Raw genomic sequence first — 42,589 nt, 5'->3', positions numbered from 1 at the left:
GTTCTACACTAAGAACATTCTGCTTAACGAAGGCATTCGTGCTTGGATGGCTCCGACCGACCAACCCCACGAAAACTTCATCTTCCCTGAAGAAGTTCTGCCTCGCGGTAACGCACTTTAAAAAAATCAGGATTTGGATTTCAGCTTAATTTATGTTTTTTAAATTCAAACTAGAAATCCAAATTCCTATTCACCGGGTGGACGCAGTGCTCCTGCGGTCACCCGGAGAACAAAAAAACCGAAATCCAAAAACTAACATCGTTGGAGGTTCTACCGCGTGGTAACGCTCTCTAATTCCTATGCAAGCGGTCGCGACCAAGAATCCTCCGGATTCGCTTGGTGGTCAGGCAACGCTCGTTTGATCAATCTCTCAGGCAAACTGCTGGGCGCCCACGTCGCTCACGCTGGTTTGATCGTGTTCTGGGCTGGAGCAATGACTTTGTTTGAAGTCGCTCACTTTATCCCAGAAAAGCCCATGTACGAACAGGGCTTAATCTTGATGCCCCACGTCGCTACTTTGGGTTGGGGCGTCGGCCCCGGCGGTGAAGTTACAGATATCTTCCCGTTCTTCGTAGTCGGCGTTCTGCACTTGATTTCCTCTGCGGTTCTCGGTTTGGGCGGCATTTATCACGCCGTTCGCGGCCCAGAAGTTCTCGAAGAATACTCGAACTTCTTCGGCTACGACTGGAAAGACAAGAACCAGATGACCAACATCATCGGCTATCACCTGATTTTATTGGGTGGCGGTTGCTTGCTGCTGGTTGCTAAGGCCATGTTCTTCGGCGGTGTCTATGACACTTGGGCTCCGGGCGGCGGCGACGTGCGTATTATCACGAACCCAACCCTCAACCCCGCTGTGATTTTTGGGTACTTGGTTCGCGCTCCTTTTGGTGGCGAAGGCTGGCTGCTCAGCGTTAACAACATGGAAGACATCATCGGCGGTCACATCTGGCTTGGCCTGATTTGTATCTCTGGTGGTGTTTGGCACATTTTGACCAAGCCTTTCGGCTGGGCTCGTCGCGCCTTAATCTGGTCTGGCGAAGCTTACCTGTCCTACAGCTTGGGCGCTTTGTCCCTCATGGGCTTCATCGCTTGCTGCTTTGTCTGGTTCAACAATACTGCTTACCCTAGCGAATTTTACGGCCCGACGGGCCCGGAAGCTTCTCAAGCACAAGCTTTGACCTTCCTGATCCGCGACCAACGCTTGGGTGCTAACGTCGGTTCTGCACAAGGCCCTACCGGTCTGGGTAAATACCTGATGCGCTCTCCTACTGGCGAAATCATTTTCGGTGGTGAAACGATGCGTTTCTGGGATTTCCAAGGCCCTTGGTTGGAACCCTTACGCGGTACTAACGGTTTGGACTTGAACAAAATCAAGAATGATATTCAGCCTTGGCAAGCTCGCCGCGCTGCTGAGTACATGACTCACGCTCCTTTGGGTTCTTTGAACTCTGTGGGCGGCTTGGCAACTGAAGTTAACGCCTTTAACTATACTTCTCCCCGTTCTTGGTTGGCCTGTTTCCACTTTGTGATGGGTTTCTTCTTCTTGATCGGCCACTTGTGGCACGCTGGTCGCGCTCGCGCGGCTGTCGCTGGCTTTGAAAAAGGTATCAATCGCGAAAATGAAGCGGTTCTTTCTATGCCTGATTTGGACTAATCATCGGCCTTGTGCTGATGTGATTGTCTAATCAAAAAAAGCTCCTGCTTAACGGCAGGAGCTTTTTTTTAAGCCAATATCTCGAAAAAGTGGCGTTGCGATCGATGTTAAGCCTTTCTCTGAATTACTCCACAATTCTTGAGACTTGACTATTTTGATGAGTTCGGGTAAAGAACTTGCAGGCCGGCTCTACAAAGTTTATATTTAATTAAGGTACAAAAGTTTTAATCACACAAAATTGACAATAGCAATAGGAAGTTGCAGTTTGAAGGTAGATCCTTAGCTGTGCAAAACTAATCTACTTTTATTAAATGCCTGTGCTTTCAAAAATTGATAACACGCACAAAACTTTTTAGCCAATTACTATTATTGCTGGGAAAGCAAAAAATTAAGAATGGACTCATTAAAGCTCGAAAATGTCCAGGTGATTTACGATCGAGCAAATTTACTCGATCGCATCGCCAACCGCATTCGCCGCTCTCTAGAATTGCCAGAAATTCTCAGCGCCACAGCAGCGGAACTTCAATCGTTCTTGGGAACAGACAGGGTAAAAATCTATAAATTTCATAGCGATGGCAGCGGTGAAGTGATTGCTGAATCAATTAACGGCAAACGCTTGCCATCATTATTGGGGCTGCATTTTCCAGCAGACGATATTCCCCCTCACGCCCGCGAACTGTTCGCCCAAGTACAGGTGCGATCGATCGTCGATATCGATTCCGGGTTGCTAGGCCAAAGTCCCCGCCGCGACGAGGTTTCCGATCAAATGCTGCCCGATGAAGTGCGCTTTCGGGCGATCGACCCCTGCCACGCTGAATACTTAACTGCACTCGGCGTTAAAGCTTCCTTGGTAGTACCAATTTTTCACGACCAAGAATTGTGGGGGTTGTTGGTATCTCACCACTCCCAGTCCCGGAGTGTCGCAGAGGAGGAACTGCAAGACGTTCAGATGGTGGCAGATCACCTCGCCGTCGCGATCGCCCAATCAACCCTCCTCTCCCGAACCAAGGCCAAAGCTGAGCGTGAAGCTGCCGTCAACCGCGTCGCCGCAGCCCTGCACTCCCAGCCCGCGATCGAACTGCAAGCAGCTTTGGCAGAATGTGTAGCTGCACTAGAGGCCGTAGGTGGCAGGCTTTGCATTTTCCACAGCAACAATCTCACGAGTTTACTACCCTACTCGGACAATTCCACAGAGGCACTCAAAGTCTACACTTGTGGCTCAGGCCCGAGAATGCCTATTTCTGCCAAATACCAGCAGATAGAGCTATACAGCGTCTGGCACGAATATTTTAACTCCAGCGAGCAACAGGTTTGGGCAATTCCCGACTTGTACAAAATTAGCAGTTTGAGAAGCCTGCAACCTGCATTTCGATCGACAAAAATCCGCAGCATTTTAATCGCACCACTCAGAACCAGGCAGCAAATATTCGGTTACTTGAGCATTTTTAGAGAAGAATTTGACACCGAAACTCTCTGGGCAGGACAATTAGATGCCGACGGGCGACTCGCTCAATCTCGGATATCTTTTGAAGCGTGGAAAGAGTCAAAAACAGCCCAGATTCGCGAATGGAATGCTGAAGAAATTGAATTATTACAAGCTTTTGCTAGCCATTTTTCTCAGGTAATTAACCAATACCAACTATACCAAGAAATAGAGGCACTTAACGCTAATTTAGAAAATAAAGTTCAAAAACGTACCGATCAAATGCAACAGTTGACCCAACAGCAGCTAGTGCTGTTTGAAGTGGTGGCTAAAATGCGGAAATCTCTCGACTTGAACGATATTTTTACCACGATGTCCCAGGAAGTGCGACGGGCTTTAAATGCCGATCGCGTTGGGGTTTACCGTTTCGATCCCGCATCGGAATTTAACGACGGGGAATTCGTTGCCGAAGATGTTTTTCCAGATTTTAGATCGGCAATGGCAGTCCGAGTAAACGATCGCTGTTTTGGAGAAAACTACGCCAATCTTTACTCTCAGGGGCGAGTACACGCATTGGCAGACATCAGACAAGCCGGATTACAAGATTGCTTTCGGAAAGTATTGGAGCAATTTCAGATCAAAGCGACTTTAGTTGCACCGGTGATGAAAGGCAGCGAGCTTTGGGGGCTGCTATGCGTGCATCAGTGTTCGGATCCCCGCAACTGGGAATCTTCCGAAATTCAGTTTCTCACTCAAGTTTCTGCTCAGTTAAGTATCGCACTAGAACAAGCGGATTTGCTCGCTCAAACTCAGCAGCAAGCTGTTGATTTGCAGCAAGCTACTGAACAGCAGCGGATACTATTTGAAGTGGTAGCAAAGATTCGAGAATCTCTCGATATTAATGCAATTTTTAAGACGGCAACTCAAGAAGTTTGTCAGTTTATGCAGGTTGATAGAATTGCTGTATATCGCTTTAATTCTGATTGGAGCGGAAAATATGTTGCCGAGTTTGTGAAAGACGGTTGGATCAGATTGGTAGGGGAAGATATCAATACGGTTTGGGAAAATAGTTATTTGCAGGAACACCGAGGTGGTAGGTATCTCAATAATGAGATTCTAGTCGTTGACGATATCTATCAAGCTTGTCACTCGGAGTGTAACTTCACTATTTTAGAGCATTTTCAGGTGCAGGCATATGCGATCGCGCCAATTTTTGTAGGACAAGAACTTTGGGGTTTGTTGGCAGCCTACGAACATTGTGGGCCGCGCTGTTGGGAAAGTTCAGAAGTTAAGTTTTTAGCTCAGATTGCCAATCAGTTAGGCGTAGCTATCCAACAAGCCGATTTGCTGGAGGAAACGAGAGGTCAATCAGCACAAATAGCTCAAAATTTCAAAGACTTGCAGCAAACTCAAGCTCAATTGATTCAGACTGAAAAAATGTCTGGTTTGGGGCAACTGGTGGCGGGTATTGCTCACGAAATTAACAATCCAGTTAATTTTATTTACGGCAATCTCAATCACGCTACTGATTATACTAAAAATTTGCTGAGTTTGCTGGAACTTTACCAGCAGCAATATCCCGATTCTAGTCCTGAGATTGGCGAGTTGGCAGAAGATATTGACTTGGAATTTCTGCGGTCAGATTTGCCGAAGTTGCTATTGTCTATGCAGGTGGGAGCCGATCGCATTCGTCAAATAGTTTTGTCTTTGAGGACTTTCTCTCGTTTGGATGAAAGTCAAATGAAGGATGTCGATATTCACGAGGGCATTGACAGCACGCTGTTAATTTTGCAGCACAGGCTGAAATCTAGTTCGGATAGTGCCAACATTCTGCTAGTTAAGGAGTACGGCAATTTGCCTCTGGTTGAGTGTTATGCTGGACAGTTGAATCAGGTGTTTATGAATGTGATCGGAAATGCGATCGATGCTTTGCAATCGAACCAGTTGAGCGATCGCAATTCAGTGAGTCCTCAAATTAAAATCTCTACTGCTGTCGGTCAACTTAATGGCAATGTTCCGAGCGCGGTGATTCGGATTGCTGACAACGGTTCTGGAATTTCGGAATCGATGAGAGAACGCATATTTGACCCTTTTTTCACGACTAAGCCGGTGGGCAAAGGTACTGGATTGGGACTGTCAATTAGTTACCAAATTGTGGTAGAGAAACACGGCGGTGTTTTAAAGTGCTGTTCAGAATCTGGTAAGGGTACTGAATTTGCGATCGAGATTCCGATCCGACATCAGCCAGCAGTCAGCAGTCAGTAGTCATTAGGATCGGAAATTAAATAATTTACACAAGCTTGTGGAATGGGCGTCCCGCCCGTTCAGAAAGGACGGGCGGGATGTCCATCCCACAATAACAATAAAGATTGTAAGTTATTTAATTCTCATTCCTTAGTTATTGTAGGGTGCGTCAGCGGGCTAAATGTTTTCGTCACCTGCTCAAGGATTCCGGCCCCGTGACGCACCCTAAGGTTAGCTTTGTTGATGTAGAGTCTGCGTTTCAACCGCCGAGTTGAAGAGAGTTCGATCGCCCGCAAGCGTTGCTCGCAGAATAGGTTTGCCCCAAAACATGGTAAATTGAATAGCCAGACAGACTTTTGTCAAAGTACAGAACTGAGCGCTTGCAGTCGATCGCCCGATACGCCATGCCAGATTCCGAATTCTCAGATGATTTAAAATGGACGGCCCAAGCTAAGGCCAAGCTAAAAAATATTCCCTATTTTGTCCGGGGACAAGCCCGCGTGCGGATCGAGCAATTGGCCCGCGAAGCCGAAACAGAAGTCGTCACCATTGACTTAGTTGAGCAAGCTCGCATCGAGTTTGGACAATGAGGGATCGAAATGTACCCTAAAGCTTTAGACTATAAAATGCGTTGTAAGGACAAGGATTTAAAAAAGTAGTGCGGAAAATAGTTATAGCTGGCAACTGGAAAATGTACAAAACTAGGGCAGAATCCCTAGAGTTTCTTCAAGGATTCATGTCCTGCCTGACGGAAACCCCAGAAGAACGGGAAGTCGTGCTTTGCGTTCCCTTCACAGATTTGAGTGTCCTCTCGAAAAACCTGCACGGAAGCCGGATTAGACTCGGTGCCCAGAATGTCCACTGGCAAGAGTCTGGAGCTTATACTGGTGAAATTTCCGGGCAGATGCTGACAGAACTTGGGGTGCGCTACGTCATCATCGGGCACAGCGAGCGCCGGCAATATTTTGGGGAAACCGACGAAACGGTGAATTTGCGGCTGACAACTGCTCAGAAATCCGGTTTAATTCCGATTCTGTGCGTGGGAGAGACGAAGCAACAACGGGATGCCGGGGAAACGGAAGCTCATATTTTTTCTCAGTTAGCGCAGGATTTGGTTGGTGTTGACCAAGATAACTTAGTAATAGCTTACGAACCGATTTGGGCGATCGGCACTGGCGACACTTGCGAAACGAAGGAAGCTAACCGAGTTATTGGTTTGATTCGCTCTAAATTGACTAATCCTGATGTGCCGATTCAGTATGGCGGCTCTGTGAAAGGAGAGAATATTGATGAAGTTATGGCGATGCCTGAAATTGATGGGGTTTTGGTAGGTGGTGCGAGTTTGGAAGCTGCCAGTTTCGCTAGAATTGTCAATTATCAATAACTGGTAAGTGGAACAAGGGCAGCGGGAAGGAGAAAGCGATCGCCTACAATTGTGATATGCCCTTGAGATACTTTAAGTGTTTGTCCGATCGGGAGAATTGACTTATGATTGCGATGGTTAAACCCAAACCCGCTTTAGAAGATTTCCTCAAACTTCCTGAAACTGAACCGGCCTCAGAATTTATTGACGGAGATATCCTTCAGAAGCCCATGCCTCAAGGCGAACATAGCGTACTTCAATTTGAACTCTGCAAAAATATCGATCGAGTAGCGCAAACTCAAAAAATTGCCAAGGCTTTTCCTGAATTGCGCTGCACTTTTGGCGGTAAGTCGATCGTACCGGATATAGCAGTATTCCGCTGGGAAAGAATTCCTTTTTTGCCTTCGGGTAGAATTGCCAACATCTTTGAAATTAATCCAGACTGGTCGATCGAAATTTTATCCCCAAACCAAAGCCAAACAAAAGTCCTTGGTAAATTGCTGCACTGTTCGCGACACGGTACTGAGTTGGGTTGGTTGCTAGATCCTGAGGAAGAAAGTATTTTAGCAGTATTTCCCGGACAAAAAGTAGAATTTTACCGAGGTACAGATCGGTTGCCAATTATTAATGGAATTGAATTAGAATTGACGGTCGATCGTGTTTTTAGCTGGTTGAGTTTTGGTTGAAGAATCTTGGACGCATCAGACTCTAAGAAACCGGGGCTTTTTAAGATTGGTTTTTAGTGTGGAATGCAAGTCGGCTCTCAGGCTGCGGACTTGCATTCCACACTACAAACCGTTTTTTTCGTAGTGTGCTATGCAAGTCGGCTCTCAGGCTGCTGCGGACTTGCATTCCACACTACGAACCGTTTTTTTCATGGTAATTGACCGGACAGGATATCAAACCTAAAATCTTGAATCTAAAATCTCACTCGCCATGACAGATAACCCAGCCAAAATTATCATTAGAAATAAAACTTTCGAGTGGGGAAAACGCACTTATTTGATGGGTGTTTTGAACGTAACTCCTGACAGTTTTAGCGACGGTGGCGATTTCAATACCATAGAATCAGCTTTAGCGCAAGCTGAAAATATGGTAAAATCGGGGGTAGATATTATTGATATTGGCGGTCAATCTACCCGGCCCGGTGCAGCGGAAATATCCTTAGAAGAAGAGATCGATCGCGTTATACCTGTCGTACAAATGCTGAGGCAAAAAGCCGATATTTTTAGCTCAGTTCCGATTTCTGTCGATACTACCAGAGCGCAGGTTGCTAAAGCTGCGATTGAGGCGGGGGCTGATATTGTCAACGATATTTCGGGAGCAACTTTTGACTCGGAAATGCTGTCAACGGTTGCTCAGTTGCAAGTGCCGATAATTTTGATGCACATTCGAGGAACTCCCCAGACGATGCAAAAACTCACAGATTATCAGGATTTAATTGGGGAAATTCTGGATTTTTTGGAGAGTCGAATTGTGGCCGCTTTGGATGCGGGGATTGATAAATCTCAGATAATTATCGACCCCGGTATTGGCTTTGCTAAGACTTACAATCAAAACTTGGAAATTCTGCGGCAGTTGCCAAAATTTCGGGGTTTGGACTGTCCGATTTTAGTCGGAGTATCGCGCAAAAGCTTTATCGGTCACATTTTGAATCAGCCAGAAGCTAAACAAAGAATTTGGGGGACAGCGGCGGCTTGTACAAGTGCGATCGCAAATTCGGCAGATATTTTGCGAATTCACGATGTCAGAGAAATGCACGATGTTTGTTTGGTTGCCGACGCTATCTTCAGAAATCAATCTTGAGAAGTTTGAGTATCGATAACTTTCATTTCCCCAGGTTGATGATATCTAGGCTCAATATCTGGCATGGAACCCATCAACTCGTTGATGGCTTCTGTCATGTTCTTCGGGTCCATAAACAGAATTTTGGCGTTGTCGCTTTCGCCTAGTTTTTGTTGAGCGTCTAAGTATTTTTCAGTTACTAAGTAATTCAAAACTTGCTTGCTGTTCGGATGGGAGTCTAAAGCTTCAACTAAGAGCCTCATGTACTCCTTAGTGCCGATCGCCTTATTGACCATTGCTTGCCATTCGCTCTTGGTGGCGCGCTCCAATTCCATAGCTTCTTGCACCCTTTTCGGAGGTGTAATGCTTTGAATTTCTACGCGAATTACTTTGACGCCCCAAGTTTCGGTAGCTTCGTCCAACTTCTTGAGTAACTTTTTATTCATGTCATCTCGGGAACCCAAGATGTCTTGCATGGGCAATCGACCAATTTCGGCGCGAAACGTCGTTAAAACTAAGTTGGCGATCGCATTTTCAATTTGATCGATTCCATAATAAGCTTTCTGCAAATTCACAACCCGCCAATACACAACGGCATCGACTTCTAGGGCCACATTATCGCCCGTAATTGCTGATTGAGGTTTAATATCTAAAACTCGTTCGCGGCTGGTGTCCACGCAGACGACTTTTTCGATCAGGGGACTGATAAAGTGGAATCCGGGCTTGAGAGTGCGCTTGTATTGACCCAAACGTTCGACTAAAGCTTCGTCGCCACCGCTGACTATTTTCACGCTTGAGTTAACAGCGTAGCCGAGGATGAGCGCAAACAGCATGGTGAGAATAGACTGCCCCATTTCTACTTTCCTGCTAAGGTTGACTGAGAATCGATCGGGAATATACTCTAATTTAACTCAAAGTCTGCCCTACAGTGCTAAAATATCTCGACTGTTAATAACAGTATCAATGGTGGGCCGCCATGTGTTCGGACTTTGACGAAGCAGTGAAACCCAGGATATCAACAACACATTTCCACAAAAGACATGAAAAACGATCGAGAGTTTCGCCCTTTCAAACCTTTTACCTGGATTGGCCCAAGCATTGTGGTGGCTGGAATGTGGGCATTGGGAGTTGTCCCACCCGTACAAGCTGAATCAACCACGGTGCAAATTGCCCCAAACTTGCAGTCGCAGAACTTGCAGCCACCGCGCCGGGGGCCCGCAGTTCGCGAAGTTCTATCCTACGAGATGAAGGGAGACGAACTTAAGATTTGTAAACAGGAAGGCAACTCTGAGAAAAAGTGCCAAGTTGTAGGCAAAGGTTACACGGTGGGTTTGAGAACGGCCAACGACCTCTACGGTCAAGGAAATATTGTCAATGCCGAAGTTTTGTACCGACAACTAATCGCTCGCTATCCCAAACAAGCCGATGCTTATTATAAGTTGGGAAGTCTGCTGTCGGGGCAAGGTAAAATGAGCGATGCGATCGTCCAATACCAGAAAGCAATTGAAGTCAACCCGCAGCACGCCAAAGCTCACAACGATTTGGGCGTGGCGATGGCAAGTCAAGGAAAGTTGCCCGAGGCGATCGTGCTGTGGAGACAAGCCGTTAAAATTAACAGCCAGTATCCCGATGCTTTAAACAATTTAGGAGTCGGTTTATACCAGCAAGGGGCGAAGGAAGACCAAGCAGAGGCCCTAGCCAGTCTCAAAAAAGCTAAGGAGTTATTTATCAAGCAGGGCAGAACTCAAGCAGCTACGAGAGTAGATAAACTTTTGGAGGAAATCAATTCGCAGTCGAGCGGCTCTTAAAATCATTATGTTCGATATAGCTGAAATAAAAAAGGTTTGATCGTTCGGACTTTAGTCCGCATCTTCTAAGGACTAAAGTCCGAACGATCAAACCAATCTTAATTATGGTCATCCAAGCAGATATGAGATCGATAGTCGATCGCTCGAACATAGAGATAAAAAACAGAGGGGGCGATCGGAATCAATTAGCCTTCAACGGCGGTTAAACACGCCGATAAGCCTCAACCTAAAGCATTTCCTTCAAAACTTGTAAAATTACATCTCCATCCACGCGATCGCTCACAGCGGCCTCACCCAAGCGCACCGGTAGCACAAAGCGCACCTTGCCATCCTGCACCTTCTTATCCAGTTGCAAAGTCTTCAAAATCTCCTCAATATCGACACCTGCGGGCAACTTAGCAGGTAAAGCAGCTTTGGCAATTAAAGCAGATTGGCGGCGATCGCACTCAGCATCCCACATTCCCAACTCCACAGCCAAGCGGCTGGACGCAGCCATACCAATTGCCACACCTTCGCCGTGATTAATTACCTTGTAATTAGTCAAACTTTCTACAGCATGACCGATCGTGTGACCGTAATTCAAAATCGCCCGCAAACCAGACTCCTTCTCATCCTTGCTTACCACCTCAGCCTTAGCTTGGCAAGACCTGCTCAAAATTTCAGCCAACAAATCCGCCTTCACATAGCGCATTTGATCCAAGCGCTTGCAGTTTTCCAACTTCCGGAACAATTCAGCATCCCAAATCACCCCGTACTTAATAACTTCCGCCATCGCCGAACGAAACTCGCGCGCCGGCAGAGTTTTGAGAACATCCGGGTCAATCAAAACCAAACGCGGCTGATGAAAAGCCCCAATTAAATTCTTCCCCGAAGGATGATTGACCCCCGTTTTGCCGCCAATAGAAGCATCAACCATCGCCAGCAGCGAAGTCGGAACCTGCACCACATTAATTCCGCGCAGCCAAGTCGCCGCCGCAAAACCCGTCATATCCCCAACCACTCCGCCGCCCAAAGCCACCATTGTCGAGGAACGTTCCAACCGGTTAGCCAAAGCCGCATTGTAAATCTTCTGGATGGAATTTAAAGTTTTGTACTGTTCGCCCGGTGGTAAAATGCAGGTACTGACTTCTAGACCGGCCGATTCGAGGGCTGCGGTTGCTCTTTCGCCGTAGTGCCGAAAAATCGACTGATTTGAGACCAAAAGAACTTTTTTGCCCAAACTTAGATCGCCCATCAGGGTACCGAGCTCGTCTAAGCCGCCCGTTGGCGTAGCCCCCGTAGGGGATCGCACGCAAATATTGTAAGATTGTGGGCCCAAGTCAACTTTAATTATCGATTGCATATTTATCTAATTTAGATTATAGATTTTAGATTATAGTTCTTAATAGGTCTTTTTATTGATTATTTTGGAGAAATTGCAATGAGTCTTACCGGAGCAATAGCTTATTTTGGAATTTTCGGTGGCATGGTTGGCTTGGCGACAGTGCTGATGTTTGGTCTCCGGGCTGTCAAACTCATCTAGTTTGTTAATTTAGATGTCTGAACCAGAGAATTTTATCTCTGGTAAAAGTAACATCGGGCCGATCGCATTTTTGCAAAAAATCTCTAGTCAGATCTATAGATTTATGTCGTAAGTGCGATCGACCTTATTTAAATAATAAATTTAAAATTTAAATATAATAAATTTAAATCAAACTACACTTCGCAGTCATGAAAGTTATCTCAATCATCAATATGTTGAGGATTTCCTGGAAGCAAAAATCGAAGTTAAATATCAAGCCAGGTTTCAGTTTATTTGCGATCGCCCTTTGCCTCACCTTTCTCACCAATGCCTGTGGCTTTGGATTTAACCGATCGCTCCAACCGCTGCGAATTGGAACTATCAGCTTTCCGGGATATGATATTGCCCGCTATGCCCAAACCTCAGAAATATTCAAGCAACGGGGACTAAAGGTTGAGTTTGTGCTATTTGATAACTCGCAGGATACCAGTCGGGCAGTAATCCGTGGTAGGTTAGATGCCGCATTTACTACCTTTTGGGAAGTGATGCAGGTAGATCCGGGTGATGGCAAACCTGTGGTTTTAATGACTATCGACATTTCTGCCGGGGCAGATGGAATTTTTGCCAAGCCAGAAATTAAATCCGTAGCAGATTTGCGAGGAAAGAAAGTAGCAGCAAAGTTAGGAACCATCAGCCATTTAACTTTGTTAGAAGCTTTAAAACTTCATCATCAAATTAAGCCCTCTGATGTGCCGATTTTGGATTACTCCAATGAAGTAGCAGCCCAGAAAATCAAAGAGGGTGAGATTGATGCTGCGGTGTTATGGGAACCGGTGCTGGGGGAGACAGCGAATAGCATCAAAGGCAATATAATTCACACCACAAAGCAAGTAGACAGTCTGGTAATTGATACCTTAATGTCCAGTGATAAGATAGTGAAAGCAAAAAAAGCCGAACTAAAGCAATTTATGCTGGCATGGTTTGATGTAATGCACGCAGTTAAAACTCAGCCGAAAAAAGTGTTTAAGGCGGTTGGAAAGCAATTGGGACAAAGTGGTGAGTCTTTTGCCAATGATTATGCTGGATTAAAAAAAGGTGATATGACCTTAAATCGGCGAATGTTTGCCCCAGAAGGTAGGCTCAAATCTGCCAAGGCAGAAATTGTCGAATTACTCAAATCCGATCCGCGTCATAATCGAGTAATTCGGCAAGATGTGGAGATTGATTCCACCCTTGTCAATGAAGCAATAGCGGAATGGAAACCATGAGCCAACAAGCTAGAAAGAACTTATCTCGCCAACTATTATTGGGCTTTAGTGTTTCTCTGGCAACTGTTGGCTTAATCACCTTGGGATTCAACTACTTTTTGATGCAATCACAATTACAGAAAGAACTAGAACAACGCGCCCGATCGATTACCCAGGGAGTGGGGTTTTCCACGGAAGGATTAATCGAATTGGGGAATAGGAGCATTGTCAAGCGCGTGGTGCAAAACTATGCTACCTTGCCGACAGTGGTGGAAGTGGCGATCGTCAGTCCCGATGGCCAAACCCTCGCCCGGAGTGGATCGGCACTCAAAAATCCGGCCTATGCTACTATTCATCCAGAATTAGAGCAAATATTAGAGCGATCGGCCGAAACAGGTTTAGAAACAAGTTTCAGAACCAACATAGATGGTGAGTCAGCTTTAGTCGCAATTTTGCCCTTTAGCAGTACCTTGTTTCGTCAGGGAAATCGGCGCGGGTTGGCGATCGCGATTCTGAATGCCGAAGAAATGCGCCAGCAAGTATGGCAAACTTTCTATACTTCCACCGTCACCCTGCTGATTGGGATGACTGCAATTTTAGGACTGATGACGATATTAATTCAGCATATTGTATTACACCCACTCGAACGTTTGAACAAAGCAGTTATCGACAGGAATGGAATTGATAACTTTGTCATACCCAGTGGATTACCAAATAATGAAATCCAATTTCTAGCCCAGACAATTCAATCCGCAGCTATACGAGTAGAAACATATCAACAAGAACTCCGACTGCAAGCCCAAGATTTAGAAAAAGCAATCAGCGAATTGCAAAAGGCTAAAGAAATCGCCGAAATTGCCAACCGCACCAAAAGTGAATTTCTGGCTAATATGAACCACGAACTCCGAACGCCACTCAATGGCATTTTGGGTTATGCCCAAATCCTCCAACACGATCCGACGACTACTCCCAAACAGATGAAAGGATTAGGAGTAATTCACCAGTGTGGTTCCCATTTACTCACTCTGATTAATGATATTTTGGATTTGTCAAAGTTGGAAGTACACAAGATGGAACTTGATCCCCAAGATTTCCATCTAGAAAAATTCCTATCCTCCACTGTGGATATGTGCCGGATCAAGGCAGAACAAAAAGGCGTGGATTTTCGCTATCAGCCGGCTAGCAACCTGCCCATTGCAGTCCATGCTGATGACAAACGACTGCGACAAGTGTTGTTGAATTTGCTCAGCAATGCTATTAAATTTACTGATGTTGGCAGTGTCAGTTTCCGAGTTGAACCTGTGGTAAAATCAAGCGATTTTGGTGCAGCCCAAAGAATTCGATTCAAGATTAAAGATACTGGTATTGGCATTGTTTCGGAAAAATTATCGAAGATTTTTTTACCTTTCGAGCAAGCTGGAAAAGGCGATCGCAACAGCGAAGGAACTGGCTTGGGGCTTGCCATCGGCCAACAAATTATCCTGAAAATGGGCAGCGAAATTCATGTCGAGAGTGTACTTGGTGAGGGTAGTAGCTTCTGGTTTGAGGTAGATTTGTTGCCAGCATCGGATTGGATGACAGAAGATGCGATCGCCGATCGCAAAGTCATCGGCTATCAGGGCGAAAGACGCAAAATTCTGGTGATTGACGATCGCCCTGAAAATCGCCTCATTATCATAAATATGCTGGAACCCCTAGGCTTCCAAGTGGCAGAAGCTGACAACGGACAAACGGGCTTAGACATGGCCATTCAAATGCTACCAGACTCGATCGTTACCGATATCCATATGCCAATAATGGATGGGTTAGAAATGACTCGCCGCCTGCGACAACTGCCAAACTTTGCGACTACGCCGATTATTGCTTCTCCAGCCACTCTGTCTCAGGTAGACATACAGGAAAGTCTGGATGCTGGTTGCAATAGTTTTTTCCCGAAGCCCATCGAGTTTACTGGATTGTTGAACCAATTACAGAAACACCTGGAATTGCAGTGGATTTATGAAGAAATGAAACTAGATGCCATGAAAATTACTGAGAATAAAGCCCATGAGGTTAAAATGGTAATGCCACCAGTTAAAGAACTGACAGCCCTCTATACCGCCGCCCAGGGTGGTTTTATGAGTGATATTCACCAGGAAGCCGATCGCCTGAAAAAATTAGCACCCGAATATATAGTCTTTGCTAACCGAGTTTTAGCACTAAGTCAACAGTTTGATGAGGAAGCCATTATTCGCCTAATCGAACCACTACTTTAGCTACTTTATTTTTGAATGTATAAACCTGTTTATTATCAATAAAAAATTTGAATCAAATTACTATATAATTGAAAAAAAACTATTTATTCTGTTTTCCTTCCTTTTAACCTCTTACATCCATCCCTTATATCCGTTACATCCGTTAGACAATCCGTTGCCGAACTTCGTGCTTCCTGCTGTTTATATATTGGAGTTTCTAATGTCAGTCAATTCCATGTCCGCAGACAAGACTATTTTAGTTGTAGACGATACTCCCAGTAATCTGCAAGTATTATTTGATGTATTGAGCGAACATGACTACCGGGTGGCGATCGCCAAAAATGGTGAAACCGCTCTACAACGAATTCAATTATCTCAGCCCGATTTGATTTTGCTAGATGTCATGATGCCTGGAATCGATGGCTTTGAGACCTGCAAACAGCTCAAAGCCAATCCTGATACTCGCGATATTCCGGTTGTTTTTATGACAGCCCTTTCCGACTCAGTAGATAAAATTAAGGGGCTAAGTTTGGGTGCAGTGGACTACATCACAAAGCCGATTCAGTGCGAAGAAGTATTGGCCCGGATTCAGGTGCATTTACAACTACGAAATGCCACACGCATCATGGAACAACGTACCAAGGAACTCAACGAAGCATTAGAAAATCTAAAACAAGCCAAAACTCATTTAGTGCAAGGCGAAAAAATGTCTGCCCTCGGCCACTTGGTGGCGGGAGTAGCCCACGAAATTAACAACCCGGTGAATTTCATTCATGCTAACCTAAACCCCGTCAAAGAATACACTGAATATTTGTTAGACTTTGTGCAACTTTACCAGAAACATTATCCAAATCCGGTTCCAGAAATCCAGACACGGGCAGAAGAAATTGATTTAAAATTTTTGCAATCAGATTTGGTTAAAATACTCAATTCGATGAAAATAGGTACGGATCGCATTCGCGAATTGGTGCTTTCTCTCCGCAATTTCTCCCGCTTGGATGAAGGCTACTGCAAAGCGGTTGATATTCATGTAGGTATTGACAGCACTCTGTTGATTTTGCAACACCGTCTAAAAGGTGGACAAAATTGTCCTGAAATTCAAGTCATCAAAAATTATGGGCAGTTACCACAAGTCCAATGTTATCCTAGTCAACTAAACCAGGTGTTTATGAATATCCTGAGTAATGCGATCGATGCTTTGGAATCATCGGGTGTCAGCAATAACCAAGAACCTAGGATTACGATTCGTACTTTCATTAGTAGTGATGATGCGATCGCAATTAGTATTGCCGATAATGGAGTCGGGATCCCGGAACCCATTCTTTGTCTATTATTCGATCCGTTTTTCACTACCAAACCTCTTGGGAAAGGCACTGGTTTGGGGCTGTCAATCAGTCATCAGATTATTACTGAAAAACATGGTGGTAAGATTGAATGTTCTTCGATTCTGGGGCAGAGTACGGAGTTTGTTGTGAAAATTCCAGTAAAATAACTTCTACTCCGCTTCTCAAAACCATCGATATGTCCCATTCCACCGATATCATTACCCTCGCCCGCTGGATGGCGGCCGACTTCAGCAACCAAGCGCAAGCCTTTGAAAATCCGCCATTCTTCGCGCACATCCGCGTCTGCATGAGACCCCTACCCACAGAACTTCTGGGCGGGATGAGCTTGTACCTAGAACAAGCCTATGATATTGAACTCAAAACTCCGTACCGAGTCCGAGTGTTAAAATTAGTCCCGATGGGCGATCGCATCGACATCGAAAATTACGCGATCGTCAACGAAGAGCAATTTTACGGCGCCTCCCGCGATCTCCAAAAGCTCCAAGAACTCAACAAAGCCGAATTTAAACTAATGCCGGGGTGCACCTTTATTACACACTGGACGGGCAGCAGCTTCAAAGGGTGTGTCGAACCCGGAAAAGGCTGCATGGTGGTCAGAAAGGGCAAAAATACCTATCTAGATAGCGAATTCGAGATCGATGGAGACAAATTCACCAGTCACGATCGCGGACGCGACCCAGAAACCGACGCCCACGTCTGGGGAGCCCAGGCCGGCCCCTTTGAATTTACCCGCTGGGCTAGCTTCGCCGACGAAATTCCGGTTTGATGCCGAAAAACCAAGTCCAGACTTGGCCAACACGCTTGATTAAAGGTTCACAATGCACCAATACCTGGTACATTAACCCAGTATTGGCAAGCAAGATTCACCGTTGATTTATGAAAGTCCTGGTTATTGGTGGCGATGGCTATTGCGGTTGGGCAACCGCACTCTACCTTTCTAACAAAGGTCACGAAGTTGGCATCCTCGACAGCTTCGTGCGGCGGCATTGGGATCTGGAACTGTGCAGCGACACCCTCACTCCCATTGCACCGATTCAGCAACGACTCCAGCGATGGCAAGATTTAACGGGTAAGTCGATCGACTTGTTCGTCGGTGACATCACCAACTACGATTTTCTCAGCAAAAGTATGAGAAAATTTGCACCAGAGGCGATCGTCCATTTCGGCGAACAGCGATCGGCGCCCTTCTCGATGATCGATCGCGAACACGCAGTCCTCACCCAAGTCAATAACGTCGTCGGGACACTGAACCTGCTGTACGCCATCCGCGAAGATTTCCCCGACTGTCACCTAGTGAAATTGGGGACAATGGGCGAATACGGCACGCCGAATATTGACATTGAAGAAGGCTACATTACGATCGAACACAACGGCCGCAAAGATACACTACCCTATCCCAAACAGCCTGGCAGTTTTTATCACTTAAGTAAAGTCCACGATTCCCACAATATCCATTTTGCCTGCAAAATCTGGGGTTTAAGAGCCACCGACTTAAATCAGGGAGTCGTCTACGGCGTACTCACCGAAGAAACTGGCATGGACGAACTGTTAATTAACCGTTTGGACTACGACGGAGTATTCGGAACAGCCTTGAACAGATTTTGCATCCAAGCTGCGATCGGGCATCCTTTGACAGTTTATGGAACTGGCGGACAAACCCGCACCTTCTTAGACATTCGGGATACCGTGCGATGCGTCGAATTGGCGATCGCCAACCCCGCCGCCGCCGGAGAATTCCGCGTCTTCAACCAATTCACCGAACAATTTAGCGTCGGCGACTTAGCCTCATTGGTGCAAAAAGCAGGCATGGCAATGGGATTAAAAGTAGAAATCAACAACCTCGAAAATCCCAGAGTCGAGAAAGAAGAACATTATTTCAATGCCAAAAACACCAGTTTGTTAGGCCTCGGCTTGCAGCCGCACTACCTCTCAGATTCCCTGCTCGATTCTCTGCTGAATTTTGCTACAAAATATCAGCACCGCGTCGATAAAAACCAAATTTTGCCGAAGGTTTCTTGGCGACGGTAAATTCGGGTACAAGCTGCGGGAGAGAGTTTTGGCATTACATAATTCTGGCATGAATCTTGTGGGGTGGGCTTCTAGCCCGCCCCAAAAATAATGATTTTCAGCTTTGATAAAATTCCAAATCATCCCGCAAATATGCAACGCTATTTTTTTAACGAACCGCGAAGGCGCGAAGGGCGCGAAGTAAGAGATGAGAAGGGAAGAGAAGAACTGCTAGCTTGGTTGGGAATAAATATGGCAACCGCGCCCGATGGTTATGACGTTCTTAATTGCTGAAACATCAGGCTCGATTCCTTCTTCCTTCTTCCTTATATACCGTGAAAAGTCGAATTCTCATCTTGTTGCTTTTAGTTGTTCTGCCGGGATTTTCTGCCAGTGCAGTTTGTGCTTATTATTTAATACCGGAATGGGCTGCACTAACGGCGAGTTATCAAAATTACCGCCTCAAAAGCGAATCGCCTTCGGCTACGGAAAAGGAAATCTTAATTGCCAAAACTGCACAGGAAATTCACCGAATTAACTGCTTTGCTGAAGGTGTGGGATTGCTTTTAGGTGGGATAATTTTATCAATTGGCATTCAGGGAATTTGTATCTTGCCGGAACAACCTCTCGATCGCAAATAACTTCAGATGAAGCTGCTGACAGAATCTTACTTAAACCAAAAAATGCGGTGGCCGAATACAGGTCGCCACATTTTAGCACAATTTGACGATGATACTGTTGTTGTCTATCAAGCTTACCGTCCGGCGATCGGTCACTTTGCAGCGGAACGCGGTTATTTCGGCGGCGAGTTCAGTCTTAACCGCATGAGTTGGATTAAGCCAAACTTTCTCTGGATGATGTATCGTTCGGAATGGGGTACAAAACCCGGACAAGAAGTAATTTTGGCGGTTTCGTTAAAGCGATCGGCTTTTGACGAAATTTTAGCATCTGTCGTCCATTCCAATTTCGTTTCAGTAGTGTACGGAAGCGAAAAAGAATGGAAACAAGCTGTTAAAAATTCATCCGTGCGGCTGCAATGGGATCCAGACCACCATCCCAGTGGCGCGAAACTGGAACGGCGGGCAATTCAACTCGGCTTGCGTGGCAGTTATCTTGCCAGTTATGCCCAAGAATGGATTGTTAACATTGAGGATATTTCAGAATTTGTGCAGCAACAGCATCAATATAATACGGGCGATCTTGCCCAATTACTTACTCCTCGCGAGGCAGTGTATCCTGTTACTAACCCCGACATTTGCCAAAGACTGGGAGTATCGATTTCCTAAACAATATATCAAAGAATATAGCCTTTCTCAAAAAGATGAGGTATGTCTGGTAATGGGGAATTGGTAATTGGTAATTGGTAATTGGCAATTGGTAATCGATAGTTTCTCTAAGCTTTCTGAGGTTTCTGGGAGTAAAGACGCTCGCCCGCAGTGTGTGTTCTCTCTACTGAGAGTAGCAGAATTTGGCATACCTCATCTTTATGAAAACCTGTATAACTACAGCTTTCTTCCTTCTTCCCTCTTCCTTCTTCCTTCTTCCCTCTTCCTTCTTCCTTCTTCCCTCTTCCTTCTTCCTTCTTCCCTCTTCCTTCTTCCTTCTTCCCTCTTCCTTCTTCCTTCTTCCTTCGTTTTATGAAAATTGCTCTGTTCACTGAAACATTTTGGCCAAAAATAGACGGCATTGTGACGCGCCTGATTCACACTGTAGATCACTTGCAGCGATCGGGCGAACAAGTTCTGATATTTTCTCCAGATTACGGAATTACAGAATACAAAGGTGCCCGAGTTTACGGTGTTGAGGGTTTGCCTTTACCGATGTACCCGGAACTGAAAATGGCACTGCCCAGTCCGGCGATCGGTCAACAATTACAGAAGTTTCAACCGGATCTTATTCATGTTGTCAATCCCGCTATTTTGGGATTGGGCGGGATCTATTACGGCAAAAAGTTCAATATTCCGATTTTGGCTTCTTACCACACGCATTTACCCAAATACTTGCACCATTACGGTTTTGGAATGCTCGAACCATTGCTGTGGGAATTGCTCAAAGGGGCGCACAATCAAGCTGAATTAAATCTGTGCACTTCTACAGCAATGGTGGATGAGTTGAGAACTCATGGCATTGAGCGAGTAGACTTGTGGCAGCGCGGTGTAGATACGGAAATGTTTGTCCCCGAATTGGCAAGTCGAGAAATGCGATCGCGCCTTTCTGAAAATAACCCAGATAGCCCCTTACTCCTCTACGTCGGCCGCCTCGGTGCCGAAAAAGAAATCGAATCCATCAAACCAGTCCTCGCCGCCATTCCCGGCGCCCGCCTCGCCCTAGTGGGAGACGGCCCGCACCGCCAAACCCTCGAACAATATTTTGCCGGCACCCCCACAAATTTTGTTGGCTACCTCAAGGGGCAAGAATTGGCTTCTGCTTACGCATCTGCTGATGCCTTCATTTTTCCCTCCCGTACCGAAACCCTGGGCTTAGTGCTCCTCGAAGCTATGGCTGCGGGGACTCCCGTAGTGGCGGCTCGCAGTGGCGGAATTCCCGATATTGTCACAGACGGTGTTAACGGCTATTTATTTGACCCCGCCGATGAAGCCGGAGCTCTGACTGCTACCCAGCGCCTGTTTGCGAATCCCGAAGAACGAGAAACCCTCCGCCAAAACGCTCGCTCTGAAGCCGAACGCTGGGGTTGGGCTGCGGCGACTAACCAACTACGAGGCTACTATCGATCGGTGGTATTTTCCCAGTCCATGGCCTCTGCTGCTTAAATTTGACAAGATGTCGCGATGTTAAACATCACCGACAGCTTAGCTTCCATCCCGAGGCAGTTTCTAGCGAGGAGGAATGTCCTCAAAGATCGATCGAACTTTTTTGCGGCTTTGATTGCGGTAGCTATCCTGCTGTTGCGTTTACCATTAAACTATGAATAGCTTTGGAATGCTTCGCGGGCGGCAAAACTGGGGCGCGGCGGCAGCCGACCGGATACGGTCGCCGAGTGCGCTAAAACAGTCACACCGCCCAGCAGCCGAGCACAGAGGGTAAAATATACATCGCCCGCGATCGATCGAACAAAAGCCTAGAAGCTCGTTTTCAGGCTGCCAGCGTTCCGAAGTCAAGTTCAGCTCATGCCTGGCGAACTCTCATCAGTATCGATGTTGTAACAAAAAAAAGATCGAGCATCTCTAACAAGCAAACTGAAGTTTCATCCGCCAAAGAATGAACCCATTATTCATCAAACCGACAATCGAATGCTGAGTTGAAAAGCAAACAACTTAAACAGTTTGCACCGCAGAATCTAGCACCGCGATCGACGGGCCGGTCAATCTACCCCTCTGAGCAAGCAGTTAATCATGACATTCTCCAATGCTGGTAGCGTTCTGGCTACACTGACTCAAGTCAATTTTATGGGGGCATTGACCTCTCGTGTTAAGAGCTTGCCAGTTACTGAATTAGTGTGCCTGCTGGACTTTGTAACGGCTGAATTTCAGCAATTTATCCGGGCAATGGACCTGATTAACAATGAAGCACTCGAAACTCTCTTAGAGCAACTGTTAGATGCCTTCACTGTCAAAATTGGTCAAATTTTGCAAGCAGACCGGACAACAATTTTTTTGGTAGATGCCAACAAAAATCAACTGTGGCACAAAACAGTGGATGGGCTCACGGGCGAAGATATAGAAATTCGCTTGCCGATGGATGCAGGCATTTTAGGCTACGTAGCAACTACTGGAAAATCGCTCAATGTCTTGCATGGTAGAGAACACGAGCATTTTAATGCCGAAGTAGACGAACCGCCGAACTACCGGGTTGAGACTATCCTCTGTATGCCGATTTTTAGCAGTAAGAGCCAGCACGAACCCGTAGCGGTGGTGAGACTGTTAAACAAAGCTGGCAATGCCCCCTTTACCGAGGAAGACGAACAGCAGTTCCAGGCTTTTGCAGATTCGATCGGGATTATTCTCGAAAGCTGTCAGTCTTTCTACGTCGTAGCCCGCAACCAGCGAGGGGTTGCCGCACTTTTGAGAGCTACCACGACTTTGGGTCAAAGCCTTGACTTGGAAACAACTTTGCGATCTGTAATGGATCAAGCTCGGGACTTGATGCAAGCCGATCGCAGCACGCTATTTTTATTAAATCCCGAAACCAACGAACTTTGGACAAAACTCGCCAAGGCCGACGGCAAAACGATGATGGAAGTCCGCATTCCTGCTAACAAAGGAATTGCAGGCTACGTGGCTTCGACCGGTCAAACTCTAAATATTACAGATGCTTACGACGATCCCCGCTTTGACCCATCTACAGACCAGCAAACGGGATATCGCACTCGCACTGTCTTGTGTATGCCGGTTCATAACGCCAAAGGTGAGCTGATTGGGGTGACTCAACTAATTAATAAGACTCAAGGCACTTTCACAACTTCCGACGAAGAGTTTTTGCGAGCATTTAATTCCCAAGCCGGAATGGCGCTGCAAAATTCTCAACTGTTTCAGAACGTGATGGTGGAAAAGCAGTATCAAAAAGATATGCTGCAAAGTCTTTCAGATGCAGTCATTTCCACCGATTTGCAGGGGCGAATTGTCACAATTAACGAAGCCGCGCTGGAATTGTTGGGCTGTCCGGTAAATCAAGATAAAAGCAAACACAATCTCGTGATTTGGGAAGATAAACTGATCGATCGCTATGTTTGGGAAGTTGTGCCGATCGATAATTTGCAATTTCGACTCGAAGACAGTCTCCTGAATGCTGCCAGACATTACGTTCCCGAACAAAGTTTAACTGTGGGACTGTTGGTGGAAACAACACTGGGTAGCGCAGCAGCAGATACAGAAGCAGAAAGTTACATTTTGGCCGTGCCCGATCGCAATGACCCCACCTTATATTACGCTTGGGGCGAAAACAGCGCCTGGACTGAGGAAGTAGCGCAGGCAGAATTAGCTAATTCCCAATCTCTATTTTCGCTGCGGAATGCTGACCTCTATCACCCTTATTGTCCCCTACCCATCTCCGGCTCTCGAATTAAAGTAATTGAACGCAGTTTGAATTTAACTGTCAACCCGCTGATCAATCCAGAAGGTGGCGCGCGCGGCGGTTTAGTGGTACTCGAAGACATCAGCCGCGAAAAGCGGATGAAAACCACAATGTCTCGCTACATGACTCCCGGAGTCGTAGATAAAATCATGGCCTTGGGCGAAGGCTCCCTGATGGTGGGCGAACGCAAAGAAGTTACTATTTTATTTTCCGACATTCGCGGCTACACCACTCTGACCGAAAATTTGGGAGCCTCGGAAGTTGTGGCCCTATTGAACCAGTATTTTGAGACGATGGTGGAGGCCGTTTTCCACTACGAAGGCACTTTAGACAAGTTTATCGGCGATGCTTTAATGGCGGTGTTCGGTGCGCCCCTGCCGCTCAATCCCCCGGAAAGTCACGGTTGGATGGCGGTGCAGTCGGCTTTAGATATGCGCCGGCGCTTGAAAGAGTTTAATGATTCTCGCCCAGGCGCCGATCCGTTTCGCTTCGGAATTGGGATTAGTTCTGGAGAGGTGGTTTCGGGAAATATTGGTTCGGAAAAGCGGATGGATTACACCGTAATCGGGGATGCGGTGAATTTGAGTTCCCGCTTGGAACAGCTTACAAAGGAGTACGGCTGCGATATAATTTTGAGCGAATTTACCTACAATTTGTGCCGCGAACGGATTTGGGTGCGAGAGTTGGACAAGGTGCGGGTTAAGGGCAAAAATCAGCCGGTCGGCATTTACGAGTTGCTGCAAATTAATTCCGATCCCCTCGATGGGGAAACCGAAAGGTTTTTGGAACTTTACAACAACGGCCGCCATGCTTATATTGCTAGAAATTTTCAGCAAGCTATTAATTATTTTGAGGCGGCTTTAGCTATGCGACCGAGCGATCGACCTGTGGAAGTTCAGATCGAGCGATCCCTCAGCTATTTGGAAATACCCCCGCCCGACGAATGGGACGGCGTGCATACTATGACAAAAAAGTAGCATATTTTATCATATCCGAGAGCCTAAATGTAAAAAAATTGGATAAAGTTTTGAGATCTTCCTTATGACAGAGTTAAGAAGTGGAAAAATGTGAAAACATGAATCGGATGCCACATTAAAGTTAGTATTTATTTTCATACCGACAATTAAATGAACTATTTATCTGTTCCGAATGCCACAAAAGCCGATCGCATTCTGGTTGTAGATGACGCACCAGATAATGTTTTGTTGGTGCAGACAATCCTGGAAGAAGAAGGTTACGAAATTAGCACGGCCGAGAACGGCTTTTCGGCCTTAAGCCAAATTGACAAGTCAACCCCCGATTTGGTATTGCTAGACGTAATGATGCCGGGAATGGACGGTTACGAAGTCACCCAGCGAATGCGACAAAATAAGGAATTGCCCTTTATCCCGATTTTGCTGATCACAGCTCACGACAGCGCCAGTGTAGTCCAGGGACTCGACATGGGCGCAGACGATTTTATCCGCAAACCCGTGGAAATGGACGAACTGCTGGCGAGGGTGCGATCGCTCTTGCGGCTCAAACACAGCGTAGACGAACGAAATTCGATCGCCCTCCAGCGCGAAGATTTTGTCTCCCGACTCGCTCACGACTTGCGGACGCCCCTCGTAGCAGCCGATCGAATGCTAACTTTAATGCAGCAGGGAGCTTTGGGAGAAATCTCGCTCCCCATGTGCGACGCTTTCGGGACAATGGTTCGCAGTAACAAAAACCTGATCGCGATGGTAAATATGCTGCTAGAAGTCTACCGCTACGAAGCAGGGCGCAAATCCCTCAGTTTCGCTCCGGTTGACTTGCGCCAGCTTATTACCGAAGTAGCCGAAGAACTCGCTCCCCTAGCCGATGCTAAAAATTTGTCGGTGAATTTAGACTTGAGTGAAAGTGCAGAAAGTGCTCCGATTGCCAAGTATCCGGGCGATCGTCTAGAGTTGCACCGCTTGCTGACTAATTTAATCGGAAATGCGATAAAATTCACCGACAGCGGCTCTATAGATATCCGCTTAAAAGCTGCCAATTCACCTGTTTATACGAGCTTCAAAAACCAACCGCTGGCATGGGTAATTATGGAAATCCAAGACACCGGCGCCGGAATTTCTCCCGCCGAACAAGCGAAGTTATTTGAAAGGTTTGGCTCGGGAACTCACAAGAAATCCAGCACAGGTTTGGGACTGCACCTCTGCCGCCAAATAGTCGAAGCTCACCGCGGCACGATCGTGGTCAAATCGGAGTTGGGTAAAGGCAGCTTGTTTACTATTCGCTTGCCTTGTTAGAGCGATTTAATTAACTGTAGATGACTTATTTCATAAATGTTTGATGGCTAGAGCAACCGCAGATTTAAGGCAGATAAACACAGATAAACGCAGATAAATTAAAGATAATTTGCGAAGAAATGCAGGAAGTAAAAGTAGGGTGCATCCGCTCAAGATATTTCCTGGGACAATTGATAATCTCAAAACTGATGCACACCCTGAATAGATGGTGCGTCAGAATGAGATTTTCGGCGATCGTTAAAAATGACTAAACTGACGAACCCTATCGCTGACTTTGGCTCGGACTCGCATTCCGCACTACAAACCAGTCAATCACCAGTCAGAAAAATAGGTTCGTAGTCAGGACTTTAGTCCTTCTTTGGCTCGGACTCGCATTCCGCACTACAAACCAGTTCGAGACTGAATGATATCACTCGTGCGATGTCTGGGCCAGCAATACAATCAGAAAATTATTAGGCAGATGTCATATAATTACTTGGCAACTGAATTTACTTCAACTAAAACAACAGGAGTCCCGCACCAAACACGGTACGAACTTGAGTGACGGGAGGAATGCGCGTGAGGCTTGCATAGCTGAACAAATTATTGATAAACGCAGACAGACTTTCTTCAATACATGATAGAATCATGTCATGAAACAAGTCCTGACAGTATCTTGCAAACTCCAAGTAATGCCTGAGCAGTCCATCAAAATTGATGCAACACTTCAGGCGTTCGCGAATGCTTGCGAATATGTGAATCAAACTGTATCGCCAACTCTGACAAACGAATTGGCGATGCAATCCTTGATATATCACGATGTCAGAGATATGTTTGGACTTTCGGCGCAGTTGGCAATCCATGCTATCAGACGGGTTTCTGGTAACAGAAAAACAGCCAAAAAAGATGGGAAGTCGGTCAATAAATTTACTCCTACTAGCGTCACTTACGATGCTCGTATCTTTTCTTTCAGGGAAAAAGATTGGACGGTAAGTTTGACTACTACTGGTGGTAGGGAACGGTTTGTACTGGCTATCGGAAACTACCAACTTGGATTGTTGAAAGGTCAAAACCCAAAGACTGCTACTTTGTGCAAACGCAATGATGGTAGTTACTATCTTAATATTCAGCTTGAATCTATGCCCGTCGAACCTCCACCAAGCGATCGAGTTTTGGGCTGTGATTTGGGTAGGACTGACATTGCAGTTACTTCCGATGGAGATACATTTAGCGGTAAACAAATTACCCAAGTTAGAAATCATTATGCCAAGTTGAGAGCAAACCTCCAACAAAAAGCCACGAAAGGCACGCGCAGTTCTCGGCGTAGATGTCGAGAATTGTTGAAACGGTTGTCGGGCTCTTGAAAGCGCTTTCAGACATTGGTAAATCACACTATCAGTCACCGTATCGTAACTAAGGCTCAAAACAAAAATCAAGCGATCGCTTTGGAAGATTTGACGGGAATTAGGGAGCGCACAAATCAGCAGCCACGCTCGAAAAAAGAGCGGAGACTTAGCAATAGCTGGGCATTTTTTCAGTTGCGCCAATTCCTAATATACAAAGCCATAAAGCATAGCGTCAAGATTTTGTTTGTCGAGCCTAGATACACTAGCCAAATGTGCCACAAGTGCAACCATATTCATCCTGTAAAGGGTGAGTCTTATAGGAATGGCAAAAAGTTTGCTTGTGGTCATTGTGGATGGAAAGGTGATGCCGACTTAAACGGCAGTAAGAATATTGCTGTTATTGGGGCTTCCGTAAATAAGCCTGAAGGTTCGAGATTATTTTGCAATTTGCAAGATCATTTCAGGGCTATTGAAAGTCCACACTGTACCTGTACTCATGTCAGTGCTGGGTAATTTACTATGTCTGACTGTCCAGTGTGCGGTGCTGAGTACCTAGAAAAAAAAGCAGAGTTTTGCTCGATTTGTGGCTGGAATTTGACTCCCTACCCGCAGCGTGCTAAACCTTCCAAAATTTATTTAAAACAAGAACAAGTTAGATTGCAGTGGGCAAAACAAATGTGGGAATCGGCCCGCAATCAACAAAATTGGTCAGCCAGATTTGACGAGTTGCAAGAGGAATTACAGCAAGGTGCGATCGCCCGCGCGTACCTGCAATCTCAGTTAGAATGGGTTCTGTACCGCCTCGAACAACTCAATCCCGAATCCATTACCAGCACTTTACTGCGACTGGAAGAGAAAATCGGCGCCTTACCTGACCAAACTCCGGCTATCTCTGAAGTGGGGATGGATTACCGACAACTGACAAAGCTGTTAGAAACTGGAAAATGGCGCAAAGCAGACGAACATACTTGGGAAATTTTGCTGCAAATCTCTGTCAGGGAAGATGAAGGCTGGCTGAGTGCAGCGGATATTGACAGCTTTCCTCCTACAGACCTTCGCACGATCGACAAACTTTGGCAACAACACAGCAGCGGGCGGTTTGGATTCACCGTACAACAACAGATTTGGGAAAGTACCGCCGGAAATTATACCCAATTGTGCGATCGACTCGGCTGGCGAGTCAAGGAAAATTGGAAATATTACAGCGAGCTCTCATTCAGCGAAAATGCTCCCCCCGGACACCTCCCCGTTACCGCCTGGAGACATCGCGCTTGTTACGGTGCTGGTAAACTCACCGCAGCAGAAAACTTTGCCCGCATTGTCGGGAGAGTTGCTACGGGCGATCGCTAATCATCCAAAATAAAAAATTCAAAATCGCCATTACCTGCTATAATCAAAACGGTTCAGCAACTGGGGCTGTGGCTCAGATGGATAGAGCAAGCGCCTCCTGAAGAATCGGGCACCCTGCGAGGAAACTCTGGGAGTGAATGTGGTCAAACTCAAGGAAGCCTAAGTCTGACAACAGATACGGTAATCTTGAGCCAAGCTTTATCTAAATTTTGTTTAGGTAAGGAAGGTGCAGAGACTGGCTTTAGGAAGTAAACACCATAAAACCTCCTAAACATACGGCCACCACCTAAAGGCCGCAAGCCTACGGTGAAGGAATAGTCCGGAGAGTGGGGAAACTCACACAAATCTGAAGCGCTAGGTCGCCGGTTCGAACCCGGCCAGTCCCGTTAAAAATCAAGAACAATTAAAAGCAGAAGGGTAAACCCTAAGTTTTATCCTTCTGCTTTGCATATGCGTTAACCTGTATATTCAATCCAAAATCTAAAATCTAAAATCTAAAATCCTCTGACCATTGTTTAAATTTTAATTTTTAATTCCTGTTAGTGGGTTGTACGTGCGGTATTTTTTGTTATGGTTCCTGTGTCAGCTAAATAAAGTTTTTATAGGTTTAGATGTGGTTGAGAATAAATTTAAACAGGCGGCGTTACCCGCGTTTGAGGAATTCACCCAATTTTTGGTTCCTACTAGGGCTTTTGATGGCGTTTTGGTTTGGCTATCAGCAGCTTAAGAGCGAATTTCAGAGACCCCAAGCTTTGTTGGTTCTAGGTGGGGCTACGGAGCGAGAGGTGTTTGCCGCCAAATTTGCTCGATCGCACCCTCAATTGCCGATTTGGGTGTCTTCTGGGAGCAATCCTGAGTTCGCCGAATGGGTGTTTTCAGAAGCGGGAATTAAGTCCGATCGCCTGCACTTAGACTACAGAGCAGTGGATACGGTAACAAATTTTACCACCCTGGTAGATGAATTGAAAGCTCAAGGGATTGAGAGCGTGTATCTGATCACTTCTGACGATCATATGCGGCGAGCTCAGATTATTGGCGAAATCGTGCTCGGCAGTCGAGGGATTAGTTTTAAGCCTGTAGCAGTTCCGTCTGGGCGAACCCCCGAACCCGTGCAAAAAGCTCTCCGCGACGGCGCTAGAGCCATTATGTGGCTGACTACGGGTTATACAGGCGCTAACTTCAGCCAAGCCAGAATTGAATAGACAAAGAAAGGACGGCGGTTGAAACCGCTTTTGACCTCTTACTCGTAGGCGAAGCCAGCGCGAAGCGCTTATGTGGCGAAGCGCCCGTCATCAGAGTAAGAGGTCAAACTACAAAAACGAATTCCGCCGGACGCCGAATGAAGAAAATAACGTAACTTTAACCGCCCGTTCTTCAACCCGCTTGGAGTGGGTTTTGTTTGTCTGGCGTGCGAATTCTATTCGCCCGGTTCAGCGACCCAAATCGTGCATCGCATTAATCTCAGTTGCACATCTTTGAGTCAGCGCTTCCAATTCCGCGCGATCCGACGAAGCGGGCGCCTCAATTAGCTTGCCAATTCGCACCGTCAGCGGCACCGGACGCGGCACTATTGAACCTTTGGATGCGATCGCATGAGTTCCCCACAAACTAACGGGTAATAGCGGTGCTTTTGCCTTAGCAGCTATCAGCGCAGCCCCCAATTTCGGATCAGTAATTCTACCGTCTGGCGTCCGAGTTCCCTGCAAAAATACACCCGTAGCCCATCCATTTTCTAAAGACTGGATAGCCGATCGAATTGCACTGCGATCGGCACTTTCCCGCTTGACTGGATAGGCACCATAAAGCGTAATTGCCTGCTTCAAAATAGGAACTTTAAATAACTCTTCCTTTGCCATAAATGCCACTGGCCGCCTCATGGAACTAGATAAAATCGGCGGATCGAAATCGCTGGCGTGATTGCTGACTACCACAAATGGGCCTTCTGCTGGCACATTTTCTGCACCGTAGATGCGCCCCCGAAAGTAAAGGTGCAGCATCGGGCTGACAATTGACCACTTGAATAAATAGTAAAGAAGTAAACTTTCGACTGGTTCGCGACTTTTGCTCACGGAAAAACCTTGAATTTAAAATTATACCGAATATTACTCTATCAGTTCAGCTCTGGAAAATTAACTAGGACTTGCAAAAAAACGCAGGACGTAATGATGCGCGGGTGCATCGCGATCGCATAACTTGAAATAGAGACGATAATTCCCGCAGGGACACACCCGCGAGTTGATGGCTAACTAATACCCTTTTCCCAAAATGATGCAACTGTAGGGAAGCTTCAAACGCCGATCGAGTAAATCACCCCCAATCCAAAATCCAAAATCCAAAATCGAAAATGCTATAAGTCCTGTTAATTTCCGGCCAGCATCGCTTTTTTTCCTTCCTCGGAAGTTGCGTAACCCAAGAAATCCTTAACCACTTGACTGGGGGGATTTTTGTAAGCGTAGTACAACTGGCGCTGATAGCGATAATTGGGGGCTTCCGGCGTCGTAGCGTCTACGGGGACAACTCGCACCGTTTTCTGATTGACAACTTGAGCGAAAGTGGCATAGCCGATGCCGTTGTTGCCTAAAGCTTGCAGCAGCGGAGTTGTCGCATCTCGATCGAGCGTAGCAAAATTTCGCCCAGTACCAAAACTACCGCCTCCGAGCACTTGTTCTTTAAAAGTTTGGTGAGTTCCGCTAATTTCGGGCCTGTTAATTACCTTAATCGGGCCTGCTGAACCGCCGACTTTTGACCAGTCTTGAGCATTTCCCTTGAAAATGTCTTGAACTTGAGCAGCAGTTAAGCCTCCCTGAAACGGGTTGTTAGTGCCGACTACGATCGCAATTCTATCTAAAGCAACGGGCACTGCTGCCAAACCCCTAGCTTGGTCTTCTGGCTTTAAAGCGGTCGATATCGCGGCAATATCGGCTGTTCCCGCCACCAAATCCTGAATTCCTTTTGCAGAACCATTTGCTTTGGCATCGACTGTAGTGCTGGGAAACTTGGCTTGAAAGCCATTCTTAAGGTTGAGATTGATTGTCACCATGCTGGTAGAACCGTCAATTCTCACCGCCGTGCCCGCAGGTACGGCAACTGGTAGTGCAAAGGAACTAGCAGCAACAGGCGATGCTAAGCCGGCGACAGGCGCGACGGGAGGCAGATTGGCTCCACTACTGCCTGCGGGAGCGGGAGTGGGTGTATTATTAGCATCCTGTGCCGCTGGTTTGTTCAGAAAAAAGAACCAACCACCACCGGCAAGCAGCAGAAATAACAAAATAAAAACTATGGGCGGAGGCCCGCTACTCTTGGCCATAAATCCTCCTTAGTTGTTGGGAAGTTGTTTATCGTCGGAATCGTCTAACATTTGCAGCCTGCGACTGACTTCATCATCTTCGGTCATGTTTTCTAATTCTGCCTGAAGTCTTTCTTGGGGGTTCTCAGATATTTCTGCTAAAGCTTGCTGTTCGAGGTTATGCTTTTCGACGGCATTTTTGGCTTGTTCAAATTGCGATCGAGCTGAATCAATATTAAGATCGTTGTTGACTTTGGATATGGCGCCGAGAGCTTCGTTAATCTCGACCATATCTTTCATGTTTTGCATATCGGTTTTGTAGGCTTCCAGCTTCGTGCGCTCTCGATTCAGCTTGTCTTTGGAAGCGTTCACAAACTGTTCGGCTTGTTTTACTGCATCTTCGTACTGCGGCAGGATTTTTTCTATCTGAATTACCTTAGATATGGCTAAGCGGGCTGCTTCTTCGTTGCCGTTGCGGTTGGCTGTCTTGGCTTGGCGCTCTAAAGTTTGCATCTCTCTAACTTTTTCTTCATATTTTGTTTTGGTGCGCTGGTAGGCTGCAACTTGTTTAGAAACTGCTTCTGCGAGCTTTTGGACGGATTCTTGCATCGATCGCAGCGACTCTTCGGCTACGGCGACTGAAATTTTACCACCGGATTCTACGGGAAGTCCCCACAGCCAGTTCCACCCGCCTACTATGGTTCTGCCGGCTTTTTCGCCCATCAGCCAGTAAATAGCTTTTTTCATATAAGTACCGGATTAGCTTGATTTTTATTCCTAGTTTAAATCAGAATTTGCCGATCGACCTCAAGGGCGATCGATATATAGATTATTTTTAATCGCGATTTTTAGCTGTTTGGATTGTCGAGCGCCAATTTGCACAACAGGTCATAGTAAAATTTTCCTGTTGTGCTATTTATTTTTCGGCAATTTTCTGATCGATTAAAATCAGACTATTCATTACTCCAATCCTCTTCCTTCTAGGTAGAGGTCGCTCTTAAACTGTCAACTGTCAACTGTCAACTGTCAACTGTCAACTGTTGAAAGCCTGCTGCTGAATCATCGGTTAACAATAGATTAAGCGGGCAAATCTGCAAAACTGCTGACATTTACCAGCGCTAAATTGGGACAAGTCCGTTTGATCAAACCTGTGAGAACTTTACCTGGGCCAATTTCCACTACGCGATCGATTCCTTGTTGTGGCAATTGCAGAGAAATTTCTCGCCAGCGCACGCCTTTAGTCATTTGATAATTCAACCGCTGTTTTAGAGTAGCTGCGCTAGTAGTCGCTGTCGGTTCTGAGTTCGAGAGTACCAGCATTTTAGCATCGGAAAATCTTGCCGACTTTAACGCTAGTTGAAACTCTGCCGCCACCCCGGCCATCAGGGGAGAGTGAAACGCGCCGGAAACATTCAATTTAACCGCGCGTTTGACTTTTATTTTGGCTAGCAAATCTTCTACTGCTGTCGGCGTGCCAGAAATCACTACTTGTGCTTCGCTGTTATCGTTGGCGAGCACCACATCTCGGCTGTATTGAATTTGCAGTTCTAATTCCTGCCTGTCGAAGCCGATCAACGCCACCATTTGCCCGCCGGAGGCAGTCTCCATCAGTTCGGCGCGGCGTTTGACTAAGCGCAATCCCGTTTCAAAGTCAAAGACGCCTGCTGCGTACAGGGCAACATATTCTCCTAAACTGTGACCGGCAACTACTGCGGGTCGATCGCTCTTTTCTCGCATTAAGTCTGCCAAAATGCTTTCTACTACGAACAAGCAAGGCTGAGTGTAGAGAGTCCGAGATAGTTTTGCTTCTTCTTTTTGGCAAACTTCAGGGACAGACCAGCCTAAAATTTCTTTAGCCAGCTCAAATTTAGCTTTGGCTGCTGGCAAGTTTAATAAGTCTGCACCCATCCCGATCGCCTGGGAACCTTGTCCGGGAAATACCCATGCTGTTTTAGTCATTTTTCCGGTAATCTGCTAATTGGTGGTTGCTAAGAAAGTGATTGCAAAAATTCTTTGTTTCCCGCTTCTGAGTTCGCTGACTGGTATCCGCTATCTTTCGGTTCACGAACTATCTACTCGCGACTCACAACTATAACATAATAACTGCGCTTTTTTCGAGGTTTATATTTTTTTTGCTACTTTAATTCAGGTCGATCGCCGTAGTAAAATTTTCAACCTTCGACGGGGGGAAAGTCCATCGAAAAATAGAGGATTTTCAATTGCAGCACACTCTTGTCCAGAATTCCTGTCGAAGGATGCACGGCTTGGTGCAGGCTTTACCCTATGCTATGACCTGTGTATGGCGTGTTAAAAGATTTTTCTTTTTTAATGGTCGCACGCCCGATGTCAGCAGGGCAAGTTTAGAGCAAAATATTGTACCAGTTCCCTAAAATCATGAAACTGCTAGCCTGCGCTTCCAACCCATAGTTCATCAGTGATTCCCCAATCTAAAATCTAAAATCTAAAATCTAAAATCGTATTACCTTCCCCATTGAAAAATCGCCGCCCCCCAGCTCAAACCTGCACCGAAACCAGCCGCAGCAATAGTCTCACCAGATTTAACTTTACCCAGACGCACCGATTCGTCTAAAGCAAGGGGAATTGAAGCTGCTGAGGTATTGCCGTAATTTGCTAAATTGCTGATTACTTTTTCCGGGGGAATCTTGAGCCTTTGGGCAACTGCATCGAGAATCCGTTGATTGGCTTGGTGCAACAGCAGCCAGTCAATTTTTTCGGCGCTGATATTTGCCCGAAACATCGCTTTTTCTATGACTTCCGGCACTTTTTTGACGGCAAACCGATAGATTTCTTGACCGTTCATGGCGATCGGCTCAAATCCACCTTGTCCGATATTCACGCCCTCAATTAATGATTTTGACTCGGCTTTGTAGGCTAAATTGAGAGACGAATTTTGCGTGCCGTCGCTGCGAATTTCAAATCCCAAAAATCGATCGACCTCTGAAGCCTGCAATACCACCGCACCTGCACCGTCTCCAAATAAAATGCAAGTACCTCGATCCGACCAATTCACCCAGCGAGATAAAATATCTGCTCCGATCAGCAAAACATTTTGATAAACGCCTGTCCGAATGAACTGCGAGGCTGTAACTAAACCAAACACAAATCCCGAACAAGCTGCTGTCAAATCGAAAGCCACAGCTTTTGTAGCGCCCAACTGATATTGAATTTTGCCCGCAGTGCCGAACAAATCGTCAGGGCTTGATGTGGCCAAAATAATCAAATCGATATCTGTCGGCGAAATTTCTGCCATGGCGATCGCCCTGCGGGATGCCTCCGATGCCAAATCGCACAAAGAAGTGCGATCGTCCGCCAGCCTGCGCGATCGAATGCCCGTTCGCGCCGCAATCCACTCGTCAGACGTTTCTACAATCTGACTCAAACCATTATTATCTAGCGAAACCTGCGGTGTACAAGACCCGCTACCCGTGACGGCAATGCCGAACCCTGATTGCTGCAACATTCCTCTCCATTTACTCGCTGTTCGGTCGAGAAATTAAAAATTAAAAACTTCAAATTTAAACTATTTTTTAAACTGCTGAAATTACTTTTTTCAAGCAAAACAGTTGGTTTAATCTGACATTTTTAATTTGACTTTTTTAATTTTTAATTTCTACTTACTAGAAAGAATTGGTTTAAAGCCCCAAGCCCGGGAGAAATTAAAAGAAGACTACTCATTACTCCAATCCTCTTCCTTCCAGGTCGAGGTTGCACTCAACTGTCAACTGTCAACTGCCAACTGTCAACTGTCAACTGCCAACTGTCAACTGTTAACTGTCAACTGCCAACTGTCAACTGTCAACTGTCAACTGTCAACTGTTCAAAGCTTCTTGTTCCACAGCGCTTTCGCGATTGGACGATTTAATTCGCTCCAGCACTTGGTTGTCAATAGCCCCTTTTGCCAAACGAATGGCATTAAAAATCGAGGCAGCTTGAGACGAACCGTGGCTGATAATGCAAACTCCAGCAACGCCCAACAGCAAACCGCCACCATGTTCAACGTGGTCTACTCGCTGCTTGAATCCTTGCAAGCTTTTTTGCAGCATAGGATCGTTAATTTGATGTTGGAGCCCTTTGACCAGCTCTTCCTTGAGCACCTGGACTACGACTTCGCCCACCGCTTCGGCAAACTTCAACAACACGTTGCCGACAAACCCGTCGCAGACAATCACGTCAAAGTTCCCCGACAGCACGTCGCGGCCTTCGGCATTGCCCACAAAAGGAATGTTCGGATTGTCCGCCAATAACTGATGGGTGCGTACCGCAGCGTCGTTGCCTTTAGAAGGTTCTTCGCCAATGTTTAGCAGGCCGATTTTTGGTTCGGCGACGCCGAGCACGCACTGGCTGTAAATAGTTCCCATCAGAGCAAACTGCTCCAAAAATTTTGGGCGGCAGTCCACATTAGCGCCGACATCGAGAATGAGTACAGAGGTACCCGGTACCATTGTCGGCAAAACCGCACCGATCGCGGGGCGATCGATTCCAGGTAGCCGCCCCAACCTCAGTAGGGCAGCCGCCATTGCCGCACCGGAGTGACCGGCGGACACCACAGCATCAGCCTGCTGCTGCTTCACCAAGTTCATGGCTACGTTAATCGAAGCTTTGGGCTTGCGTTTGAGGGCACTTAGAGGTTCTTCGTGCATTTCCACCGTTCCTTCTGAAGGAACGATTTCTAGCTGACCTGTAGAGACGCGGCCGATCGCGTCTTGAAGACGTAGCGAGTCTTCTATTTGCTGCGGGTCGCCCACCAGCAAAATCTCTACGCCTAACTCTTCTTGTGCCTTAAGCGCTCCAGCTACAACTTCGGCGGGGGCGTGATCCCCACCCATAGCGTCTATTGCAATTCTTGCGCGTGTCGATCCCATTGACCAATGTTTGAGAAACACTAAAAATTCTACCAGGAAGTCAGCCGATTTTCGATTTTCGATTTTCGATTTTCGATTGAGTTACAGCCTGAAATCTGGCAGCAGAAACTAGGGTCGAAAATTTTGGGAGCATCCACGAATGGCGTCGGGGCGTTGTACCCGTTTCTTGCGGATCTGGAGTCTGAATCCAGAAGTGCGAATAAATCACTAAAATCTGCTCGCGCTCGATCGGACAATTGTCATTTGCGACTACTCTGATAGAGTTTGTGCCTACTTTACTATTTTTGACTGCAAATTGAAAAACTCAATAGAATAATTTACCTGACCCCGCCCAAAAACGGATAAAAGTTTCCGACACTCGTCGTGACTCGGGCCCAAAATTTTAGACCCGAGTTCAAGCCCCCAGATTGATTCTGTGGAGTAAATCTAAAATCTAAAATCTAAAATCGACTGACTGAACTATAGGTGTAAAAAATGCTGGATTTATTATTTAGCTCGGGAATCATGTCTCTGTGGCTCGACATGGCTGGGGTACACAGTGTCGCGCCCAACGCTGTGTCGCTACTGGCTTGGCGGGGAGGGATACCCGGGTTAGTGGTGGCCGAAGAGCTGGCTTTTGGAGGAGTAGATGCAGCAAATCGAGACTTGCCGACATCCGTCGCGGTGGAGGAATATTTAAAAGATTTGAAGGCAAAACATCTGATAGACGGCAATCAGGGAGTTTGGGTACAAGCCGGAATGGTGCCACTGGTAAGTCAGCAGGGAAAGGTACTGATGCCAGGGGCTTCGCTGACTAAGATTGCCACTTCTCTGGCTTCGCTGGAAACTTGGGGCACCGAGCATCAGTTTGAAACACGGTTCCGGGGAACCGGGCCGATTAGGAATGGGGTGTTGCAAGGAGATTTGGTTGTCAGTGGTGGTGGCGATCCGTTGTTTGTGTGGGAAGAGGCGATCGCCGTGGGTAATGCTCTCAATCAAATGGGTATCGATCGCGTGGCCGGCAACTTAGTGGTGACAGGCAATTTCCGCATGAATTACCAGTCCGATCCTTTGGCTGCGGGGGAGGGTCTGCGGCAGGCTCTCAATGGGCGCAGTTGGCCTTCTGACGTGCTGGCAATATATTCTAAGATGGCTCGGGGAACGAGAAAGCCGCAAGTAACGATCGCCGGCACGGTGATTGCTGAAAAATTTGTGAGCTCGGGACATTTGCTGCTGAAGCGCCGATCGCTCCCTTTACCCGAAATTCTCAAGCAGATGAACGTCCACAGCGACAATGACATTGCCCAAATACTGGCAGACAATTTGGGCGGACACAAAATAGTCCAGCAGCAAGCGACTTGGGCGGCGGGGGTGCCGGCGGCGGAACTTCAATTAATTAACGGTTCGGGATTGGGAGTGGAAAATCGGATGTCTCCGAGGGCGGCTTGTGGGATGATGCAGGCGATCGCGCGCAACCTTCAGACTACGGGGCTGACTATTGCTGACTTGTTTCCGGTGTCCGGGCGCGATAAAGGAACTTTGGAACACCGACACATTCCGCCGTCGGCTGTGGTGAAAACCGGTACCTTAGATACGGTGATTGCTTTGGCTGGAGCCATACCCACGCGCGATCGGGGTTTAGTTTGGTTTGCAATTATTAATCGCGGCACCGATTGGGACTCTTTGAGAGCGCAGCAAGATATATTTCTGCAAAAATTGGTGCAGCAGTGGGGCACTGCACCGGCCCTGCCACTAGCAATTACACCGCACATTGACGGCGCTAGACCAGCTTTGGGGGCAGCAAATCGCAGCGATATTTTGCTGGGAGGTTAACGTCAGTTGACAGTTGACAGTTGACAGTTGACAGTTGTCAGTTGGCAGATTAATGCTTTTAGGCTCGATGCCCGATGCCCGATGCCCGATGCCCTCTTTGCCCCACAGCATAATGTGAGATTTCGCGCGTGGAGTATGTCACAATTGATCGAGGACTATTCTGCAAGAAGATGATCAAACTGCGATTGAAGAGATACGGGAAAAAACGCGAGACCAGCTACCGGATTGTAGCTATGAACAGCTCTACCCGCCGCGACGGCCGTCCCCTAGAAGAACTCGGCTTCTACAACCCCAGAAATAATGAAACCAGGCTGGATGTTCCAGCGATTGTCAAGCGCCTGCAAGAAGGCGCTCAGCCAACTGACACCGTGCGTGACATCCTGAGAAAAGCGAATGTATTTGAACAAGTCGGAGCCGGAGCCAACGTTGAATCCAGCACAGCAGCAGTCAGCTAGTCCCAACTATTCTGGACTGGTTAAGTTTTTAATTGGGCCTTTTTTAGAGTCGCCCGCGTCTTTGCGAGTTGATTGCGAACTGCACCCGCGCCAATCCCGGGTCTGGGTTCGGCTCGCTTTTGAAGATCCCGATAAAGGGCGGGTTTACGGTAGGGGCGGACGCAATATTCAGGCAATAAGAACTACCCTCGAAGCGGTGGCGCAAACGGCGGGCCAGTCGCTGTACTTAGATATATACGATGGTGAAGCGGGCGATCGCAACTCCGGGCCACCTAGGGGCGATCGCGATCGTTCGGATCGCGATCGTCCGGATCGCGCTAGGCGCGATGGGGGAGACTTCCGACCCCGGAGTGGGCCTCCGTCGCCGACTCCCTTACCTAGCAGAACCCCGAGAGAACAACCTCGCCGTACTAACACACCTACGTTTAGAACGAGCAGAAATACTCCCGGTTATTAACTGTTCTGCTGAATGAGAGACAATTTTAGATTTTAGATTGCCTGTTGTAGACTTTGTGTTACAAACCCCGTTGGATTTGAGATTGCCAGTTTTGCGATCAAACAAAAATGTAAAATTTTAAATCTAAAATCTCAGCGGGATCGGGTAAATCTAAAATCTAAAATCTAAAGTTGTCTGACTTCATCAAAGCAACACGGGATGCGGGAAACTCAGACACAAAGCGTGCTCAGAGGGAAGCGACCCGAGGGACTTCAGTCAAGAGTGTTCTTGAAAATGTGATATAATTTGAGTTGGGAGTAAGAACAAAAAACATCTACGTGTTGAAGCATCCTAGTATCGGAGAAATCCCGGCTCCTATGAAACAACGGTTAGGTTTAAGTCCTGATGTCAGTATGACAGGAAAGAGCAAATAATGGCAGGTTGTGGAGCGTACCGCGTCTTGGCAAGTGTGATGGATTCTGAAAGCATTGAAACAATAAAAGTAAACGCGATTACAACATTGGCAATGTCGGTAGTTGTTTTGAGTGTTTAGGCGGCGTTTGACGGTCGCAGCGAGAGTTTACTCGCGATCGCAGAATCGAGCGTGTCTTTAGACCTGAGAGTGTCAAAGAAGGGAGATTTGATTTGTGCCTCAAGCACCAAATTTATTTGCGATTTAAACAGAAAAGACGCCTGAGATACTAGGTAAAATCTAGTACCGGGCGTCTTTTTGTTCGTAAAACAAAGCTGATTGTTAACTTTTAATTACTTACTTGGAGGAGCTCATGCTGGCATGACTGAAAAACTAACAATAGAGTTACCGAGCAATCAAAGCGCCATGTCGCTGGCCGGAAATCAAGAAGAAAACTTGAAAATTATCTCTAAGCAAACCGGCGCCAACCTGGTAATGCGAGGCCAAGAACTGCTGATTTCCGGCACAAAAACTCAAGTAGAATTGTGTCATAAATTAGTGCGATCGCTCTCCGACTATTGGAAATCCGGCAAAACCATCACCGGAGTAGAAATCCAAACAGCGCGCTACGCATTGGATACCAACCGCCAAGAAGATTTGCAAGACTTGCAACGAGACGTACTCGCCAAAACCCGCCGCGGCGAAGAAATAAGAGCCAAAACCTTCAAGCAGCGGCAGTACGTCCAAGCAGTACGCACCCACGACCTAACATTTTGCATCGGCCCCGCTGGTACTGGAAAAACATTTCTAGCAGCTATTTTGGCAGTGCAAGCACTGTTAAGCAAGCAGTACGAAAAGCTAATTTTAACCAGGCCCGCCGTAGAAGCAGGCGAAAAATTAGGATTTTTGCCTGGAGATTTGCAGCAAAAAGTCGATCCCTATTTGCGCCCGCTTTACGACGCCCTCCAAGAAATAATCGACCCCGAAAAAATGGCCGATTTAATGGAAAGAGGCTTGATCGAAGTAGCTCCTTTAGCTTATATGCGAGGGCGTACTCTCAGCAATGCTTTCGTCATTTTGGACGAAGCTCAAAATACAACACCTGCTCAGATGAAAATGGTGTTGACTCGTCTGGGCTTTCGATCGAAAATGGTAGTGACGGGCGATATCACTCAAACAGATTTGCCACCAAACCAACAGTCGGGACTGTCAGTTGCTCAAAAAATTCTGGGTAACGTTGAAGGCATTGCTTTCTGCGAATTCAATCAGTCAGATGTGGTGAGACACCCGCTAGTACAGCGGATTGTTGCAGCTTACGAATTGCACGAAAAATAGTCAGTTGACAGTTGACAGTTGACAGTTGTCAGTTGTTATCGGTTATTTGTTATTTGTTATTTGTTGGTTATAATAACTAATAACTAATGCCCAATTCCATAAAAATTGACAGTTGTTATCGGTTATTTGTTATTTGTTGTTTCTAACAACTAATAACTAATGCCCAATGCCCAATTCCCAATTACCTATTCCCAAATTATGCCTAATCTCAAAGAATTCTTAGAAGCTTGCGAAAAATTGGGGACGCTGCGTTTGATCGTGACTAGCAGCGCCGCTGTACTGGAAGTGCGCGGTTCAATTCACAAGCTGTTTTATGCAGAGTTGCCCAAGGGGAAATATGCAAATATGCACGCCGAAATATTTGAGTTTCACCTAAATATGGACAAAATTAAACAAGTGAAATTTGAGACCGGCGAGGCAAAAAGAGGCAACTTTACTACCTATGCAATTCGTTTTCTGGACGAGCAAAATGATGCTGCGTTGAGCGCGTTTTTGCAGTGGGGAAAACCTGGTGAATACGAACCTGGACAGGTGGAAAAATGGCACGAATTAAAAGAACAATACGGGGAGGTTTGGGAACCTGCACCTGTTGAGGCAATTTAAAACTAACAAACAATAAAAAAGGTTGGTAGTGAGGACTTCAGTCCGCAAAAAGAAGGACTTGCATTCCTCATTACCAACTTTTGGTAGTGAGGACTTCAGTCCGCAAAAAGAAGGACTGAAGTCCTCACTACGAACGAATTAGAGCAAAATATAAAGTTAGCTGTTTGAATGTAATTTGGTATGAAGGTAATTTGGGTTTTTTGTCTGGTTTTGGTTGTGTTGCTGTGGGGTGGCGGTGCGAGGGCGGGGGTTTTGGGCGATCGCATTTCCAGTTTTCCCAATTGGGATAGCAAGCCTCCCATCGCCGTAGCTAAGGGAGATTTAGTGTATCCAGACTGGATGGCCGGAAGTTGGAATGTTGCCAGCACTTTAATAGATTTAGCAGCGCCTTTAGCCCCAAATATTGTCACGCCTGGATTTGAAAAAAACCGCCAGTATTTGCAGCAGCCAGTATTGTTTAAAGTTCGATTTCAACCTGAAAAATTTATTGGTTTAATTTCTACTTATACATCTAAAAAAGCTCCTAAAATTGTAGCCGATCGCAATTTTAACGGTTTGAACATCGCCAAAGCCTATTTAGGCAACGGTGGCGTACTTTCCGTGAAAGTCGATCCAAACAATCCCAACCGCCAGATTACCATACTCAAAGGCGATCGCCAACTAATCTCGATTGTCACCAGTCGCGGCACTGAAACGCCGAATCCTCGGGAGTTTGTATCTACAGAAATTTCTCAGCAGGTGTTTCGGGGCGAGACTGATATTTATTTAAACGAAGT

The 42,589-nt window shown here is 46.5% G+C and carries 39 protein-coding genes and 1 pseudogene; 31 read left to right on the top strand and 9 right to left on the bottom strand.

Annotation, left to right across the window (positions count from 1 at the left end; genetic code table 11):
• From JGK20_RS10565 to folP, 7 genes and pseudogenes are all read left to right on the top strand, one after another.
• Positions 1-121: pseudogene (locus JGK20_RS10565) on the top strand (photosystem II protein D2); the annotation flags it as partial.
• 156 nt (positions 122-277) lie between these two features.
• On the top strand, positions 278-1,657 hold the full coding sequence (gene psbC, locus JGK20_RS10560; protein WP_293151178.1) for a photosystem II reaction center protein CP43: 1,380 nt from the start codon (positions 278-280) through the stop codon (positions 1,655-1,657).
• A gap of 394 nt (positions 1,658-2,051) precedes the next feature.
• Entirely contained in the window at positions 2,052-5,345 is a 3,294-nt protein-coding gene (locus JGK20_RS10555) for a GAF domain-containing protein (protein ID WP_293230340.1), read from the top strand.
• 383 nt (positions 5,346-5,728) lie between these two features.
• Complete coding sequence (locus JGK20_RS10550; protein WP_293183127.1) at positions 5,729-5,914, top strand: PCP reductase family protein; 186 nt, start codon at positions 5,729-5,731, stop codon at positions 5,912-5,914.
• A 68-nt stretch (positions 5,915-5,982) separates the two neighbouring features.
• Positions 5,983-6,708 carry a triose-phosphate isomerase gene (tpiA, locus tag JGK20_RS10545; RefSeq protein WP_293192163.1) on the top strand — a complete coding sequence of 242 codons (726 nt, stop codon included), beginning with the start codon at positions 5,983-5,985 and terminating at the stop codon, positions 6,706-6,708.
• A 104-nt stretch (positions 6,709-6,812) separates the two neighbouring features.
• Positions 6,813-7,373 (top strand): Uma2 family endonuclease, encoded by a 561-nt coding sequence (locus tag JGK20_RS10540; protein WP_293197014.1) that lies wholly within the window; start codon positions 6,813-6,815, stop codon positions 7,371-7,373.
• Positions 7,374-7,623: 250 nt separating this feature from the next.
• Positions 7,624-8,493, top strand: coding sequence for a dihydropteroate synthase (gene folP / locus JGK20_RS10535; RefSeq protein ID WP_293230337.1), 870 nt, complete (start codon positions 7,624-7,626; stop codon positions 8,491-8,493).
• Here folP and JGK20_RS10530 read toward each other — a convergent pair.
• Positions 8,484-9,326 (bottom strand): stomatin-like protein, encoded by an 843-nt coding sequence (locus JGK20_RS10530; protein ID WP_293230335.1) that lies wholly within the window; start codon positions 9,324-9,326, stop codon positions 8,484-8,486. The genes folP and JGK20_RS10530 overlap by 10 nt on opposite strands.
• Positions 9,327-9,512: 186 nt before the next feature.
• Between JGK20_RS10530 and JGK20_RS10525 the strand changes: the two genes are divergently transcribed.
• Complete coding sequence (locus tag JGK20_RS10525) at positions 9,513-10,280, top strand: tetratricopeptide repeat protein (RefSeq protein WP_293197012.1); 768 nt, start codon at positions 9,513-9,515, stop codon at positions 10,278-10,280.
• 226 nt (positions 10,281-10,506) lie between these two features.
• On the opposite strand, the gene aroB is transcribed toward JGK20_RS10525, so the two are convergent.
• On the bottom strand, positions 10,507-11,622 hold the full coding sequence (gene aroB, locus JGK20_RS10520; protein ID WP_293183113.1) for a 3-dehydroquinate synthase: 1,116 nt from the start codon (positions 11,620-11,622) through the stop codon (positions 10,507-10,509).
• A gap of 78 nt (positions 11,623-11,700) precedes the next feature.
• On the opposite strand from aroB, the gene JGK20_RS10515 reads away from it, so the two are divergent.
• The 9 genes from JGK20_RS10515 to JGK20_RS10475 all read left to right on the top strand — a co-directional run bounded on the left by JGK20_RS10515 (position 11,701) and on the right by JGK20_RS10475 (position 19,901).
• Complete coding sequence (locus tag JGK20_RS10515) at positions 11,701-11,802, top strand: cytochrome b6-f complex subunit PetL (RefSeq protein WP_194010188.1); 102 nt, start codon at positions 11,701-11,703, stop codon at positions 11,800-11,802.
• Between the two features lie 188 nt (positions 11,803-11,990).
• Complete coding sequence (locus tag JGK20_RS10510; RefSeq protein WP_293192156.1) at positions 11,991-13,049, top strand: ABC transporter substrate-binding protein; 1,059 nt, start codon at positions 11,991-11,993, stop codon at positions 13,047-13,049.
• The gene (locus tag JGK20_RS10505) at positions 13,037-15,283 is read left to right on the top strand and encodes an ATP-binding protein (protein ID WP_293230332.1); all 2,247 of its coding nucleotides are present in this window, start codon (positions 13,037-13,039) and stop codon (positions 15,281-15,283) included. The genes JGK20_RS10510 and JGK20_RS10505 overlap by 13 nt, the downstream gene beginning before the upstream one ends.
• 199 nt (positions 15,284-15,482) lie before the next feature.
• Entirely contained in the window at positions 15,483-16,754 is a 1,272-nt protein-coding gene (locus tag JGK20_RS10500) for a response regulator (RefSeq protein ID WP_293183107.1), read from the top strand.
• A 29-nt stretch (positions 16,755-16,783) separates the two neighbouring features.
• Positions 16,784-17,374 carry a chromophore lyase CpcT/CpeT gene (locus tag JGK20_RS10495; RefSeq protein WP_293183105.1) on the top strand — a complete coding sequence of 197 codons (591 nt, stop codon included), beginning with the start codon at positions 16,784-16,786 and terminating at the stop codon, positions 17,372-17,374.
• Positions 17,375-17,484: 110 nt separating this feature from the next.
• Positions 17,485-18,636, top strand: a complete 1,152-nt coding sequence (locus JGK20_RS10490) for an NAD-dependent epimerase/dehydratase family protein (protein ID WP_293183103.1) — start codon at positions 17,485-17,487, stop codon at positions 18,634-18,636.
• Positions 18,637-18,768: 132 nt separating this feature from the next.
• The gene (locus tag JGK20_RS10485) at positions 18,769-18,909 is read left to right on the top strand and encodes a hypothetical protein (protein WP_293224101.1); all 141 of its coding nucleotides are present in this window, start codon (positions 18,769-18,771) and stop codon (positions 18,907-18,909) included.
• Between the two features lie 62 nt (positions 18,910-18,971).
• The gene (locus tag JGK20_RS10480) at positions 18,972-19,256 is read left to right on the top strand and encodes a hypothetical protein (protein ID WP_293183101.1); all 285 of its coding nucleotides are present in this window, start codon (positions 18,972-18,974) and stop codon (positions 19,254-19,256) included.
• 6 nt (positions 19,257-19,262) lie between these two features.
• Complete coding sequence (locus JGK20_RS10475; protein WP_293197011.1) at positions 19,263-19,901, top strand: DUF4291 domain-containing protein; 639 nt, start codon at positions 19,263-19,265, stop codon at positions 19,899-19,901.
• Positions 19,902-20,008: 107 nt separating this feature from the next.
• On the opposite strand, the gene JGK20_RS10470 is transcribed toward JGK20_RS10475, so the two are convergent.
• Positions 20,009-20,272 (bottom strand): hypothetical protein, encoded by a 264-nt coding sequence (locus JGK20_RS10470; RefSeq protein ID WP_293197010.1) that lies wholly within the window; start codon positions 20,270-20,272, stop codon positions 20,009-20,011.
• On the opposite strand from JGK20_RS10470, the gene JGK20_RS10465 reads away from it, so the two are divergent.
• The 8 genes from JGK20_RS10465 (at position 20,253) to JGK20_RS10430 (ending at position 29,793) form a co-directional block, all read left to right on the top strand.
• Complete coding sequence (locus JGK20_RS10465; RefSeq protein WP_293197009.1) at positions 20,253-21,386, top strand: glycosyltransferase; 1,134 nt, start codon at positions 20,253-20,255, stop codon at positions 21,384-21,386. The genes JGK20_RS10470 and JGK20_RS10465 overlap by 20 nt on opposite strands.
• Positions 21,387-21,404: 18 nt before the next feature.
• Positions 21,405-21,548: a hypothetical protein gene (locus tag JGK20_RS10460; RefSeq protein ID WP_293230330.1), complete on the top strand. Its 144-nt coding sequence runs from the start codon at positions 21,405-21,407 to the stop codon at positions 21,546-21,548.
• A gap of 420 nt (positions 21,549-21,968) precedes the next feature.
• Positions 21,969-24,623, top strand: coding sequence for a GAF domain-containing protein (locus JGK20_RS10455; protein WP_293183091.1), 2,655 nt, complete (start codon positions 21,969-21,971; stop codon positions 24,621-24,623).
• A 150-nt stretch (positions 24,624-24,773) separates the two neighbouring features.
• Positions 24,774-25,916 (top strand): hybrid sensor histidine kinase/response regulator, encoded by a 1,143-nt coding sequence (locus JGK20_RS10450; protein WP_293183089.1) that lies wholly within the window; start codon positions 24,774-24,776, stop codon positions 25,914-25,916.
• Between the two features lie 671 nt (positions 25,917-26,587).
• Positions 26,588-27,259 carry a transposase gene (locus JGK20_RS10445; protein ID WP_293192150.1) on the top strand — a complete coding sequence of 224 codons (672 nt, stop codon included), beginning with the start codon at positions 26,588-26,590 and terminating at the stop codon, positions 27,257-27,259.
• Positions 27,260-27,274: 15 nt separating this feature from the next.
• On the top strand, positions 27,275-27,754 hold the full coding sequence (locus JGK20_RS10440; protein ID WP_293183085.1) for a transposase: 480 nt from the start codon (positions 27,275-27,277) through the stop codon (positions 27,752-27,754).
• Between the two features lie 6 nt (positions 27,755-27,760).
• Positions 27,761-28,591: a GUN4 domain-containing protein gene (locus JGK20_RS10435; protein ID WP_293183083.1), complete on the top strand. Its 831-nt coding sequence runs from the start codon at positions 27,761-27,763 to the stop codon at positions 28,589-28,591.
• Positions 28,592-29,202: 611 nt separating this feature from the next.
• The gene (locus JGK20_RS10430) at positions 29,203-29,793 is read left to right on the top strand and encodes a YdcF family protein (protein WP_293183081.1); all 591 of its coding nucleotides are present in this window, start codon (positions 29,203-29,205) and stop codon (positions 29,791-29,793) included.
• A gap of 228 nt (positions 29,794-30,021) precedes the next feature.
• Here the strand turns inward: JGK20_RS10430 and JGK20_RS10425 are convergent, their stop codons facing one another.
• The 6 genes from JGK20_RS10425 to plsX form a co-directional block, all read right to left on the bottom strand.
• Entirely contained in the window at positions 30,022-30,660 is a 639-nt protein-coding gene (locus JGK20_RS10425; protein ID WP_293183079.1) for a lysophospholipid acyltransferase family protein, read from the bottom strand.
• A 290-nt stretch (positions 30,661-30,950) separates the two neighbouring features.
• Complete coding sequence (locus JGK20_RS10420) at positions 30,951-31,898, bottom strand: phosphate ABC transporter substrate-binding protein (protein WP_293230327.1); 948 nt, start codon at positions 31,896-31,898, stop codon at positions 30,951-30,953.
• Positions 31,899-31,907: 9 nt separating this feature from the next.
• Entirely contained in the window at positions 31,908-32,624 is a 717-nt protein-coding gene (locus JGK20_RS10415) for a PspA/IM30 family protein (RefSeq protein ID WP_293212393.1), read from the bottom strand.
• A 330-nt stretch (positions 32,625-32,954) separates the two neighbouring features.
• Entirely contained in the window at positions 32,955-33,836 is an 882-nt protein-coding gene (fabD, locus tag JGK20_RS10410; RefSeq protein ID WP_293192140.1) for an ACP S-malonyltransferase, read from the bottom strand.
• A 520-nt stretch (positions 33,837-34,356) separates the two neighbouring features.
• Positions 34,357-35,358: a beta-ketoacyl-ACP synthase III gene (locus JGK20_RS10405; RefSeq protein WP_293157417.1), complete on the bottom strand. Its 1,002-nt coding sequence runs from the start codon at positions 35,356-35,358 to the stop codon at positions 34,357-34,359.
• 349 nt (positions 35,359-35,707) lie between these two features.
• Positions 35,708-36,760, bottom strand: a complete 1,053-nt coding sequence (plsX, locus tag JGK20_RS10400) for a phosphate acyltransferase PlsX (protein WP_293183071.1) — start codon at positions 36,758-36,760, stop codon at positions 35,708-35,710.
• 474 nt (positions 36,761-37,234) lie between these two features.
• On the opposite strand from plsX, the gene JGK20_RS10395 reads away from it, so the two are divergent.
• The 6 genes from JGK20_RS10395 to JGK20_RS10370 all read left to right on the top strand — a co-directional run.
• Positions 37,235-38,572 (top strand): D-alanyl-D-alanine carboxypeptidase, encoded by a 1,338-nt coding sequence (locus JGK20_RS10395; RefSeq protein ID WP_293183069.1) that lies wholly within the window; start codon positions 37,235-37,237, stop codon positions 38,570-38,572.
• 170 nt (positions 38,573-38,742) lie between these two features.
• Positions 38,743-39,027, top strand: a complete 285-nt coding sequence (gene rpsP, locus JGK20_RS10390) for a 30S ribosomal protein S16 (protein ID WP_293157400.1) — start codon at positions 38,743-38,745, stop codon at positions 39,025-39,027.
• Entirely contained in the window at positions 38,999-39,484 is a 486-nt protein-coding gene (locus tag JGK20_RS10385; protein ID WP_293183067.1) for a KH domain-containing protein, read from the top strand. The genes rpsP and JGK20_RS10385 overlap by 29 nt, the downstream gene beginning before the upstream one ends.
• 772 nt (positions 39,485-40,256) lie before the next feature.
• On the top strand, positions 40,257-41,210 hold the full coding sequence (locus JGK20_RS10380; RefSeq protein ID WP_293183065.1) for a PhoH family protein: 954 nt from the start codon (positions 40,257-40,259) through the stop codon (positions 41,208-41,210).
• Between the two features lie 198 nt (positions 41,211-41,408).
• Positions 41,409-41,813: a ChuX/HutX family heme-like substrate-binding protein gene (locus tag JGK20_RS10375; RefSeq protein WP_293183125.1), complete on the top strand. Its 405-nt coding sequence runs from the start codon at positions 41,409-41,411 to the stop codon at positions 41,811-41,813.
• A gap of 180 nt (positions 41,814-41,993) precedes the next feature.
• On the top strand, positions 41,994-42,589 hold a 596-nt coding region (locus tag JGK20_RS10370; RefSeq protein WP_293230323.1), incomplete at its 3' end, for a DUF6816 family protein.

This window comes from Microcoleus sp. PH2017_05_CCC_O_A, from assembly GCF_020738785.1.
Taxonomy (GTDB): domain Bacteria; phylum Cyanobacteriota; class Cyanobacteriia; order Cyanobacteriales; family Microcoleaceae; genus Microcoleus.
This window is presented reverse-complemented; position numbering and strand designations above follow the sequence as displayed.

Bases quoted from the DNA above. Each gene is read 5' to 3' on its own strand.
- JGK20_RS10530 (WP_293230335.1), bottom strand. From the start codon at position 9,326: ATGGGGCAGTCTATTCTCACCATGCTGTTTGCGCTCATCCTCGGCTAC.
- folP (WP_293230337.1), top strand. From the start codon at position 7,624: ATGACAGATAACCCAGCCAAAATTATCATTAGAAATAAAACTTTCGAG.
- JGK20_RS10500 (WP_293183107.1), top strand. From the start codon at position 15,483: ATGTCAGTCAATTCCATGTCCGCAGACAAGACTATTTTAGTTGTAGAC.
- JGK20_RS10395 (WP_293183069.1), top strand. From the start codon at position 37,235: ATGCTGGATTTATTATTTAGCTCGGGAATCATGTCTCTGTGGCTCGAC.
- JGK20_RS10460 (WP_293230330.1), top strand. From the start codon at position 21,405: ATGTTAAACATCACCGACAGCTTAGCTTCCATCCCGAGGCAGTTTCTA.
- JGK20_RS10445 (WP_293192150.1), top strand. From the start codon at position 26,588: ATGCCTGAGCAGTCCATCAAAATTGATGCAACACTTCAGGCGTTCGCG.
- JGK20_RS10405 (WP_293157417.1), bottom strand. From the start codon at position 35,358: ATGTTGCAGCAATCAGGGTTCGGCATTGCCGTCACGGGTAGCGGGTCT.
- JGK20_RS10490 (WP_293183103.1), top strand. From the start codon at position 17,485: ATGAAAGTCCTGGTTATTGGTGGCGATGGCTATTGCGGTTGGGCAACC.
- JGK20_RS10510 (WP_293192156.1), top strand. From the start codon at position 11,991: ATGAAAGTTATCTCAATCATCAATATGTTGAGGATTTCCTGGAAGCAA.
- JGK20_RS10495 (WP_293183105.1), top strand. From the start codon at position 16,784: ATGTCCCATTCCACCGATATCATTACCCTCGCCCGCTGGATGGCGGCC.
- JGK20_RS10420 (WP_293230327.1), bottom strand. From the start codon at position 31,898: ATGGCCAAGAGTAGCGGGCCTCCGCCCATAGTTTTTATTTTGTTATTT.
- JGK20_RS10375 (WP_293183125.1), top strand. From the start codon at position 41,409: ATGCCTAATCTCAAAGAATTCTTAGAAGCTTGCGAAAAATTGGGGACG.
- JGK20_RS10475 (WP_293197011.1), top strand. From the start codon at position 19,263: ATGAAGCTGCTGACAGAATCTTACTTAAACCAAAAAATGCGGTGGCCG.
- JGK20_RS10515 (WP_194010188.1), top strand. From the start codon at position 11,701: ATGAGTCTTACCGGAGCAATAGCTTATTTTGGAATTTTCGGTGGCATG.
- rpsP (WP_293157400.1), top strand. From the start codon at position 38,743: ATGATCAAACTGCGATTGAAGAGATACGGGAAAAAACGCGAGACCAGC.
- JGK20_RS10415 (WP_293212393.1), bottom strand. From the start codon at position 32,624: ATGAAAAAAGCTATTTACTGGCTGATGGGCGAAAAAGCCGGCAGAACC.
- fabD (WP_293192140.1), bottom strand. From the start codon at position 33,836: ATGACTAAAACAGCATGGGTATTTCCCGGACAAGGTTCCCAGGCGATC.
- JGK20_RS10465 (WP_293197009.1), top strand. From the start codon at position 20,253: ATGAAAATTGCTCTGTTCACTGAAACATTTTGGCCAAAAATAGACGGC.
- plsX (WP_293183071.1), bottom strand. From the start codon at position 36,760: ATGGGATCGACACGCGCAAGAATTGCAATAGACGCTATGGGTGGGGAT.
- JGK20_RS10435 (WP_293183083.1), top strand. From the start codon at position 27,761: ATGTCTGACTGTCCAGTGTGCGGTGCTGAGTACCTAGAAAAAAAAGCA.
- JGK20_RS10550 (WP_293183127.1), top strand. From the start codon at position 5,729: ATGCCAGATTCCGAATTCTCAGATGATTTAAAATGGACGGCCCAAGCT.
- JGK20_RS10380 (WP_293183065.1), top strand. From the start codon at position 40,257: ATGACTGAAAAACTAACAATAGAGTTACCGAGCAATCAAAGCGCCATG.
- JGK20_RS10555 (WP_293230340.1), top strand. From the start codon at position 2,052: ATGGACTCATTAAAGCTCGAAAATGTCCAGGTGATTTACGATCGAGCA.
- JGK20_RS10485 (WP_293224101.1), top strand. From the start codon at position 18,769: ATGCAACGCTATTTTTTTAACGAACCGCGAAGGCGCGAAGGGCGCGAA.
- JGK20_RS10505 (WP_293230332.1), top strand. From the start codon at position 13,037: ATGGAAACCATGAGCCAACAAGCTAGAAAGAACTTATCTCGCCAACTA.
- JGK20_RS10455 (WP_293183091.1), top strand. From the start codon at position 21,969: ATGACATTCTCCAATGCTGGTAGCGTTCTGGCTACACTGACTCAAGTC.
- JGK20_RS10430 (WP_293183081.1), top strand. From the start codon at position 29,203: ATGTGGTTGAGAATAAATTTAAACAGGCGGCGTTACCCGCGTTTGAGG.
- aroB (WP_293183113.1), bottom strand. From the start codon at position 11,622: ATGCAATCGATAATTAAAGTTGACTTGGGCCCACAATCTTACAATATT.
- JGK20_RS10450 (WP_293183089.1), top strand. From the start codon at position 24,774: ATGAACTATTTATCTGTTCCGAATGCCACAAAAGCCGATCGCATTCTG.
- JGK20_RS10540 (WP_293197014.1), top strand. From the start codon at position 6,813: ATGATTGCGATGGTTAAACCCAAACCCGCTTTAGAAGATTTCCTCAAA.
- JGK20_RS10525 (WP_293197012.1), top strand. From the start codon at position 9,513: ATGAAAAACGATCGAGAGTTTCGCCCTTTCAAACCTTTTACCTGGATT.